Here is a 55,101-nt window from a genome sequence, read left to right as displayed (position 1 = left end):
TTGGCCACCAGCAGCGGCAGTTTCTTGCGCTGGCGCTTGGCTTCGGCGAACTCCAGCAGGTTCTGGCTTTCCGCCGCGAAGCCAACGCAGAACGGGGCGGCGGGCAGGGAAGCGACGGTGGCGAGAATGTCCGGGTTTTCCTCCAGCTCCAGGGTGGGCGGCGTGGCGCCTTTCTTGATCTTGTGGACCGACGGGTTCTTGACCCGGTAATCGGCCACCGCCGCCACGGAAATGAAAATATCGCTTTGACCCACTTCGGCCATCACCGCATCGTGCATTTGCCGGGCGCTGGCCGCATCGACGCGACGCATGCCCAGCGGGGCCTCCATGCCGGTGGGACCGGAGATCAGGGTGACTTCGGCGCCGGCGTCGCGGCAGGCGCGCGCCAGCGCGTAGCCCATCTTGCCAGAGCTGATGTTGGTGATGCCGCGCACCGTGTCTATGGCCTCGTAGCTGGGGCCGGCGGTGAGCAGAACTTTCTTCCCGGCCAGCACCTTGGCGCAGAAAAACCCTTCCAGCAATTCCGCGATCTCTTCCGGCTCCAGCATGCGGCCTTCGCCGGTTTCGCCGCAGGCCTGGGCGCCGTTGGCTGGTCCGAAGACAGCGACGCCGTCGGCGCGCAACTGCGCCATATTGCGCTGATTGGGCGGATTGTCCCACATTTGCCGGTTCATCGCCGGCGCCACGATCAGCGGACAAGCGCGGGCGGCGGCCAGCGTGGACAGCAGGTCGTCGCAGGCGCCATGGGCCAGCTTGAACAAGGTGTTGGCGGTGGCCGGCGCAATCAGGAAAATATCGGCGCGGCGCGATAGATCGATATGGGCCATTGCGTTGCTGGGCCGTTCGTCCCAGAGGTCGGTGTACACCGCGTGGCCGGACAAGGCCTGGAATGTGGCCGGGGTCACGAAGCGCGTGGCCGACGCCGTCATCACCACTTCCACGCTGTGGCCGGCTTTGACGAGAAGGCGGGTCAACTCCGCCGCCTTGTAGGCGGCGACGCCGCCGGTAATGCCTAGCAGAATTTTCTTGCTTGTCATGGGCTTGTCGCAACAGGCGGTAAATGTCCAATTTTAGCGGATTTCCACGGACTGGGCGCGCTGGCCGGCATGTGGCTTCGATGATATGGTAGGCCATGCTTCATTGCGTTTGGTCTGACCCCGAAAACAGTGCTATAGCCAGAGGAGGAGCGTGCAGATGTCTATCGCCCATTGGCCGGAGGCCGAGCGTCCCCGTGAAAAGCTGTTGGCCCAGGGGGCGGCCGCGCTGTCGGACTCGGAATTGCTCGCCATTTTTCTGCGTACCGGCATGCGGGGCCTGAGCGCGGTGGAGATGGCCAGACAGTTGATGCTGGACTTTGGCTCGCTGTCCGGCTTGCTCAACGCCAGTTTTGACGAGTTTCGGGCTCACCGGGGTTTGGGCGCCGCCAAGTACGCGCAGTTGATGGCTTGCAAGGAGTTGGCGCAGCGGGCTTTGGCCGAGGACATGAGCCTGACGGACGCCTTGCGCAATCCGCGACAGGTGCGCGACTTCCTGAGGCTGGCGATTGCGGGCAAGGACGTGGAGGTGTTCGTCGCCGTATTCCTGACTGTGCAGAATCGTGTGATAGCGGTAGAAGAGTTGTTTCGAGGCACCCTGACCGAAACCAGGGTCTATCCGCGCGAACTGGTGCGGCGGGCCCTGGCCAATAACGCGGCGGGGGTGATCATTGCCCATAACCATCCATCCGGCGTATGCGAACCATCCGCCGCCGATCATTCTCTAACCAATACATTAAAAGCTGCGCTGCAGTTGGTCGATATAAGGTTGCTGGATCACTTCGTCGTGACCGGCGCGCGGGCGGAATCCTTTGCCGAACGCGGCTGGCTGTAGGCGTTGAGACGTTGCGGGCAGCGCTCGCGGCGTCTGGAACCGGTGCCGCGTTTGCTGTCTTGTTGGACCTTGTCTCTCACCGCATCATTAGGAGGTCGCCATGAACATCCTGCGTCTGCTGAATGAGTCCGACTATATTCAGGTTAACAATCAGTTCGTGAAACCGGATTTCCATACGGCTTCCGAAGAGTTTTCCGATGACGACGATGTGGTGCTGGAAGCCAATCTGGATGGCCAGGAGTTGGTGTTGACCGTGGCGGATCTAGAGGAGGCGACGCCGCTGGCCGATGGCGGCTTTTGGCTGGAAGGCATTGGTTATTTGCGTTTCCTTTCACAGCAGAATCTGCATTGAGTTCATCCGAAGCGTCATGCTAACAGGCCCGGCGATGTCCGGGCCTGTTGCATTGTGGCGCCCCCCGCTGCTCCGCTTGATTTGGCTCAAATAGCGACCGGGGCGAAAGCTGTTACAGTGCGGTGTTTATTTGATAGTCATATTTGGGTGGCCGCATGGAACAGATCAAAGTTGGCATGATAGGCGCGGGTGAAACCGGAACGCCGCTGTTGCGGCAGTTGTTGGACGCGCCGTTTGTCGTAATGGTGGGCGTGGCGGACTTGAACCTGGATTCGCCGGGCATTCTGCTGGCCCAGCAACGCGGCATTTCCGTCACGGATAATTTCATCGAGTTGGCAGAGCAGGGCAGCAGCATCGACATCATCATCGACGTGACCGGCTCGCGCAAAGTGCGTGAGGACTTGCGCCGTTACATGCAGTTTTCTGGCAATACCCACACGGTGATCGTTCACGAACGCGTCGCCTTGCTGATGCTGTCCTTGGGCGCGGGCAAGCTGGTGACGACCCGGCATGACGATTCGCTGGCGTATTGATTGAGAAATCCAGGATTTGACTGGCGGGCAGCTGGTTGAATTTTGAGGACGCTGGGGGGCTTTCGCCCCCCTTTTTTTATTCTCGGCGACTCCTCTCCGCAGCTCGATCGGGCTGCTCTTTCATGCTCAGGTGCTATATTTTGATGGCGGCGTTGACGCCGCGCATATTCTGAAGTCCCGGACAAAGCATCCGGGGGCGGCTGTAGTTTCCATTTGATGGGGGGTATTCATGCAGACGTCTTTCATGGCTGGGCCCGCCTTGTTGCTTGGCCTTAGCCTGTTCTCCGGCCCCGCCTTGGCCACTTTGGGGCAACCCTTGCCGGCGGGGCGCGCGGCTGCCGCTCCGCAAGCGCTAGCCTTGAAGGCTGGGTCGTCGGCGCTCTATTCCGTGGCGCAGAGCCGGGACGAGGCCGGCCGCCTCATCCGCGAGTTCGTTCGGCAGGCGGACGGCGTGGTGTTCGCGGTGACGTGGCAGGGCGCGTCGCTGCCGGACATGAGGCAGCTGCTTGGCGACTACTTTTCCAGTTATGTTTCCTCTCAACAGTCCAATCGGGCGGGGCTTAATCGCTTGGAGGGGCGAAAGGCGGGGCTGACGGTGATCTCCGGCGGGCGCGCTCGCGCTTTCTTTGGTCTGGCTTATGTCCCCGCGCTGGTGCCGGCGGGACTCGACATCGATCAACTCAAGTAATTGGGGCGGGGGCGAGATGAAACAGGCTATCTTGTGGCTGGGGATGATGTGTGCGCTGCTGTTGACGGCGTGCGGAGGTGGGGGCGGCGGCGGGGTTGGCGGCATCGCGCCGCCGGACAATGGCGGGTCAACGGCCAATTCGGTGACGATGACGATAGACAGCGGCCCGGTGCCCAATGTCTATCAGATCAATATCCCTTATGTCTCGGTGACGGTATGCGCCCCTGGTGGCGGTCAATGCCAGACGATTAGCCGGGTGTTGGTGGATACCGGCTCCAGCGGTTTGCGTTTGTTGGCCAGCGCAATGAGCGGATCGACATTGGGCAGCCTGCCCGGGGTAACGACGAATAGCCGGCAATTGGCGGAGTGCATGCAATTCGCTAGCGGTTTCACCTGGGGCAGCGTCCGCTACGCCGACGTTAAAATGGGGGGCAAGACGGCCCCTTCCTTGCCTGTCCAGATCATCGGCGATCCGGCCTATGGTTCCATCCCCGGCGCCTGCAGCGGGGTGGGGAACAATTTGGGCAGCCTGTCGGCGTTGGGAGCCAACGGTATTCTCGGTGTCGGTCTGAGGCAGCAGGATTGCGGTAGCAACTGCGCTAGCAGTAGCAATAACGGCTATTACTACGCCTGCCCCACTGCCTTGACTTGTCAGCCGGCCCAGGCGGCCGCCGCTTTACAGGTATCCCATCCCGTGGTTGGTTTCGCCAGCGACAATAACGGAGTGATGCTGCAATTGCCGGCGGTGGCGATCAGCGGCGCCCCCAGCGCCACCGGGACGCTGTATTTCGGCGTGGGAACGCAGAGCAACAACGCTTTGGGGTCGGCCAAGGCCTTCCCCACCACGTTGGACGGCAATGGCGTGGACGCGATCACGACCAGCTATAAATCGCTCAGCTACAGCAGCTTTCTGGATAGCGGCTCCAATGGGCTGTTTTCCCCCGATGCCACGATCGCCACCTGCGTGGTGGGGAGTGGTACCTGGTTCTGCCCCGGCGGCATCTTGAACCTCAACGCCAGCTTGAGCGGCGGCGGCAACAGCAGCGCGGTGGCCTTCAATCTGGGCAATGCAGGAACGCTGTTGTCGCAAGGTTATTCCGCGCTGCCGGCGGTAGGCATGCCGGCCAGCGGTTTTCTTGGCAGCTACTTTGACTGGGGCTTGCCCTTCTTTTACGGCCGCAACGTGTATATCGGCCTGGAAGGAAAGAGCAATCCGCTAGGCAGCGGGCCGATGTTCCTGTTTTAGTAAGGATTTGCGGGATTCTTGCAACGCAATATAAAGCGTCCTATATCTGGATAGTCATCTCGATGACTTCTCCTTTGTTGAAATTAGCAATCTGTACGCCCGGCGAGCGCCGGGCTTTTTTTATCCGCGTCGGATGGCTAACGGCACCTTCGGCTAGAATAGCCGCTTCATGTTTTCTCGAGTATGCCCATGTCTCGTTTGCTCGCAGTCGATCTGGCGAAATCCTATCGTTTATTGAACCATGGTCCCACGGTCTTGGTGTCCTGCGCGGCCGGGGAGCGCAGCAATGTGATGGCGGCGGCCTGGGTCATGCCGCTGGATTTTGATCCGCCCAAGGTGGCGGTCGTCATCGACAAGGCAACCTACTCTCGGGAGCTGATCGAGGCTTCGGGCGAGTTTGTGCTCAACGTGCCTTGCCGCGCTCAGGCCGCGGAGGTGCTGCGCGCCGGCGGCGCCGACGGCAGGCGGGTGGACAAGTTTGCGCACAGCGGCCTGAGCCGGCTTCCTTCGCTGCGGGTGGGCGCGCCGCGCGTGGATGGCTGCATCGCCTATCTGGAGTGCAGAGTAATCAGCGAACCGGAAAATCAGTCCCGCTATGATCTGTTCATCGGAGAAGTGGTGGCGGCGGAGGCGGACGCGGAGGTGTTCGCCGATGGCCATTGGCGCTTCGACGACGACGCCAAGCGCAGCTTGCACTATATTGCCGGCGGCGCTTTTTTTGCGACCGGGGAGGCTTTCGAGGTGGAAAAATAAGGTTCCGACGATAAAAAAGCGGCCGTCATGGCCGCTTTCGTTTGATGCGAGTGCTGCGCTCAGCGCCATTCCACCAGCGCGTAATTCTTCTTGCCGCGCTTAAGCAGGGTGTAGCGGCCAAACAGGCGTTCCGCGTCGCTGAAGCGCTGCTCCAGGCTGTCGGCTTTGTCGCCGTTGACGCTGACCGCGCCGCTCTGGATGAAGGTGCGCGCCTCGCTCTTGGATTTGGCCAGGCCGCCGGCGGCCAGCGCGTCGATCAGGCTGTCGGCGTCGCGTTCAAGCTGGATGCTGGGCAGGCCGTCCTGAGCCAGTTGAGCGAAATCGTCGGCGGTGAGGCTGCTCAGGTCATTGTTGAACAGACTTTGAGTGATGCGCTGCGCCGCTTCCAGCGCTGCGGCGCCGTGCACCATGGCCGTCATCTGTTCGCCCAGGATGCGCTGCGCTTCCGGCTTGCCGTCGCGCGCCTGGTCGGCGGCTTCGATCGCGGCGATTTCTTCCAGCGACAGGAAGGTGAAGTAGCGCAGGAATTTGTACACGTCGGCGTCGGCGGTGCCCAGCCAGAACTGATAGAAGGCGTACGGCGATGTCTTTTTGGCGTCCAGCCAGATGGCGCCGGATTCGGTCTTGCCGAACTTGGTGCCGTCGGATTTCGTCACCAGCGGCACAGTCAGGCCGAATACCTGCTGCTGTTGCAGGCGGCGGGTGAGGTCGATGCCGGCGGTGATATTGCCCCACTGGTCGGAGCCGCCGATCTGCAGCTTGCAGCCGAAGCGGCGGTTCAACTCGGCGAAGTCATAGCCTTGCAGCAGGCTGTACGAGAACTCGGTGAAGGAGATGCCCTGGTCTTCGCGGTTGATGCGTTGCTGCACCGATTCTTTCTTGATCATTGCGTTGACCGAGAAATGTTTGCCGATGTCGCGCAGGAAATCCAGCGTGTTCATTTGGCCGAACCAGTCGTAGTTATTGGCCATCAAGGCGGCGTTGTCGCCTTCGAAACTGAGGAAGGGCTCGACTTGGCCGCGGATCTTCTCCACCCAGCCCTGGATCACGTCCGGCGTGTTCAGTTTGCGCTCGGCGGCCTTGAAGCTGGGGTCGCCTATCATGCCGGTTGCGCCGCCCACCAGCGCTACCGGGCGATGGCCGGCCTGCTGGAAGCGACGCAGCATCAGCACCGGCACCAGATGCCCCAAGTGCAAGCTGTCGGCGGTAGGGTCGAAGCCGCAATAAAGGGTCACCTGCTCCTTGCTCAGAAGTTCTTCCAGCGCAACGGCGTCCGTGGTTTGCGCAATCAGGCCGCGGGCCTGCAGATCCTGAATCAGGGGGGCATGGTTCATTTATCGGGTCTCCAACAAGGTGATGCGCGGCAATGGCGGGATGAGGGCGCCGCCGCAAAAAGTTAGGCCGCCCGTTGGCGGGCGGCGTAGCCGGACTCGCCAAGCGAGCCCAATCAAGGATATTAACCGAAAACCAGTGGTTTTTGCCCCCTTTTTGTCGGTAGAATTCGGGTAAAACCCCATTTGGGTTAGGGTTTGTCAGTCCGGCACGGTAATATCATGTTGCAATGCACTAACTCAGGTAATGCTTGGGCGGGCGGATTTTGGATACACGGAGTGAAAGCGCGATGACGCAATTGGTAAAAGTGTGGGATGTTCCCACTCGCTTGTTTCACTGGGCGCTGGTGATTCTGTTCTGCGGCATGTGGTATAGCGGGGAGCAGGGCGGAGATTGGCTGCAATACCATATCTGGTGCGGTTCCGCCCTCGCCAGCCTGTTGCTGTTTCGTTTGATCTGGGGCGTGATAGGGAGCCAGACCGCGCGTTTCGGCAATTTCATCAAGGGGCCGCGCAGCATTGTCCGCTATGTGCGCGGCGAACTGACCGAGAACGAGCAGCCGGGCCACAACCCGTTGGGCGGCCTGATGGTGTTGGCGATGTTGTTGGCCTTGCTGGCTCAGGTGAGCACCGGCCTGTTCGCGGCCGATGTCGACAGCTATTTGTACGACGGCCCGTTGGCCAAGCTGCTGAGTGGCGATGCGGCCGAAGCCGCCACCTCGTTCCACAAGGGCTTCTTCAATGTGATCCTGGGGCTGGTCGGCCTGCACTTGCTGGCCATCATCGCTTACCGCTTGTTCAAGAAGAACAATCTGGTGAAGGCGATGATCACCGGCAACAAAGCCATCGCCGGCGATGTGCCGCGTCTGGAGTTCGCGCCGGCCATCATCGCGCTGGTGGCCTTGCTGGTGTCCAGCGGCGGCATTTATGTGCTGTTGACGCGTTTGTGAGCGCAAGACGCGGAGCGCTGTCCGCGTCGCGTAGGCAGGCAAGAAAAAGGGCGGTCAACACCGCCCTTTTTTCGTGGCCGCGATTTATTTCTCCGGGCCGCGGAAGGCGTCGTGACAGGACTTGCAGCTTTGCGCCACCGCGCCGTAGTTTTTCTTGATGGCGGAGAGGTCGCCGCCTCGGGCGGCCTGTCTCAGGTCGGCCACGGCTTTGAGGAAGGCGTCCTTGTCGGCCTGGAACTTGGCGGGCTGGCTCCAGATTTCCGGCTTGGCTCGGCTTTTGCCGCTGATGCTGTTGGCGGGGAAGTGATTGAAGGGCTCGGCCGCGATCAGATTCAAGGCGTCCGCCTGACGGATGAAGGCGTCTTTCTGGTACGGATCGCGCCCACGCACCACCGCGCCCATCGGTTCGAAGGCCAGCAATACTTTCTTGAAGGATTTGGTGCGTGTTTCGGCCGGCGTGTCGGCCAGCGCCAGCGGCGCCGCGATGGCGCCCAACAGCAATACGGTCAGCAGTTTTTTCATTCCGGGGTCTTCGAGGTGGAGTCTGACTGCGGATAGGCAAGCAAACAGCCCGCTGGCGAGCGGGCTGCGGGGACCGACGCGAAGGATTTAGTCCTTGCGGAATGCGTCGTGACAGGCCTTACAGGTCTTCTGGGTGGCGCCGAACTGTACCTTGATTGCGCCCAGATCGCCGCCGGCGGCTACTTGCTTCAGTTTGGCGGTGGCGGCTTTGTGGTTGTCGATGGCTTTTTGCCATTCGGCGGGCTTGCTCCAGATTTCCGGCTTGGCGTCGGTCTTGCCGGTCCCGCTGCCCGCCGGGAAATGCTGCCACGGTTTTTGGGACAGAGCTTCCAGCTCGCCGGCCAGCTTGGCGAACTCATCCTTGTTATAGGGCGTTTCGCCCTTCACCATCTTGCCCATGCCGCCAACCACCGGTTTGTATTGCTTGAAGACGTCTTTGCGCTGAGCAATCGGATCGGCGGCAAAGGCCTGGCCGGCGAGAGTGGTGGCAAGGGCGAGCATCAACAGCTTTTTCATGTCATTTCCTTATTATGAGCAATGGGTGGTAAGCCATAAGCCTATCATGGGCATTCTGGGGCACAAAGCTACCATGATTGGCGGGCACGATAAACCGATGAATGATTAAACCTTGTGAATTTGAGATGTTATACAGTAACATTATGCTCTGATTAAACAAGCGGGTGTCCGGCATGGACCATCAAGCCTATCTGGCCGCGGCGGAGCGGCATTGTGAACGGCGCGGCAGCAAGCTGACCGCGTTGCGCCGTCAGGTGCTGGAGCTGGTGCTGCGTTACAGCGGGGTGGTCAAGGCTTATCAGGTCTTGGCGGATCTGCAGCAGGAGCGCGGCGCCGCCGCGCCGCCCACCGTGTATCGCGCGCTGGATTTCCTGGTGGAACACGGCCTGCTGCACAAGGTGGACGCCTTGAACGGCTTCATCGTCTGCGATCACTTCGAATGCCAGCATGAAGGGCTGATCCTTGTCTGCGGCGACTGCGGCCAGGTACAGGAAATCGACGCCGCGCCGGCCTTGAGCGCGTTGCGCTTGGCCGCGCAGGCGGCGGCCTTTTCCTTGTGCCCGCAAAACCTGGTGTTGACGGGGCGTTGCCAGTCCTGCAGCGCCTGAATCCACGAATTCCCTGATCCATGAAAAAAACCATAGTCAACTTGTTCACCGGTTTCCTCGGGGTGGGCAAGACCACGGCGTTGCGCCATTTGATCGAGCATCGCCCCGCGCATGAGAAGTGGGCGATCATCGTCAACGAGTTCGGCGAGGTCGGCATAGACGGCGCGGCCCTGAGCCAGGACGAACTGGCGGTGGCGGAAATCGCCGGCGGCTGCCTGTGCTGCGTGGCCGGTCCGCAGATGACCGCCACGGTGGCGACCCTGTTGCGCCGCGAACGCCCCGACCGCTTGTTGATTGAGGCCAGCGGCCTGGCGCACGCGGCCGGCGTCATCGACGAATTGCGCGCCAAGCCCTTGGGCGAGGCGCTGGAGGTGGGCGCGGTACTCACTCTGGTGGACCCCCGCCAGTTCATTCAGCCTGATTACCACCGTCAGCCGCTGTACCGAGACCAGATTTCCATTGCCGACGTGTTGGTGGCTAACAAGATCGACACGGCCGACGTGCCGACGATGGAGGCTTTCCGTCAACAGGCGGGGGCTTTGTTTCCGCCCAAGTCGCTGGTGGGCGAAGTGCGCAACGGCGAACTGGATCCGGCTTGGCTGGATGCCGCCGCCGCGCCCAAGCCGCGTTACCGGCCGGCTGTGCCGGACGACGCCGCTGCCCAATGGCGCTCGATGGGCTGGACCTTCGAGCCGGAGCAGGCTTTTGACGGAGAGAAACTGACCCGCTTTTTCGATGCGCTGCCGACCTTGGTGCCCGGCCTGGTGCGCGCCAAGGGCGTGTTCAAGGTGCTGGACAGCTGGGTGTGGCTGAACTGGGCAGCGGGGCAGTGGGGCGCGGCCCAGGTGTCCTGGCGGCGCGACAGCCGTTTTGAACTGATTGCCGAGGATTTCGACGCCGCCGCGATTGAGGGCAGGTTGCGGGAGTGCTTCGAATGACGTCTAAACATCAACATCCGCGTGCGCATCGGCATCTGACGCCGGCCAATTTCAAGCCGCCGTTCAGCCTGCTGGCGATGTCGGCCTGGCAACGGCTGGGTCTGGCCGGCGCCGCGCTGGCGGTCTTATGGGTTCTGGTGATCTGGGCTTTGAGGGAGGCGGCATGAGCGTCAGTCTGCGGAACCTGACCGTTTCTTATCAGCGCCACCCGGCGGTGCACCATGTCAGCGGCAGTTTCGTCGCAGGAGACGCCACCGCGATTTTCGGTCCCAACGGCGCCGGCAAGAGCACCTTGCTCAAGGCCATGATAGGCGCTTTGACGCCGGATTCCGGTTCGGTGCAGCTGGACGGTTTTCAGCGCCGCGACATCGCCTATCTGCCTCAGCAGTCTGAGATCGACCGTTCTTTGCCGGTCAGCGTGCTGGACTTGGTATGCACCGGCCTGTGGCACGATACCGGCGTGTTAGGCGGCGTTAGCCGTCGCGGCCGCGATCAGGCCTTGCTGGCCTTGGAGCAGGTGGGCCTGGCCGATTTCGCGCTGCGGCCCATCTCGGCGCTGTCCAGCGGCCAGTTCCAGCGCGTGTTGTTCGCCCGCATTCTGGTTCAGGATGCGCGCCTGATCCTGCTGGACGAGCCGTTCAACGCGGTGGACGCCAAGACCACCTACGACTTGCTGGAGCTGGTGCGCCATTGGCGGGAAGAAGGCCGTACCGTGGTGGCGGTGTTGCATGATTACGAGCAGGTGCGCGCTTATTTCCCGCACACCTTGTTGTTGGCGCGCGAAGTGGTGGCCTGGGGCGATACCGCCGAAGTGCTGTGCGACGCCAATTTGAAACGCGCGGTGGACACCGCCGCGCATTGGCAATCCCAGGCTGCGGTCTGCGAAGTGGATGGAGCGCAAGCCTGATGTCGCATTTATACGATTTACTGGTGTCGCCGTTTGCCGAATTCGCCTTTATGCGCCGAGCGCTTATCGGTTGTCTGGCCCTGGCCCTGGGCAGTGGCCCGATCGGCCTGTTTCTGGTGATGCGGCGCATGAGCCTGATGGGCGATGCGATGAGCCATGCCGTGCTGCCCGGCGCCGCGGTGGGCTTCATGATGGCGGGCCTCAGCCTGCCGGCCATGAGCCTGGGCGGTTTCTTCGCCGGGGTGCTGGTGGCGCTGCTGGCCGGCCTGGCCACGCGTTTCACCAGCATCAAGGAGGATGCCAGCTTCGCCGCCTTCTACCTGCTGTCCTTGTCCATCGGGGTATTGCTGGTGTCGCGCGGCGGCAGCAATGTGGACTTGATGCATATCTTGTTTGGTTCTGTGCTGGCGGTAGACGATGCGGCCCTGCTCCTGGTGGCCGGCGTGGCATCCTTCACCTTGTTGGCGCTGGCCTTGATCTACCGCCCCCTGCTGCTGGAAAGCCTGGACCCGGTCTACCTGCGCGCTGTGGGCGCGCGCGGGGGTTTGTGGCACATGTTGTTCCTGATGCTGGTGGTGCTGAACCTGGTGGCGGGTTTCCAGGCGCTGGGCACCTTGATGGCGGTGGGACTGATGATGCTGCCGGCGATCACCGCCCGCTTGTGGACCGAGCGCATCGAGGCCTTGCTCGGCTTGTCGGTGGCCATTGCCTTTCTGGCCGGCTTGGGCGGCCTATTGCTGTCCTATCATTTCGAATTGCCCTCCGGGCCGGCCATCATTCTGCTGGCGGGCCTGGTCTATCTGTTGTCGCTGCTATTGGCGCCGGTGGGCGGGGCTTTGCCGCGTTACATCCGCGCCCGGCATCTGGAATCCTGAACCCTTGATAAGGAAGTCGCCGATGAAGAAATCAATCATGGCCCTGTTGTTGCTGGGCCTGCCCTTGTCCGCCTGGGCCAAGCTGCCGGTGGTCGCCAGCTTCAGCATTGTGGCCGATATGACGCGGGAAATCGGCGGGGATCGCGTCGAGGTGTCCTCGCTGGTGGGGCCGGATCAGGACGCCCATGTGTTCCAGCCGTCGCCGGCCGACGTCAAGAAAGTGGCGGGCGCCAAGCTGCTGGTCACCAACGGCCTGGGCATGGAGGGCTGGATGGTGCGGCTGAGCAAGGCCGCTCATTTCAAAGGCGTGCAAGTGGAGGCGGGCAAGGGCATCAAGACTCGCGAAGCGGAGGACGAGGATCATCATGGACATGATCACGGCCATGCCGGGCATGACCATGGAGCCATCGATCCGCACGCCTGGCACGATCCCAAGCGCGTGCTGACTTACATTCGCAACATCGAGGCCGGCCTGAGCCAGGCGGATCCTGCGGGCAAGCAGGAATACGCCCGCCGCGCCGCCGAGTACGCGGCCAAGGTGAAGGAAATGGACGCCTGGGCGGCCAAGGCCTTCGCCGCCGTGCCGGCAGCCAAGCGAAAGATGCTGACCTCGCACGACGCCTTCGCTTACCTGGGCGAGCGTTACCAGCTGCAAGTATTGGCCATTCAGGGTGTGAGCACCGAGTCCGAGGCATCGGCCAAGGCGGTGGCGCGTCTGGTGCGCCAAGTGCGGCAGGAGAAAGTGTCGGCGGTGTTCATGGAGAACATGACCGACAAGCGTCTGTTGGAGCAGTTGTCGCGCGAGGCCAAGGTGACGATAGGCGGCAAGCTGTACGCCGACGCGCTGTCAGGCCCGTCCGGCCCTGCGCCCAGCTACTTGGCGATGTTCCGCTACAATGTTGACACCATTCTGAAATCGTTTAAATAAGCGCCCGCAGCAACTGCCAGGCGCCGATGCCCGCAACGACCAGTCCCGCCGTGAGGCGGACTGGTCGTTGTTGCATCCAGCGGCGCAGGCTGTCGGCAAAGGCGCCCATCAGTAAGAGATTGGGCAAGGTGCCGAGGCCGAAGGCCAGCATGGCCAGCGCGCCGCCGGATGCGCTGCCGGTGGCCAGCGCCGACAGCGAAGCGCTGTAGACCAACCCACAGGGCAGCCAGCCCCAGACCATGCCGGCCAGCAAAGCCGTTTGCGGCGAGCGGACCGGCAGCAGGCGTCCCAGCAGCGGCTGCAAGCGCCGCCAGATCGGCACGCCCAAGCGCTCGATCAGATTGACCGCTCCGGACAGGCCGGCCAGGTAGAGGCCCATGGCCACCAGCATCAGGTTGGCCAGCAGCGCCAACGCCAGTTGAAGGCTGCGGATGTCCAGCAGGGCAAGGCCGGTGGCAGCCAGGCCGCCCAGCAGCGCGCCGATCAGCGCGTAGCTGCCGATGCGCCCCAGATTGTAGGCCAGCATGATGCGCCAGCGGCCGGTTTCGGGGGGCAGATTCAGTGTTAGCGCGGCGACGATGCCGCCGCACATGCCCATGCAGTGACCGCCGCCCAGCAAGCCCGCCAGAAACAATATCCACCCGCTCGTTTCAATCATGCCGCAACCTGTCTCAGAAAGCTCTATGGTAACAGAGTGGCGGCTTGGGCTTGCGCGCGCGGCGGTCATATTTGCTTTTGGCATTTATTGCCTTTATCAAAATATTACTTGGCATCCGCTTAAAGAAAGTTATAAAAAAAATGATGGTCTTGCTGATCGACTACTGGTCAAAAGGTCAGTTTGCAATGAGAATGCTGCTTTGGCTTCGGACCTATGCGCAATGGGTCCCCCGCTAAGGATCCAGGCGCTCGACCTGGTCAAAACATATGCATAAGCGATGTAATCCATGGGGATAGAGTGAGGAAAAATATGGCCAAGTATCTGACACTTGAGCGGCTGGGCCAGTCAGCGATCGTGACTCTCAAAAACGCGCCGGCGAATCTGCTGACCACGGAGAGCCTGAATGAGCTGGCTACGACGATGCGGTCGCTGGATGCGGATCCGGCTGTGCGTTCGGTGGTGCTGACCGGGGCGGGCGACGCGTTTTTTTCCGCCGGCGCCGATTTGAAGCAATTCGCTTCCGGCGATGTGGCCGAGGCCGACAAGGTATTCGACGCCTTCGCCGGTGCCTTGCGCAGTTTGCAGCAATACCGCGGCGTCACCGTGGCCGCGATCAACGGCTATGCTTTGGGCGGCGGATTGGAGTTGGCGCTGGGCTGTGATTACATGGTGGCCGAGCGCGGAGCCAGGCTCGGGTTGCCAGAGGCCAAGGTGGGCATCATTCCGGCGGCGGGAGGCACCAAGACGCTGGCGGATAAAGTGGGCGTCTCCTGGGCCAAGCGCATCATCCTGGGCGGCGAAGTGGTGACGGCTGAGAAGGCCTTGACCATCGGGCTGATCGAGGAGGTGGTGGATCAAGGTTTCGCCAAAATAGTGGCGATCAGCCTGGCCAACAAGGTGGCGAACCAAGCGCCGGGCGCGGTGGCCGCGGCTCGTCGTCTGATCGAGGAGAGCGGCAACCTGACGCTGGCCCAGCATCTGGAGCGCGAGCGCGCCGCGGTGCGTCAATTGATAGGTGGTGCGGAGCAGATCGAGGGCGTCAATGCCTTCATCGCCAAGCGCAGCCCCAGTTGGGTCGAGTCCGGCGATGATTGAACATCGCGCATCCCATGCAAAACCGCCTGTCGCCGTTTCGGCCGCAGGCGGTTTGTTTTGGTGCTCCGCTCGCACGGTGTCAGTTGTAGCCTGAGAGATAGCTGACCTTGTCGTTGTTTGCGCGTCCGCTTCATTCCAGCTTGTCTCCCGCCTTGCCGGCGCCAAGCGGATACTGCGCCCAAAGGGCCTGCTAATGGGTCCGGGGGCGCCGCCGGGGGAGCCGAACAGCAAGGCTCCCACCGTTTGCCGTCATTCGCTGAACCATGCCGGCATGTCGAATGGCTTGTAGGCGGCGATATAAGGTTCAAGCTGGGATTGCATCTGTTGCCGTTGTATTGGCTCTCTTTCCCCCGTATGGGGCGAATCAGCGTAGTTGGCGCAACAGGAAGGCGTATTCCATCGCCGCGATATCGGCCTCTTGCTGGTGGTTGGCGGCGGCGCCGTGTCCGCCCTCGGTACGTTCGAAATACTGCACCGGGGCGCCCATCGCCTGCATGGCCGCGAACATCTTGCGGGCATGGCCGGGATGGACCCGGTCATCCAGCGTCGAGGTCATGAACAGGGTGGCCGGGTAGCGCGCGTCCGGCTTAAGGTTCTGATAGGGCGAATAACGGCGGATATAGGCCCAGTCTTCCGGCAGGTCCGGGTTGCCGTACTCATCCATCCAGCTGGCGCCGGCCAGCAAGCGGTTGAAGCGGCGCATGTCCAGCAGCGGCACCTGGCAGACCACGGCGTTGAATAGTTCCGGCCGCTGGGTGAGCATCACTCCCATCAGCAGGCCGCCGTTGCTGCCTCCTTTGATCCCCAGATGGCGGGCGTTGGCCACGCCGCGCTTGGCCAGGTCCTCGGCGATGGCGGCGAAGTCGTCGTAGGCGTTCTGGCGCAAGTGTTTGCGCGCCGCCTCGTGCCAAGCCGGGCCGTATTCGCCGCCTCCGCGGATATTGGCCAGCGCGTAGACGCCGCCACGGTCCAGCCAGGCTTTGCCCAGCGCGCCGTTGTAGCGCGGGGTCAGCGACACTTTGAAGCCGCCGTAGCCGTACAGCAGCGTGGGGTTGGAGCCGTCAAGCTTGATGTCTTTGCGGCTGACCAGGAAGTAGGGCACCCGAGTGCCGTCGCGAGAGACGGCGAACCATTGTTGGATGCGGTAGGGGCTGGCGTCGAAAAAGCCGGGCTGTTGTTTCAGCGTCTGGCGTTGATCGTTGCCGGCCTCGGCCAGCGCCAGCGTCGGCGGCGTTAGAAAGTCGGTGAAGCTGTAGAAGTAGCGGTTGTCCCGATCAGGGTCGACCGCGCGCACGCTGATGCTGCCGAAGCTTGGGGTATCCACTGTGCGCGATTGCCATTGACCGGCCACGACCTTCCACTCCCGCAAGCGGCTGCCGACATTGTCCAGCGTGGTCAGCAGCAGGCTGTCGCGGGTGGACGTCTGTTCCGCCAGCGAGACGGTGGCGCTTGGCTCGAACAAAGGGGTGAAGTCGCGCGCTCCGGCCAGATAGGCTTCAACATCGATGGCCAGCAGGGAGCCGCCGCGCCAGGTTTTTGCGCCGATTTTCCAGTCCTGCTTGGGGGTTAGCAACAGCCAGTTGTCGAAAAAGTCGACGCCGACGTGGTCGGGCTTGTCCAGCCGTCGCCATTCTCCTGCAACCAGCAGGCGCGTTTCCGTGGTGAAGAAGGTGGGCGCGCGCGTGATCACGTCGTAGCGGCGGCCTTGGGCGTCAATCCGGGCCGCGTGCACGGCGACGTCGGCTTGCCGGCCTTCGAACACGGTTTGCGCCTGGGCCAGCGGCTGGCCGCGGCGCCAGGTTTTGACCACGCGGGGGTAGCCGGAATCAGTCAGCGATCCAGGGCCGAAGTCGCTCATTACATAAAGGGAGTCATGGTCCTGCCAGCTGACTTCGCTCTTGGCTTCCGGCAACTGGAAGCCGTCCTTGACGAAGGTTTTGGCGACCGGATCGAATTCTCGCACCACCGCGGCGTCACCGCCGCCGCGGCTCAGGCGCAGCAGGCAGCGCTCTTGATTGGGGCGCAGGCAGTCAGCACCTTGCCAAACCCAGTTTTCCCCTTCCTCCTTGGCCAGCCCATCCAGATCCAGCACCGTTTCCCATTGCGGCGCGGCCTTGCGGTATTCGTCCAAAGTGGTGCGCCGCCACACTCCGCGCGGGTGATCCTTGTCGCGCCAGAAGTTGTAGTACAGCCCGCCAATCTTCTCCACGGAGGGGATGCGGTCGTTGGAGTCCAGGATGGTCAGCAGTTCGCGGCGCAGAGTCGGATAGTCGGCTTGCCGGCCGAGGTCCTGGCGCGTGTTCGCGTTTTGCTGGCTAACCCAGGCCAGCGCTTCTTTGCCTTGAATCTCCTCCAGCCATAGATACGGGTCTTGAGCGGCGCTTGCCGCGGTACTGAGCGCGAGCAGGGTGAGGGACAGGGTGGGGCCTAAGGTTTTCATCCGGACGGGTTCCCTTATTTCAGCCAATGGCTGTAGACAGTGAATTTGTTTTGATGTGTCCGAATACTGTAGCGCCCGTGAATTTGTTTGTCATCAACTGCCGCGCGGGCCGGCAAGCCAAACGGCGGCCATGATGAGACAGGACCGCCGTTGGCGAGGAGGGAATGGACGTGAGCTTAGAGCCTGTTTACGATCTTGTGAGCTAAGGCGAAAACGGCAGAGAAAGCGGAGCGTACACACGGTACATGAGCATTTCGAAGCCATACTCACCGTGTAACGCTCTACAACGCGCAGCGGATCGTGAGCAGGTTCTTAGCAGCCGTCCAGCCCGCACATCGGCGGCAGGTCGGCCAAGCCGGAACGGGAAGCGGCGCCGAGTTGCGCCAAGTGCTGGCTGAACATGTCCGGCTTGCCCAAGTAGGAACCTAGATCTAGGGCTTCGAAGCGGCCGTCCACTTCCAGCGCCGCGGATGGGAAGCCGCGCAGGCCCAAACGATTCATCAGGCGGCGGCTATGGTCTATATGTTCGACGCTGCGTGCCAGGCCGCCGGCGTAGGCATCGGCGAAGCGGCCGGCGGGCGCGCCCAATTCCGCTGCCAGCCGGGCAAGCACGGCGACATCGGCAATCTCCAGACCGTGTAGATAATGAGCGGCTTGCACATGGGCCAGCATGGCTTGCGGCGCAATGCCCAGTTCCGGCGCGGCCAGAACGGCGGCGATGGGCGGCGTCGAGTCCAGGCGCGCTTCGCTGCGCAACAAGCCGTCGAAGTAGGCGTCGCCGAAGGGCTGGCCGCTGAGGGCGGCGATGCGGTGATCGTGAGGCATCACATAGCCGCGCCATTCCAGGTTCACGCGCCGGTTGTGCGGCGCGCTCAGCATGCCGCCGCCGTGCAGCGCCAGTTCGACTTCCGGCCGCGCCGCGGCCGCCAGCAGCAGTGGCGAGGCGCCGTAGCACCAGCCGCACAGCGGGTCGTAAAAGTAGTGGAGTCGAATCTTGGTGGCGCTTACCATTTCATTTCGCCTTTGTTGACTTTGGCGCCGATCTCCAACGACATGTCTTCGCCCGCTTGCGGGAAGGCTTGCTTCATCGCCTGGATCAACTGGGCGCTATCGGCCGACTTGGCCAGATTCAATTCGAAGCGCTGCAAGTATTGGCGGGTGAAGCGCACGGCGCTCAGATCGGTTTTATCGCCAGCTTGCATGTGGCCGGGCACCACGATCGCCGGTTGCAGGCCTTCCATTTCATCCAGCTGCTTGACCCAGGCCTGGCGTTCGGCTCGGCTCTGGGTGTCCGCGGTCCAGACGTGCATGCTGGGAGCGGTGACGCCGACATTGCCGACAATCGCGCGGATGGATGGAATCCACACATAGCCGCGGTGGGCGAGTACGCCGCGCGTGCCTTTGATTTCCAGCGTCTTGCCTTCCAGTTCCAGACGGTCGCCTTTCAGCTCATCGGGCAGCAGCGCGGCGCTTGGCGCGTTCGCGCCCATTTTCGGGCCCCAATAGGCGATCTTGCCCTGAATATTGGCCTTGATCTTGGCCAGGGTCGGACCGTTGCTGAGGATTTGGGCCTGGGGGAAGATTTTCTTCAGTTCGGCGGCGCCGAAGTAGTAGTCAGGGTCTGCTTGGCTGATATAGATGGCTTTTAGTTGCTTGCCGCTGTCCAGCACCTTGGCGGCGATGCGGTGGGCGTCGGCGCGGGTGAAGCCGGTGTCGATCAGGATGGCGTCTTTTTCGCCGCTGACCAGTACCGAGCTGACATTGAAGCTATTGCCGTCGGCGTTGTAGATGGACAGCTTCAGCGGCTCGGCGGCGAAGGCGGCCGTTGCCGCCAGGGTCAAGGCGCCAGCGATGAGGATTTGACGGGGCATCGATTCATTCTCCATATGGCCCGACGTCTATCGCGGGCAGTGAGTGGTGGATTGCGACGCTCACTATAAAACGCACGCTTAATGGGAATAAACCATCTAAATCGCACTAAATTGTTGCTTATTTCGATCTAATTGGCGCTAAGACTGGGGGACGCCGTCTCCAGATAACCCATTATGTCGAGGCGTGGCCGTATGAAATGCGGCTGGTGCATCGAAGGCGCGCCCCCCGCGCCGGGAGTGTGTGGCGGCCGTTCTTAAGACAGTTGCAGCCAAGACGAATAGGATGGGCTATGTTTCAGCCATAAAATCGCGCAACGAAGAATGTCGGATGGGCGCTGAGTGCGATGGTCTCATTCTTGCTTGATGTGCGATGTGTCGCGCCGTGCATTTTTTGTCAGCGTCGGCCGTCTTTTTGGGAGATTGTATCCATTCGAATCACGAAAGCGAGCGAATGTTGTAATGCGAATTATTTGGTGGATGTCTTTTCGAAATCGAACATATTTTGCGCCGAGACATGATCAAAATCTGAAAAACGAGCGGCTGACTCAGGGTTTGTCTTTATCCGGAGAAATTCAAAATTTCTTTGGCCGGTTTTGTCTTTTTTTTCAAAAAAATACATGAAAAACAATGTGTTAAATTGTTTTTAAATAGGCTTGATTTGGTGCCGTTTTAACCAATCTTTAAGATTGACAGTCGCTGGAATCCACCTACATAATCCGTTCGCCTGTCAGACAGAATCCAAATAATCAAGGCTCGTCCGGGCACTCAAGAACAGGCAGCAGCCAATAAGAGGGAAAGCCCCGCAAGCTGCCGGTCGTCAATACAAAGGAGATCTCCCAACGTGGACATTTTTCTGCAACAAATCCTGAACGGTCTCGTTCTGGGTAGCATTTATGCGTTGATCGCATTGGGCTATACCATGGTGTACGGGATCATGGGGCTTATCAACTTCGCTCACGGCGAAGTGGTGATGTTTGGCGCCATGGTCACCATATCCGTCATCAATGCCTTGTCCGGTTCCGGCTTGCCCGGTCCCGCTCTGGTGCTGATCGGCCTGCTGGTGGCGATTGCGGCCTGCATGCTGCTGGGCTTCACCGTAGAGCGCATCGCTTACCGCCCGCTGCGCGGCAAGCAAAGACTGGCGCCGCTGATTACCGCGATCGGCCTGTCCATCGTGCTGCAGCAGGTGGCTATCCTGATCTGGGGCCGCAATTACATTCCGTTTCCGCAAATCCTCGACCATGACGTGGTGTCCTTCTTCGGCGCCAGCATCACCAAGCTGCAAATCACCATCATCGTACTGTGTCTGGTGATCATGGCCGGTCTGCTGTTGATGGTGGAACGCACCAAGCTGGGTCGCGCGATGCGCGCCACCAGCCAGAACCCGGCGGTAGCCGGCCTGATGGGCGTCAACGTCAACACCATCATATCCGCCACCTTTGTCATAGGCTCCAGCCTGGGCGCGGTGGCCGGCGTGATGGTGGCCACAAACTATGAGCAGGCTCATTACTATATGGGCTTCATGATTGGTCTGAAGGCCTTCACCGCCGCGGTGCTGGGCGGCATCGGCAATTTGGGCGGCGCGGTGGCCGGCGGCTTGCTGCTGGGCATCATCGAAAGCCTGGGCGCCGGCTATATCGGCACGCTGACCGGAGGCTTCCTCGGTTCCAATTATCAGGACATCATCGCCTTCATGGTATTGATCATGGTGCTGATTTTCCGTCCGTCCGGCCTGCTGGGCGAAAAGATGGCCGACCGTGCCTGATCCTGGAGACGACATATCATGACCATGGCACTCAATATCAATAAGATGGACACCGGCAAGAAAGTCGGCCTGTTCGTGTTGTCCGCGGTGGCGATGGCGGTTCTGCCTTTCCTCGTGGGCGGCCTGCTGGGCAACTCCTGGGTCCGCATCGTCGACTTCGCCTTGCTCTACGTGATGCTGGCGCTGGGCCTGAACATCGTGGTGGGCTTCGCCGGTTTGCTGGATCTGGGTTTCATCGCCTTCTACGCTGTCGGTGCCTATACCTTCGCCTTGCTGGGCTCGCCGCATTTCGGCCTGCATCTGCCGTTCTACATCACCATCCCGCTGGGCGCGGTGCTGGCGGCTTTCTGCGGCATCTTGCTGGGCACGCCGGTATTGCGGCTCAAGGGCGATTATCTGGCCATCGTGACGCTGGGTTTCGGGGAGATCGTGCGCATCTTCATGAATAACCTGAACACGCCGGTCAACATCACCAACGGCCCGCAAGGCATCAATCTGATCGATCCGATCAAGGTGGGCGGCGTGTCGCTGGGCGATACCATGGAGTTGTTCGGACTCAGCTTCCACAGCGTCTATCTCTACTACTACCTGTTCCTGGCGTTGACCGTGGGCGTGGTGATCATGGCCTGGCGCTTGCAGCATTCGCGCATCGGCCGTGCCTGGGTGGCGCTGCGCGAGGACGATATCGCCGCCGCGGCGATGGGCATCAACATCCGCAACATCAAACTGCTGGCTTTCGCCTTGGGCGCTTTGTCCGGCGGCGTGGCCGGCGGCTTGTTCGCTTCCTTCCAGGGCTTTGTGTCGCCGGAATCGTTCAGCCTGCTTGAGTCCATCATGATTTTGGCGATGATCGTTCTGGGCGGCATGGGTCACATTCCGGGCGTGATTCTCGGCGCCGTGGTATTGACCATTGCGCCGGAAATCCTGCGCGACGTGATTGGCCCGCTGCAGATGAAAACCTTCGGCAAAATGCTGATCGACCCGGAAAACGCCCGCATGCTGTTGTTCGGCTTGGCGATGGTGGTGATGATGCTGGTGCGGCCGGAGGGCATGTGGCCGTCCAAGCGCCGTAAAGCCGAGTTCCGTGACGATAGAGAAGCCGCAGGGCAGAAAGGTTGAGCATGGCTGAAGTTTTGCTGAAGATAGAAGGCATCCATAAACGCTTTGGCGGCCTGCACGCGCTCAACAATGTGGCGCTGACCATCAACAAGGGCGAGATTTACGGCCTGATCGGCCCCAACGGCGCGGGCAAGACCACGCTGTTCAACGTGCTGACCGGCTTGTACGTGCCGGACGAGGGGGCGTTTGAGTTCGACGGCCACAATCTGTTCCAACAGAAGCCGCATGTGGTCGTGGCCGCCGGCATCGCGCGCACCTTTCAGAACATCCGCTTGTTCGCCGAAATGACGGCGCTGGAAAACGTCATGGTGGGGCGCCACATTCGCTCCAAGGCCGGAGCCTTGGGCGCGGTGTTGCGCGACAGGCGCACCATGGCCGAAGAGAAGGCGATTACCGACAAGGCATGGGAGCTGCTGGAATACGTGGGCATCGCCGACGTCGCGCACGAGCGCGCCCGCAATCTGTCCTACGGCCACCAGCGCCGCCTGGAAATCGCGCGCGCGCTGGCCACCGAACCCAAGCTCTTGGCCTTGGACGAGCCGGCCGCCGGCATGAACCCGCGTGAAACCGAGGAGTTGAAGGACTTGATGTCCAAAATCCGAGCCGGAGGCGTGACCGTGCTGCTGATTGAGCACGACGTCAAATTGATGATGGGCCTGTGCGACCGCATCGCGGTGCTGGACTACGGCAAGAAGATTGCCGAAGGCGTTCCCGAAGAGGTGCGCAAGAACCCGAAAGTGATCGAGGCTTACCTGGGAGCGGCACACGCATGAGCATTTTGGAAGTCAAAGACCTGCAAGTGGCCTATGGCGGCATTCAGGCAGTCAAGGGAATCGATTTTCACATCAAACAGGGTGAGTTGGTGACCCTGATCGGCGCCAACGGCGCCGGCAAGACCACCACGCTGAAAACCCTGGTGGGCATGGTGAAGAAATCCGGCGGCAGCATTCACTACGACGGCAAGGACATCTCCACTATCGCGCCGCACAACTTCGTGCGCCACGGTCTGGCCATGGTGCCGGAGGGCCGCGGGGTGTTCGCCAAGCTGACCGTGGAAGAGAACCTGCTGATGGGCGCTTACTATCGCGACGACAAGGCCGCGATTCTGAGCGAGGCCGAGCGGGTGTACGAGTTGTTTCCGCGCTTGAAGGAGCGGCAGAAGCAATTGGCGGGCACCTTGTCCGGCGGCGAACAGCAGATGGTGGCCATGGGCCGCGCTATGCTGTCCAAGCCCAAGCTGCTGCTGCTGGATGAGCCGTCCATGGGCCTGGCCCCCATCATCGTGGAGAAGATCTTCGAGATTATCCAGATGGTGGCCAAGGAGGGCGTGACCATGCTGTTGGTGGAGCAGAACGCCAAGCTGGCGCTGGAAGTGTCGCAGCGCGGTTACGTAATGGAAAGCGGCCGCATCACCATGAGCGGCCCGGCCAAGGACCTGCTCAACGACGAACGCGTGCGCAACGCCTACCTGGGCGAATAAGCTAGCGTTGCACCCGCCAAACCCCGGACTTGTCCGGGGTTTTTCTTTTCAGAACGTGCTTACGGTCTTGCGAGCTAAGGTGAGACAAGTCGAAAACGGCTGAGAAAGCGGAGTGTACACACGGTACATGAGCATTTCGAAGCGGTACTCACCGTGGGCCGTCTCTCGACGCGCAGCAGATCGTAAACAGGTTCTCAGGGCGCGGCTTCTATGGCGGCTTGCAGCATGGCCTGCACGCCCGGATGCCGCAGCCGGCGACGGTTGGCGATGGCGTAATAATGTTCCCAGACGCCGTCGACCTCGCCCAGCGCCTGCGGCGCGTTCGCGTTGCCGTCGCTTGGCGCCGTGGTGGGAAACAGACCGAAGCCCTGGCGGCCGAAGGCGTCCAGCAAGGCGCCGTCGTCGAACTCCGCCACGATGTCCGGCTTGATCCTGCGTTCTTCAAACCATTGGTCCAGCTGGCTGCGCAGCACATGGTGGCGGCTGGGCAGCAACATTGGCGCTTGGTTCAGGCTGGCGGGGAATCCCGCGGCGTAGCGTCGCCATAATTCCGCCGCGCCGGCGATCTTTACCGGGCAGCGCATCAGCAGCCAGGATTGAAAGGGCTGCGATCCGCCAGCCGCCATTGGCCGGTCCGCCAATACCACGTCCAGCCGGTGGCGGGTCAAGTCGGCCAGCAATTCGTCGAAATCGCCTTCGCCGCATTGCAGCCTGACCTTGGCGTCCAGCCGCAGCGCCGGTTCCAACAGCTTGAGCGCAATGGCCTTGGGCAACACGTCCGAGATGCCTGCCGCCAGGCGGATGGTCTTGTCCAGCTGCGCGTCTTCCAGCGTTTCCTGCAATTCCTCGCCCAGCATGAAGATCTGGTCGGCGTAGCGCAGCGTTACATGGCCGGCTTCGGTCAGAACCAGCTGGCGCCCCTGTTGTCGGAACAAGGTTCGCTCCAGGCTCTGCTCAAGACGCGAAATCTGGCCGCTGACGGTTTGGGTGCTGACGCCCAATTGTTCCGCCGCTCGGGTGACGCCGCCGGCGTGGGCAACCGCCCAGAAGTAATGCAGATGCTTGAAGTTGATCCGTTCGGACATGATGGTTCGAAAAAACTTGATGTATTTTCTGATTATATTTGATTTTTTCCGAGGGACGCAGCGTCTAGAATGCACTGTGTCGGGCGTTCCACGGAATGCCGTCGAATTCAACGCAAGGGCCAACACCATGAAACGAGTCATTCTATTAATCGCCACCAACATCGCCGTGATGGTGGTGCTGAGCATTGTGGCCAGCTTGTTGGGGCTGAACCGCTACATGACGGGCAACGGCCTGAACCTGGGCACGCTGCTGGGCTTCGCCGCGGTAATGGGCTTTGGCGGCGCCTTCATTTCGCTGATGCTCTCCAAGACCATGGCCAAATGGAGCACCGGCGCGCGCGTGATTGAAACGCCTAGCAACGATACCGAGCGCTGGCTGGTGTATACCGTGCAGAAGCTGGCCAGCCGCGCCAATCTGCCGATGCCCGAGGTGGCGGTGTACGAGGGGGAGCCCAACGCCTTCGCCACTGGCCCGAGCAAATCCAATTCTCTGGTGGCGGTGTCCACCGGCTTGCTGGCCTCGATGACGGAAGAAGAAGTGGAGGCGGTGCTGGCGCACGAAGTCGCACACATTCAGAACGGCGACATGGTGACGCTGACGCTGATCCAGGGCGTGGTCAACACTTTCGTGTTCTTCCTGGCGCGCGTGGTCGGCTATCTAGTGGACAGCTTTCTGCGCCGCAACGACGAACAGTCCAGCGGTCCTGGCATCGGCTATATGGTCACCGTGATCGTCTGTGAGATCGTGTTCGGCATCCTGGCTTCCGCCATCGTGATGTACTTCTCGCGTCAGCGCGAATTCCGCGCCGATGCGGGCGCGGCCACGCTGCTGGGCGGCGCGCGCCCGATGGTCAACGCGCTGCGCCGTCTGGGCGGCGTCGCCGCCGGCGATCTGCCGCAGAACATGGCGGCGTCCGGCATCTCCGGCGGACGCGGCGGCCTGATGGCGCTGTTCTCCAGCCACCCCAGCATTGAGGAGCGCATCGGCGCGCTGGAACACGGCCGTTAAATCTTGACCCGCCTCCGCGGCAGCGGGGGCGGCGTTTGTGAATTCAGGCCCCGGGGCGGTTCGCTCGGCCCGGGGCCTTTCTATTGCCGAAAGGAATGCTTATGGAATGGTTGAGCGCTGGTTTTGCCGGCTACCCCTTGTGGGTGTGGCTGATGTTCATGGCCATCGTGCTGGCGCTGCTGGCTTTTGATCTGGGCGTGCTGCACAAGGAGGAAAAAGAGATCGGGGTCAAGGAAAGTCTGAAGCTGTCGGCTTTCTACATCGGGGTCGGTCTGGCCTTCGGCGGCTGGATCTGGTGGTATCAGGGCGCGGACGCCGGCATGCAGTATCTGACCGGCTATGTGGTGGAGAAGTCGCTGTCCATGGACAACGTCTTCGTGATGTCGCTGATCTTCTCCAGTCTGGCGGTGCCGCGGCTGTATCAGCACCGGGTGCTGTTCTGGGGGATTCTCGGCGTGATCGTGATGAGGGCCTTGATGATAGGCCTGGGCGCGGCGCTGGTGGCGCAGTTCCAGTGGGTGCTGGTCTTGTTCGGCCTGTTCCTGATCGCCACCGGGGTCAAGATGCTGTTTTCCGACGACGAGCACGCGCCCATCCAGGAAAACCGCATGTACCAGTGGCTGCGCGGCCATTTGCGGCTGACGCCGGACTTGCACGGCAAACAGTTCCTGGTGCGCGGTGAGAAGCATGGCTTGGCGCGTGGCTGGTGGGCGACGCCGCTGCTGTTGGCGCTGATCATGGTGGAGAGCGCGGATCTGGTGTTCGCGGTGGATAGCATCCCGGCCATCTTTGCGATTACCCAGGACCCGTTCCTGGTGTACACCTCCAACATCTTCGCGATTCTGGGCCTGCGCGCGCTGTACTTCGCGTTGGCTGCGATGGTGCATAGGTTCCATTACCTGAAGTACGCTTTGTCGCTGGTGTTGGTGTTGATAGGCGTCAAAGTGGGCCTGGTGTTCTTCAACGACGCGGGTTGGGTAACGTTCAAGATCCCCACTGCTTGGTCCCTGGCTGCGACACTGGGCTTGCTGCTGGCGGGCGTGCTGTATTCGCTGCACAAGACGCGAGACCAGAACCCCAACGATTGAGGTAGGCGCATCGTCAGCGCCGGAGCATGGCCCCGAGGGCGAGAGAGAAGCCGGTCACGCGCGATGCGCGTGGCCGGTTTTTTGTAAACCTTGTGTAAACCTTTCTCATTTGCCTACGATTTCTCCCTCAGCCCGGCGGGCGGGCGCGGTATCCTAATAACAAAGCCGCAATGGAGAAAAGCTGTTATGACTGCCGATTTGCCAAGACTGCTGGTGGTGGATGATGACCCCGATCTGCGCGATCTGCTGCGCGACTACCTGGGAAAGCAGGGCTTTGCCGTCGACGTCGTCGGCGACGGCCAGGCCATGCATCAGGCGATTGCCGCGCAGAACTACAATATGTTGATCCTGGACCTGATGTTGCCGGGCGAGGATGGTTTGACCCTGTGCCGCAACTTGCGCGAACGTTCCTGCATGCCCATCCTGATGCTGACCGCGCGCGGCGACGAATTGGATCGCATTATCGGCCTGGAAATGGGCGCGGACGATTACCTGACCAAGCCGTTCAGTCCACGCGAGTTGCTGGCGCGGATCAAGAGCATTCTGCGCCGGGTATCGGATCAGCCTGCGAATACGGCCAGCGTGCGCCGGTTGCGCTTCGCCGGCTGGACGCTGGATCTGAACGCCCAGCATCTGCTGGACGAGGCCGGCGTGGTTACCCCGTTGTCCGGCGGCGAATTCAAGCTGTTGCAAGCCTTGGCGGAAAACGCCAACGCGGTGATGTCGCGCGACCAATTGATGGAGGCGATGAACGGCAAGGAGGCCGGACCATTCGACCGCACCGTCGATGTGATGATAGGACGGGTGCGCCGCCGGCTGGGCGAGGACGCGCGCGAGCCCATGCTGCTCAAGACCATACGCAGCGGCGGCTATATGCTGGCCTGCGAGGTGGAAGCCTTGCGATGAGGTGGTTGCCGCGCACATTGTATGGCCAGATTTTGCTGACGCTGGTTGGAGGCTTGCTGCTGGCCAACGCCTTGGGCATTTATTTCATCCTCAGCGACCGCGACCGCTTGAGCAACTCCTTGCGCGTGCAGTACACCGCGCAACACATCGCCGACATCGTCAATCTATTGGACGAGTGCCCAAGCAAATACCGGGAACAAGTGATTTCAGCCTTGAACCAGCCCACGCTGCTGGTGCGCATGGACCGGTTCTGGGAGCGGCCGGAAAATCCGTTGAGCTTGCATGGCCGTTCGTTTCAGCAATTGATCAAGCGTGACCTGATCAAGCCTTACCCGCTGCAGGTGCTGTCCAAGCAGCAGGATTCGTCGGCAGGCGGTCGCGCGGCCTTGATTGAGAAGGTTGGGGGCCTGGGGTTGAAGAATTTCACGCCCACGCGGGACGCTGGCATCGGCGGCTCCATTGTGAGTGAGGAGTTGACCGCGCTGGGCCCGCTGGCCGAGTTCAAGACCCACCTTGCAACAGTGCAAGCCCGGCTGAGCGACGGAACGGTGCTGACTTTCAACGCCTCTCGGCCGATTTCGCTGGCCGATCAACCCATCCGCATCCTGGCTTGGCTGTTGTTGGTGGCCTTGACGGCTGCGATCCTGGGCGCCTGGGCAGTGCGGCAGTTGATTCGGCCGCTGGATCTGTTCGCGAGGGCGGCTCGTGGCCTGGCCAGCAATCTTAACCAGGCGCCCTTGCCGGAAACTGGTTCCGAAGAGGTGGCTGAAGCCGCTAGAACCTTCAACCGGATGCAGACCGAGTTGCAGCGCTTGCTGAAAACCCGCAATCAGATGCTGGCCGGCGTATCGCATGACCTGCGCTTGCCCATCACGCGCATCCGCTTGCGCCTGGAAGGCTTGGCCGAATCGTCGGAAAAACAGGCGATCGAGCGCGACCTGCTGGAAATGGACCAACTGATCAATGATTCGCTGACCTATCTGCGCGGCGGCTGCGGCAGCGAGGGGGTGGTGAAGCTCAATCTCAACGCCTTGTTGGAAAGCGTGGTGGAGGATATGGAGGCTTTTGGCGCCGACATCCAGTTGCACAGCGAGCCGGTGGCGCCGGTGGCAGGCAAGGTCGGCGCCTTGCGCCGCTGCCTGGGCAATCTTCTGGAGAACGCTCGCCGCTATGGCGGCACGGCGATCGAGGTCAGCCTTCGGCAGCGGGAAGACTGGGTGGAGGTGCGCATTCAGGATCAGGGGCCGGGCATTGCCGAGGCCGATTTGGAGCGGGTCATGGAACCCTATGTGCGTCTGGAGGACTCCCGGGCGCGTCATACAGGGGGCAGCGGCCTGGGTCTGGCGATCGCGCGGGCGATTGCGCGCGACCACGGAGGCGATCTCAAGCTTAACAACCGGCCGCAAGGCGGCCTGTGCGTGCAACTGACTTTGCCGGCCGGGCATTGACGGCGTTGATCTTGCCGCCAGCCGCGCTAGCGCGGCTTTTTTCTTGTTTCCTTGCCGGGGCCATGCAGAGGCCGCATGGCCGTCCGATGTCTTTGTATCCGCCGAATTCTCAAAATTTACGATGTGTTCACACTCTATTTACATTAAAGCCGTATTGTAAATGGACATTTACAAAGTGATTGATTACAATCAGTGTCAGAATTCACTGATGCAGATTCTTTTTCGATTCTTTGAGTTCGAGTCAAGTCTATCCAATCTTCTGCCCGCCGCGTGCGGGCATTTTTTTGCTCAAATGCTTGTGGTTAATGAATTTTAACAAGTTGAGAGTGAAACTTCACCAGAGCGGTTCAGTCTGATTTCCTGAAGTCTGATGTTGTTTTTTTGACACTACTGTTGTTTAATGACCACAAGTTTGCATGGCTAGTTGCAAATGTGAAACACAGCAACTAGTATTCGCTCACTTCCTAAGTAAACAAGAAGGATAGCCACATCATGAAAAAAAGTCTGATCGCTCTGATGGTTGCCACTCTGCCGGCAGCCGCTTTCGCCGACGTAACCGTGTTCGGCACCATCAAAGGCGGCGTTGAATACGTCGACAGCAGCAAAGGCACCAAGCAAACCAATATCGACGACCTGGGTTCGCGTATCGGTTTCAAAGGCAATGAAGATCTGGGCAACGGCCTGAAGGCCATCTGGCAAGTTGAAACCGGCTTCGGCATCGACGGCCAGAGCCGCACCGGCGATAGCAGCGGTACTTTCGCCAGCCGCGAATCCTTCGTGGGCCTGTCCTCCAACTTCGGTACCTTCCGTCTGGGCCACCTGTCCACCTTCGGCGAGTCCGATATGGCTCAGGTTAACCCGTGGGAAAGCAGCAGCAACGCGCTGCAACTGAACGCCTTCACCCGCGACGACGGCTATGTTAAGAACGCCGTGCGTTTCGACACCCCGGAATTCGCCGGCTTCAAGGCTGCCTTCCTGTACGGCACCAAGGAAGACAAGCGTGGTTATGACGCTACCGCTGCCAAGCAGAACAACGACCGCGAAACCTATAACCTGGGTCTGTCCTACGAGAACAGCGGCTTCTTCGGCAAGTACCAGTTCATCCACGAAAGCCCGGTTACTGTTGGTCTGAACGCTGGCAGCAAGGCTAACAACAAGCACCGCATCGAAGCTGGCTACAACGCCAACAATATCTTCGTTGCTCTGGGCTACCGCAATGACAAGGGCGACGCTACTGTTACCCCGCAGTACTTCCTGGCTGACGCCGCAGTGGGTACTGATGGCAGCAAGTATGAATCGCAAGAGTATGCGCTGACCGCCGGCTACCAGATCGGCGCCTTCATGCCCAAGTTCACCTACGCGCAGTCCAAAGATGCTAAGGTTGATGGCGTGAAGCTGGATAACAGCGGCTACAAACAGTACCTGCTGGGTGTTGACTACAGCCTGTCCAAGCGCACTGTTATTGGCGCTCAGTACGGCGAAATCAAGGCTGACAGCGCTTACCTGAAGAGCAATGGTCAGTCCACCGACAAGATCAAGGCCTTCGGTCTGAACGTCGTACACAAGTTCTAAGCGTTACGGGCTAGACGTAAAGCTGCGAACAGTTTGAAATGCCGTCCCTGGCAACGGGGGCGGCATTTTTCATGTCCGGCGCGCGATATGGCTAGGCATGCGCAGCAATCAGGTCGGCGACGAAAGCCTGCAGAGTCGGATTGGGATGGCCACGCTTGCGGGTGACCAGCTGGAATTCGGCTCGATAGTGCCAGCGTGTTGGGTCCAGTGCACGCAGCAGGTCCTGCGTCACTAGCGGAGCGGCATAGTGTTCCGGCAAGAAGCCCAGGTGCCGGCCGGACAGGATCAGCGCGGCGATCGCCTCCATATTGTCGGCGCGGGCGCTGATGCACCAATCCGCCACTGGCAGCCCGGTGTCCGGCAAGGGGTAGCTGCGCCAGGCCCAGTCGTGCGCGGCCAGATCGGCCGGACTCAGCGCTCCGGCTTGCGGAAACAGCGGATGGTCTCGGCCGCAGTAAGCCTGCTGCTGCTCGACGAACAGCGGCTGGTAATCCAGCTGCGGTGCGCGATGCCAGCAATAGCCGATACCCAAATGAATGCCGCCCGATAGCAAGGCCTCCTCCAGGCCGCCCGGCGGCAGCATGGACAGAATCAATTCCACTGATTGTGGCCGCGCGCGAAAGCGTCGGATCGCTGCCGATAGCCGCGCGTTGGGACCCAGCGCGGTATGGCCGATCACGCCGATGCGCAGCTGCCCGACTAGTTGTCTGTCCAACTGGCGGGCTTCCTGGCAGAACACTTCAATCGACTCCAGCAGGTGCCGGCTGGCGGCCAGCAGGCGTTCGCCCTTGGCGGTCAGCGCGAAGCCGCCGCGGCCGCGTTCGCACAGCCGATAGCCTAGCCGGGTTTCCAATGCCGCCAACTGATTGCTGATGGTGGACTGGCTGATGTTCAGCGTGCCCTGCGCGGCGGAAACGCCGCCGGCCTCGACCACGGCCTGAAACACGCGGATCAGCCGTAAATCCATGCTGCTCAAGGTATTGATCATGGGCCTCCGCGCCGCTTGGCGCTATGAACCTGATGACGATCTGTTGCGCTTCGTGAGACGCCGCACGGTGAGTACGGCTTCGAAATGCTCATGCGCCTCTTGTACATTCCGCTTTTTCGCTCGTTTTCGCCTTGTCTCGATCTTGCTCGCGAGGCTTTGAACAGGCTCTAAGGGGGGGAATAGACTGATTAATACATTCATTTTCATCCATGTAAACCGTGGCGTTTGGTGATGTTAGCCGCGCCCGCCGCCGCATAGACTGCTCCGACCCGATCAACTAAGGATGCAGGAGACGCTATGTCCGCCACTTTGTTCAATCAGCCGCAGAGCGGCAATGCGATGCCGCGTTTCGGCGGCGTCGCCAGCATGATGCGCCTGCCTCTGCGCGACAGCGCCGCCGGCCTGGACGCCGCCTTCATCGGCCTGCCGCTGGATATCGGCACCTCCAACCGCAGCGGCACTCGTTTTGGTCCGCGTGAAATCCGCAGTCAGTCGGCGCTGCTGCGTCCCTACAACCTGGGCAGCGGCGCAGCGCCGTTCGAACGGTTGCAAGTGGCGGACCTAGGCGATGTCGCCACCAATCCCTATAACCTGGCGGATAGCGTGGCGCGAATCGAGGCCGCTTACGATCTGGCATTGCGGCACCCGGTGCGTTTGCTGGGCATGGGCGGCGACCACACCGTCACCTTGCCGGCGCTGCGCGCGTTGGCGCGCAAGCATGGTCCGCTGGGATTGGTGCACGTGGATGCCCACGCCGACGTCAACGACGAGATGTTCGGCGAGAAGATCGCGCACGGCACCACCTTCCGCCGCGCCTGGGAGGAGGGGCTGCTGGCCGAGGGGCGAGTGGTCCAGATCGGCCTGCGCGGCAGCGGCTACGGGGCGGCGGATTTCGATTGGTCGCGCCAACGCGGTTTTAGGGTGGTGACGGCGGAGCAGTGCTGGCATCGCTCGCTGGCGCCGCTGATGGCCGAAGTGCGCGCGCAAATGGGCGAGGCGCCGGTCTATCTGAGCTTCGATATCGACGGCATCGACCCGGCGTTCGCGCCCGGCACCGGCACGCCGGAAGTGGGCGGTCTGAGTTCGATGCAGGCGCTGGAGATTGTGCGCGGCTGCCGGGGCCTGGACCTGGTGGGCGGCGATCTGGTCGAGGTGTCGCCGCCGTATGACGCCAGCGGCAACACCGCCTTGCTGGGCGCCAATCTGTTGTTCGAAATGCTGTGCGTCTTGCCCGCGCCGGCGCGCTAAGCCGCGCGGATTCCATGCACGCGAGCGCCGGAGAATGCGCCGCGGACCCGAGAACAAGAGGAGAACGAGATGAGCCTGGATCTATTGATGGTAGCCGCCTATATCGGCGCCATGTTGTGGTTGGGGTGGCTGGGCATGCGCCGTGCCAGCGACCGGGAGCAGTATTTGGTGGCTGGGCGCAATCTGGGGCCGCTAATGTATATGGGTACCATGGCGGCCACGGTGCTAGGCGGCGCGTCCACCGTGGGCACGGTCCGGCTGGGCTATGTGTACGGTATTTCCGGCTTCTGGTTGTGCGCGGCGCTGGGCAGCGGCATTGTGGTGCTCAATCTGTTCCTGGCCAGGCCGTTGTTGCGCTTGCGCGTGTTCACGGTCACCCAAGTGTTGGAGCGCCGCTATCATCCGCTGGCGCGCAAAGCCAGCGCGCTGGTGATGCTGTCCTATGCCCTGATGATCTGCGTGACCTCGGTGCTGGCGATAGGCACGGTGATGCAAGTGCTGTTCGAATTGCCGTTCTGGCTGGCCGTCGTCATCGGCGGCGGAGTGGTAGTGGCTTACTCCACCATCGGCGGCATGTGGTCGCTGACGCTGACCGACATCGTGCAATTCGTCATCAAAACGGTTGGCCTGATGCTGGTGCTGCTGCCAATCTGTCTGTGGCGGGTGGGAGGCTGGGAACAATTGGCCGTCCGGCTGCCGGCGTCCGCGTTCAGTTTCGCGGGCCTGGGCTGGGGAACGGTGCTGACGTATTTTCTGATCTATTTTTTCGGCATCATCATCGGCCAGGACGTGTGGCAGCGGGTGTTTACCGCGCGCGACGGCAAGGTGGCGTCTTATGCCGGCAGCGCCGCCGGCTTGTATTGCCTGTTGTATGGGCTTGTTTGCGCGCTGATCGGCATGGCGGCGCGGGTGTTGTTGCCAGAATTGGAGAACCCGAACAACGCCTTCGCCGCTGTTGTCAAAGGCGTGTTGCCGGACGGCGTGCGCGGCCTGGTGATCGCAGCGGCGTTGGCGGCGATGATGTCCACCGCCAGCGCCGCCTTGCTGGCCGCGTCGACCACTCTGACCGAGGATTTGCTGCCGGGGGAGAGGGCCGGTTTGTGGCGCAACCGGGCGGCCACCTTGCTGGCCGGCGTCTTGGTGTTGGCGCTGGCGATGCTGGTGAATGACGTGATCCAGGCGCTGACTCTGGCCTACAACCTGCTGGTGGGCAGCATGCTGGTGCCGCTGCTGGCGGCGATTTGCTGGCCGCGGGCCACGACCACCGGCGCGGTAAGCGCGATGCTGGGCGGCTTGGGCGTGGCGGTGTTCTTCATGCTGAGGGATGGCTTGGACGCCAATACGCCGATTTATTTCAGCTTGCTGACCAGTGCTGGCCTGATGCTGGTTCTGAGCCTGGCGGACGGCCGCGCGCGGCCGTATCCGGCACGGAAGTAGCCGCGGGCTTATCAGGCCAGCAGTTTGGCCACCGCGCTTATGGCCTTTGCAGTGAGTTTGATGGTGTCGCCCACGCGTTGCAGTTGCTGTCCGGCGTGGTCTGCGGCATCCGTCGCCGCCTGCAGCGCGACGATAGCGCGTTGGAAGTCTTCTGCATCGGCGTTCAAGTCCCGCGCGATCAACGCCAGGGTCTGGTTGGCCAATTCATCTTGCTGCGCCAGCAAGGTTCGGCTATCCGCGCCCTGGCTGGCGACTGCCAGGTTGTTGATGCGGGATGCCAGGCCGCTGACAAGTTCGGTGACTCGGTGGCTGTCCATGTGCTGCCTCCTTTATTTGGCGGGCAGATCGCGATAAAAATTGCGTAGTCGCCTGGCTTCGGCGGCGAAGTCGCGCAGCGCTTGCAGTTTGGGTTGTGGCGTGTCCAGGCTCTGCAGCAATTGGCGGTTGGTGTCGGGAAAGCCTTGAATCGCTTTGTCGCTGGCTTGCAGAGCGGCCTCGATCAGTTCGAATTCTCGCAGCCGGTCGGCGATGGCGAGATCGAATTGGTAGCGTTCCCAGCTGCCGTAGGGCGGCCGGTTGAAATTGGCGTGGCGCAGCAGGCTGTCCCTGAGCACGCCTAGGTAGCTGGGCAGTGTGCCCAAGGTTCGGTGGCTGCCGGCGGCCAGCAGTTCCAGTCCGGGCTGGGCGGTGGACATGGTGTTCCGCAGTGCGTTCTTGCGTTGGGCCGTTGTGAGCTGGCGACCGAGCGCGTCTGCCGTGGTGGCCAGAATCTTGGCGGCGGTTGCGTCGCCGCCGCGTAGTTTGAGGTCCTGAATGCTGTCGGACAAGTCTTGGGCGGCTGCGTCGACCCTAGTGTCTGCCTCCCGGTCGCCAGCCAGGCTGCGCAAGGTCCGGGTGTATTTTTCCAGCGCGTCCAGCGTAGCCTGCAACTGTCCCAGGGCGGGGCCGAGATCGTAGCTGGCGCCGTTGCCGGTTTGCGGATGGAAGGTGTCCGCGCGCAAAGGGGCGTTGGGCGCAGTGAGCACCGCGTTGAGGCGCGTGCTCTGCTGGATTCGCGCCAGGGTGCCGGCGGAGCTTTGCGTGACGCTGCGGGCTGCGTCGTCGAAATCGGCGAATGGCTTGTCCGGAGCGTTGGCGCAGGCGGCCAGCAGCAGCGGCAGCAAGGGCAGCAGACGATGAGCGGGGCGGACGGACATGGCGCGGCTCCATCGGCAAGCGGGCGCTGTCGCGACCGCGCAGTTTGAGGGATGTAACGGTGCGCGTACGCCATGGCGGGCGCATGTCGCGGTATAGGCGATTAGCCGTTGCCCCGAGCCTGTACCAAAGATACGGCAATGCAAAAGGGAGTCGCTAAGCCCCCTTTGGCTCAGCTGCTTTCGTCGTTCTTGTTAGGCCTGCCAGGGGGGCGACATGGGTGAACACGTCTAAGAACCTGTTCACGTTCTGCTGCGCTGCGGCGATACGGCGTTAAAAACTAGCTCAAAAGGCTCATGTACCGCTGGGACATTCCGCAGACAAGCCCCACAGGCAAGCCGACGGCCTGCGGCCCGATGGCAGCAGTGGTAAGTTCTGCCGTCCGGCGTGTTGCAGAAATGTCACCGGCGGCTATGCCGCAACTGGCTTGACCGCAGGCGATTCTGGATGACGGCGGTGCCGCTTGGTCTTTGGCAAAGGATTGGTCTTACTGGTAATACCAGTTGGACCAGTGTAGCGTGCCGTTTATGACTAATCATCTTCTTGATCGCCTGCCCGTCATGTTCACTTCTTCAAAACTGGGTGATGTTGCCGCTCGCAACATCCTTGATGCAATTAAGCGCGGTATTTGGCTGCCTGGAGAGATGCTGCCGTCGCAGCGGGATCTGGCTGAGCAGTTTGGCATCAGCCGCCCGCCGCTGCGTGAGGCGATTTCTGTGCTTGAGGCCTTGGGTTTTGTCCGTTCCCATCCGGGTAAGGGTGTGTTTGTGGTCAGTGCCGATCCGCAGGGGGAGCCGTTCGCGCCGCCGACTGTGCGCCCGGAGGATGTGTTCCAACTTCGCCTGGCGCTGGAGCCATTCGTGGTGGGCTTGGTTGCGCAGTCGATCGCTTCCGAAGAACTGATGCAGTTGCGGCTGACGCTGTTGGATATGCGTGAGGCGTTGGAGGCCGGCGAAATGGCCGCGGCGGTGGAGGCGGACATCCTGTTCCACCGGCAGTTGGTGGGGTTTAGCCGCAATCCGGTGTTCAAACAGTCCATGGAGCAGGCCAGCGAGGCCATCGGTCACGCACGCGCCATCATGCTGGCGCGGCCGCAGGAGTTGCAGGCGGCGCTGATTGAGAAAGAGGCCATTTTGCGGGCCATCAAGGCGCATGACAGCGCGGCGGCCAGCGCCGCCATGCAACAGCACATCATTCATGCTTGCGAACGCTTGGGGATTCCGGTTCGTGGCACGTCTGTCGTCTGGTCACAACAAGGGGAGGGTGGTACCTAAGCCAGTTGGGTGTTGGAAGCCGTTTCCGGAAGGCCGCCGCGTCAACCGTTTTGGCCTGGATGACTTGTCTGGGCGGCTTCTCGCCATGCCTCCTCATTAGGAGAAAGGGAAGCTATGCTGCGTTTGACTAAGAAGTCGTTGTTTGTACGAGTCATGATCGGACTTGTCCTCGGCATCTGCGCCGGCTTGTTGTGGCCGGAACAGGCTCTACAGTTGAAACCGTTGGGAGATGGTTTTATCAAGCTGATCAAGATGCTGATTGCGCCGATTGTATTCTGTGTGGTGGTGAGCGGGATTACCGGCGCGGGTGACTTGAAAAAAGTGGGCCGGGTGGGGTTGAAGGCCATTGTCTATTTTGAGCTGGTCACGACTCTGGCGCTGGCTTTGGGCCTGCTGTTGGCTCTGCATAGCAGTATCGGTTTAGGGATGAATGTGGATGTCGGCTCCTTGGATACCCAGGCTATGGCTGCTTATGCCGACAGGGCCCAAGCTTTGCAGCATGGCAGCGCCTGGTCGTTTTTCATGAACTTGATTCCCGGCACGGTGTTTGGCGCGCTGGCCTCGGGCGATATCTTGCAGGTGTTGGTGTTTGCCTTATTGTTTGGTTGCGCCTTGAATCTAGTGCGCGATTCCGCTGGCGGAGTGATTCGGCTGGTGCATGAGGCGGGCCATGTGTTTTTCAAGCTGATCGGCCTGGTGGTGCAGCTGGCGCCGCTGGGGGTGTTCGGCTCCATTGCCTTTACCACCGCTAGTTACGGGGTGTCGTCCTTGCAGCAGCTAGGCGGTCTGGTGCTGATGTTTTATCTCACTTGCGCTTTGTTTGTGCTGGTGGTTTTGGGGACGATTTTGCAGTTGGCCGGCCTTAACATCATCGCGTTTTTGCGCTACCTGAAAGACGAGCTGTCTATCGTGATGGGGACGGCCTCATCGGATGCGGTGTTGCCACAGGTTATGCGCAAGCTTGAGCATCTGGGCATTGGCAACGCCACTGTGGGCCTGGTGATTCCGACGGGGTATTCGTTCAATCTTGATGGTTTTTCCATTTATCTGACACTGGCGGCAGTGTTTATCGCTCATGCCACCAATACGCCGCTGTCCAATTACGATTTATTGACCATTTTGGCGGTGTCGTTGGTGACCTCCAAGGGCGTGCATGGCGTTCCTGGCTCGGCCTTGGTGATTCTGGCGGCGACGTTGTCGGCGATACCGGCCATTCCGGTGATCGGGCTGGTACTGGTGTTGTCCGTGGACTGGTTCATGGGCATTGCTCGGGCCTTGACCAATTTGATCGGCAATTGCGTGGCCACGGTGGTGGTGGCGCGCTGGGAGCGGGATATGGACCTGGCGCGGGCGCGTAATGTGCTGGGGCGCAAGCAGGGCTATGAATATGTGGCACAGCCAGCTGTAAGTGCCGGTTCCCTGGCGGATCGTTGAGCCAGGTTCTTGCGGCTGGCGGCTTTGAGAATGTTCCCGCTTTAGTGGGGCGCCATACGCGTTGAAGGCCATCGTACGGGGCCGAGGCATTTGGGCGTCTATCCTTGCCGGATGCGCGTAGAAAACGCCATAAAAAAAGCCTGATCATGAATGTGATCAGGCTTTTTTAAGTTTGGCGCTCAATGCCAGCCCGCGTTATTGGGCTGCCATTAAAATGTCACTTACACCCCGGCTTCGTGCGCCTGCACATCCGCGTGGTAGCTGGAACGCACCATCGCGCCTACCGCGGCGTGGACGAAGCCCATTTCATAGGCTTTTTTCTCGAACATCTTGAACACGTCCGGATGCACGTAGCGCAGTACCGGCAGGTGGCCGTCGGATGGCTGCAGGTACTGGCCTATGGTCAGCATGTCCACATTGTGGGCGCGCAGGTCGCGCATCACTTCCAGGATTTCCTCGTCGGTCTCGCCCAGGCCCACCATCAGGCCGGATTTTGTGCGGACATTGGGGTTCTTGGCCTTGTAGTCCTTCAGCAATTGCAGCGAGTGAGCGTAATCCGAGCCAGGGCGCGCCTGCTTGTACAGCCGGGGCACGGTTTCCAGGTTGTGGTTCATCACGTCCGGCGGCGTTTGGCTCAGGATGTCGACGGCCACGTCCAGGCGGCCGCGGAAGTCCGGCACCAGGGTCTCGATCTGGGTGTTGGGGGACATTTCGCGCACCGAGTTGATGCAGTCGGCGAAATGCTGGGCGCCGCCGTCGCGCAAATCGTCGCGGTCCACCGAGGTGACCACCACGTATTTCAGCTTCATCGCGGCCACGCTCTCAGCCAGGTGGCGCGGTTCGTCCGGGTCCAGCGGGTTGGGACGGCCGTGGCCCACGTCGCAGAACGGGCAGCGACGGGTGCAGATGTCGCCCATGATCATGAAGGTGGCGGTGCCTTTGCTGAAACATTCGCCAATGTTCGGGCAGGTGGCTTCCTCACAGACGGTGTGCAGCTTTTGTTCGCGCAGAATCTGTTTGATCTCGTGGAAGCGCTGACCGTTGGGCAGCTTGGCGCGGATCCATTCCGGTTTTTTCAGCTTTTCGTCCAGCGGGACGATCTTGATGGGGATGCGGGCGGTTTTGGCCGCGCCCTTGTGTTTGACCCCAGCCTGGTTTTCCGGCTTCATGTCAGTTCCTTGGTGCTGTTCAGGAGGCGCTCCAGATGCGGCAGCAGCGTATCGGCGGCGGCGGCAAGGCTCAGCTCCACTCCCAGTTGTTTCAGGTCGGTCACCTTGAGGTTGGCGTAACCGCAAGGGTTGATGGAATCGAAAGGCTCCAGGTCCATGTCCACATTGAAGCTGAGGCCATGGTAGACCGCGTGGTTCTTGATGCGCAGGCCCAGCGAGGCGATCTTGGCGCCGGCCACGTAAACGCCGGGCGCGTCCACATCGCCGTTGCCGTGAATGCCCAGCTCCGCCAGCGTGTCTATCACCGCCTGTTCGATGCGGCGCACCAGCTCGCGCACGCCTATGCCCATGCGCTTGAAGTCCACCAGCAGGTAAACCACCAACTGGCCGGGGCCGTGATAGGTGATCTGGCCGCCGCGGTCTGTTTTCACTACCGGGATGGCGGTGGCGTGCAACAGGTGTTCCGGCTTGCCGGCCAGGCCCTGGGTGTAGACGGGCGGGTGTTCCACCACCCACAGTTCGTCGGGGGTGTCTGCGTTGCGGGCGTCGGTGAACGCCTGCATGGCGCGCCAGGTTGGTTCGTAATCTACCCGGCCCAGATGTTTGACGATGCGCGACACGGCAATCTCCAGGCGCTTAGAGCACCATTTTCACCATCGGATGGCCGGTCAGCGACAGATAGATGTTGTCCAGCTGTTGACGCGAAGTGGCGGTGACGGTGACGGTCAGCGCGTAAAAGCGGCCATTGGAGCTTTCGCGCAGCGTGACGTCGTGGTCGGCCAGGTCTGGCGCGTTGACGCGCACAACCTCGGTGATGGTGAGGACGAAATCCTCGTGGCGCTCGCCCATCACCTTGATGGGAAAGCGACAGGGGAATTCCATGAGTTCCTGTTTTTCAGACATATTCAATCAAATCCGCTAACAACGTGTTTACGATTTCGCAGACAAGAGCGAGACAAGGCGAAAACAGCTGAGAAAGCGGAGTGTACACACGGTACATGAGCATCTCGAAGACGTTTTCAACGCTGTGTCGCCGAAGCGCAGCAGATCGTACACAGGTTCTAAAGACGCCGCGCCCGAAACGGGCAAAGGCGCAGCAGCCAGTTGTACTGCAAACCGGGCCATCCGCGCCAATACATTTTACGGTCGTCTTTATTGCTAAAACGTCACATCATAATACAGCAGCGGCGTCCGGGCGATGCCCGGCGCCGCGATCAACGGCGGACGCCGTTTATTTCCAGCCCAGCATCAGCTTGATGCTGTCCCACAGCCGGCTGAAGAAGCCGCCTTCTTCCACTGCTTTCAAGGCCACCACCGGGCGTTCGAACAGCGGCTTGCCGTCCAGGGAAACCACTAGCTTGCCCACCACCTGGCCGGCTTTGACCGGGGCGATCAGCGGCTGCATCGTGGTCAGGTCTGCCTTGAGCTTGGCGGCCTGGCCTTTGGCCACGGTGGCGAAGACATCGTTGGCGAAGCCGACGGAAACGGTTTTGGCCGCGCCCTTGTAGATGGGCAGCTCGGACACCGGTTTGGCACCGCTATACAGTTTGGGCGTATCGTAAAACTGCAAGCCGTAGTTGAGCAGCTTGGAGCTTTCCACCGCGCGCGCCTCCGGGCTGGCGGTGCCCACCACCACCGAAATCACGCGACGGCCGTCGCGATGGCTGGTGGTGATCATGTTGTAGCCGGCGCTGTCGGTGTAGCCTGTTTTCATGCCGTCGACGTTGGGGTCGCGGTAGAGCAGCAGGTTGCGGTTGGGCTGCTTGATGTTGTTATAGGTGAAGGACTTGATCGAGTAGATCGGGTAGAACTCCGGAAAGTCGCGGATCAGCGCGCCGGCCAGAATACCCAGATCGTGCACGGTAGTGTAGTGCTCCGGATTGGGCAGGCCGGTGGCGTTGCGGAACTGGGTGTTCTTCATGCCCAGCTTCTGTGCCTGCTGGGTCATCACTTGTGCGAACACTTCTTCGCTGCCGGCAATGGCTTCGGCCAGGGTCACGCAGGCGTCGTTGCCGGATTGCACGATCATGCCCTTGATCAGGTCATCGACTTTGGCCGGGACCTTGGGGTCCAGGAACATGCGCGAGCCTTCAGTCTTCCAGCCCTTTTGCGACACCGTCAGCGTTTGTTCCAGGGTCAGCCGCTTTTCCTTCAAGGCCTTGAAGGTGAGGTAGGCGGTCATCAGTTTGGTCAGCGAGGCCGGCTCCACGCGGGCGTCCGGGTCGCGCTCCGCCAGCACTTGTCCGCTGTTGAAGTCGGTCAGGTAATAGGCCTTGCCGGCGATCTCAGGCGCGGGCGGCAGGAAGGCGGCGGAAGCGAAAGAGACGGACGGCAGCGCGATCGCCGCTGCCGTGAGAATGCTGGTGAATGTTTTCATTGTTCCTATGGGCAACGCTGGGGGTTGAAGTCCAAATAGTAGCCGTTGATTATACACGCGGATTGCCGTCCGGTTGCCGCGAAGTGGCGATTTTCTGTGGGCGGGACGGCTGGGGCCGTTGCGATGCCGCAATGCAACAATCCAATATTATCAAGGCTTCCCGTTCAGTTGGAGTTCCTGCTACTCTGGCAGTTCAAGGAAAATAATGATCGGGACAAAGGCTTTGCCATGCAAGAGAAGCAAGACTATCTGGAACGCATCCTGACGTCGCGGGTTTACGACGTCGCCATCGAAACGCCGCTGGAGCTGGCGCCCAATCTGTCGCGCCGCTATCGCAACACGATTCTGCTCAAGCGCGAGGATCTGCAGCCGGTGTTCTCCTTCAAGCTGCGCGGCGCCTACAACAAGATGGCCAAGCTCAGCGCGGAGCAGCGCGCGCGTGGCGTGATCACCGCCAGCGCCGGCAACCATGCGCAGGGCGTGGCGCTGTCCGCCAGCAGGCTGGGTTGCGAAGCCACCATCGTGATGCCAGTGACCACCCCGCAGATCAAAATCGACGCGGTCAAGCAATACGGCGGCCTGGTGGTGTTGCATGGGGACTCTTTCAACGAGGCCTTTCTGCACGCATCCGAATTAGCCGCTCAAAACGGCATGACGTATATTCCTCCTTTCGACGATCCGGACGTGATCGCCGGCCAGGGCACCATAGGCATGGAGATTTTGCGTCAACATCCGGACGGCTTGAACGCGATCTTCGTCGCCATCGGCGGCGGCGGTTTGGCTGCCGGCATCGCCAGCTTCATCAAACGGCTGAAGCCGGACATCAAGGTGATTGGCGTGCAGCCGGTGGATTCCGATGCAATGCGTCAATCCATCGCCAAGGGCGAGCGGGTGGAGTTGAAGGACGTGGGCTTGTTCGCCGACGGGGTGGCGGTGAAGCTGGTGGGCGAGGAGACCTTCCGCATCTGTCGCGAATTGCTGGACGAGATCATCCTGGTGGACACCGACGCCATCTGCGCGGCGATCAAGGACATCTTCGAAGATACCCGCTCCATCGTGGAGCCGGCGGGCGCCTTGGCGGTGGCCGGCGCCAAGGCTTACGTGGAGCGCGAAGGCTGCGTGGACCAGACTCTGGTGGCGATCTCCTGTGGCGCGAATATGAATTTCGATCGCCTGCGCCATGTGTCCGAGCGTTCCGAGCTGGGCGAGCGGCGCGAGGCCATCATCGCGGTGACCATTCCGGAAAAACCGGGCAGCTTCAAGCGCTTCTGTACCGTGATCGGGGGCCGCAACATCACCGAGTTCAATTATCGCTTTGCCGATCCAGGCACCGCCCATGTCTTCGTCGGCGTGCAAATCAGCGGCAAGCAGGACCTGGAGGGCATACTCGCCAGCCTGAACGCTCACGAGCTGGAGAGCATTGACCTGACTGATAATGAGCTGGCCAAACTGCATATTCGTCATCTGGTGGGCGGCCATGCGCCGCAGTTGAAGGACGAGCGGGTGCTGCGCTTCGAGTTTCCGGACCGTCCCGGCGCGCTGATGCGTTTCCTGGAAGCGATGAGCGTGGACTGGAACATCAGCTTGTTCCATTATCGCAATCACGGCGCGGATTACGGCCGCGTATTAGTGGGCGTTCAGGTGCCGGCCAGCGACGATGCCGAGTTCCAGCGCTTCCTCGATAATCTGGGCTATCCCTATGTCGAGGAAACCCAGAATCCGGCTTACAAGCTGTTTCTGGGCAAGACCATACGTTGAACCGGGCCGGCGGGCTGCTTATGGTCGGCAGCCTGACGTCGCGCTCCTTCATTGAAGCGAATCATGATCAAGGCAGTTCTATTCGATCTGGACGGCACCCTGGCCGACACCGCGCGTGATCTGGGCGCCGCGCTCAACCGCTTGTTGGCCGAGGAGGGCCTGCCGCCGCAGCCTTACGCGGCGGTGCGGCCCATCGCCAGCCATGGCGCGCGCGGGCTGGTCAGCCTGGGTTTCGGCATAGACCGCGAACACCCTCGTTTCGAGGAGTATCGTTTGCGCTTCTTGGATCATTACGAGCACAGCTTCGCCGACGAGACTGTATTGTTCGACGGCGTCAACGGCCTGATCCAGGGTTTGATGGACAAGGGGCTGACGTGGGGCATCATCACCAATAAGCCGATGCGCTTCACCGACCGCTTGGTGCCGTCGTTGCCTTTTATCACGGCGCCGGCGGTGACGGTCAGCGGCGACACCGTGGGCGTGCCCAAGCCGGACCCGCGGCCGATGCGTTATGCGGCCGATCAGATCGGCATCGCGCCCGAGCACTGCCTGTACGTGGGCGACGCCGAGCGCGACATCGCCGCCGGCCGCAGCGTGGGCATGAAAACGGTGTTGGCCAATTGGGGTTACATTGCCGACAGCGACCGGCCGGCGGAGTGGGGCGCCGACCTCGCCATCGATTATCCGCTGCAATTGCTCGACTACGTTTGAGCGGCGGCGGGAATGAAAAAAGCCACGGTGTCCCGTGGCTTTTTTGTTTTCGGCCCGATGGCTCTCAGGCGCGCAGGTTTTGCGCTATCGCATAGATGGGGGACAGGGCCGCCTCGCCTAGGCGCAGGCTGCGCTGTCCGCTCCAGCCGAAGTCGTCGTCCGGCAGATTGGCGTTGTCCTTGAACGGCATTTCCAGCGTGAAGGCGAGGCAGCCGAAGTTTTCGCACACCCAGTTGGTGGCGATGGTCATATTGGCCTTGCCCGGCGCGTTGCGCGGGTAGCCGTGCTCGGTCTGGTAGTCCGGGCTGGCCAGCAGCAAGTGGTGGCGGAACTGGTCGGCCAGGGTTTCCAGTCGCTCGTTCCACGACGGCACGCCCTCGGTGCCGGCCAGGAACACATAGGGGATGTTCTCATCGCCGTGGATGTCCAGGAACAGGTCCACGCCGATTTCCTGCATCTTGTTGCGCACCGCTAGCACTTCCGGGCTGGTTTCCGCGCTGGGGTTGGCCCATTCACGGTTGAGGTTGGCGCCCGCGGCGTTGGTGCGCAGGTTGCCCAGCACCGAGCCGTCCGGATTCATGTTCGGCACCACGTAGAAGGTGGCGCGGTCCAGCAGTGCGCGGCTGGTGGGGTCTTGCGGGTCCAGCAGGCGATTGAGCAGGCCCTCGATAAACCATTCCGCCATGGTTTCGCCGGGGTGCTGGCGGGCGATGATCCAGATTTTCAGATCCGATTCCACCTCGTGGCCTATGGTCAGCAGATTGATGTCGCGCTGCTGCACGGTAAAGCCCAGGTCGCTGACCTGACACAGGCCGGAGCCTTGCGCCTGGCCGATCAGGTTCAGATGCTGATCATAGGAATAGGGTTCGAAATAGGCGTAATAGATACTGCCGGACAACGGCACATGATCTATCGTCATCACCCCGTTTTCGTAGTGGGTGGGCACGCGGAACCAGTTGATGCGGTCGTAGGAGGCCACCGCCTGGTAGTCGATCCAGCCATCCGGATACGCGCTTTGGCCGGCGTTCAGAAAGTTGAAGGTGCAGTGCTGATAAGCGGCGCCTTGCACGCGGAAGTAAAACCACTGGGCAAATTCGGCCGCATTGTCGCGGCGGATGCGCAGTTGGATGTCTTCGTAGTTGTCGGCGGAGACGATCTCGATGCTGCCGGCGTCAAAGTTGCTGCTGATTTTCATGCGCTGAACCTATTGGTTTCCTGAAACGTGCTTAAGGCTGCGATTGTAAACCTGTCGTCGCTCACATGCCATCCTCCGGCGCTAGGCAAAGAAAAACCCCGTCGGCTGGACGGGGTTGTGCTTTAGCCTTAAAACTGCGCTTAGGCGGTGGGCGCGCGCTTGCTGGCGGTCTTCACGGCATCGGCGGTGGCGCTGGTGGCGGCCTTGACGCTGCTGTCGGTGAATTCCACCACTTGCTGGGCGGCTTTGCTGAAGGTGTTGACCGCGGCGGCGGCGGCGGCCACCGAGCTCTTCACCGCGTTCAGCGCGGCGTCGGAGCCGGCCGGAGCATTCTTGGCCGCGGACTCGATCGCGCCGATCAGCGACTTGTTGAAGCTGCCCAGGTTTTCTTCAGCCAGCTTGGTCAGTTCGCTTTGAGCGGAGGAAACGATGTCGTACAGATTGCGGGAGTTGGCCAGAGCGGTGTCGATGTTCTGGGTGGCCAGCTTGTTCAGATGGCTGACCGCTTCTTGCGGGTCGGTCACGCCGCTCAGTTGCTTGGCGATTTTGACGTTTTCTTCCAGCGACTGCTTGGAGATTTCCAGGTTCAGCTTGACCAGGCGCTCGGCGCTATCCAGAGTGATTTGCGAAAAGCGGAAAATGGTTTCCAGACCGTTGAGGGACAGCTTGTTCAGTTGCTCATTGCTGATGGACATAATGTATTCCTCCGCTGTGGGGTGAGGCCTTCTAAGGAGATAGTCTGAATCAAAAATTTTGCACTGCACAATGACGTCTAAATGTATCATGCAATGCAGCAAAATTGGGAGCATTGACTGAAGATTTACTCTAGCGTGTTGTATTTATGATAAATTGCCGGCACACGGCACACCGTAACAAAATAAACCGGGAGCGTTACATGAGTGTTGAAAAGCGGGTCATCAAAAAGTACCCGAACCGCCGGCTGTACGATACCGCCACCAGTTCCTACATCACCTTGGGGGATGTGAAGCAATTGGTGCTTGATAATGTGGATATTCAAGTCGTCGACGCCAAGAGCCAAGAGGACATCACCCGCAGTGTGCTGTTGCAGATCATCCTGGAGGAGGAGAACGGCGGCATGCCGATGTTCAGCTACGAGGTGCTGACCCAGTTCATCCGCTCTTACGGCCAGGCCATGCAAGGCATGATGGGGCCTTTCCTGGAGAACAATCTGCAACTGTTCGCCCAGCTGCAGCAGAAAATGCAGGAACAAACCCGCGCGATTTACGGCGACAACACCATGTTGAACGCTAATCTGTGGGGGGAGTTCATGAAATTTCAGGGGCCGGCGGTGCAAAACATGATGGCCAACTACATGGAACAGAGCACCAGCATGTTCCTGGACATGCAGAACCGGATGCAGGAACAGACCAAGCAACTGTTCGGCGGCTTCGCCTTCCCGGCATACAAGCAGGGCGGCGAGGACGACAAAGACCCGTCCTAAAAACCTGTTTACGATCTGCCGCGCTTTGGCGATGCGGCGTGAAAAACGGCTTCGGAAAGCGGTGAGTTTTCCGAAGCTTCGCTAAGCGCAGCAAAGATTGAGCAGAGGCGGCCGGCTGGAATGGCCGCCTGTCCGTTTCCATCCGCCGCTCCCTTGGAGGGCTTGCCATGCTTACCCCCGCATGCTGGATGCCGGGCGCCGTTGACGGCGTCTATTTCTCTCGAGCGGCGTTCGCCGCGTTTCGTTTTCCCCTGTTTTCATTAGATGATTCAAACCGGCTGAGCCGGCAAGGCGCCGCGACATGTCCGCCGAGGACTTGAACGCCTGCTTGCGGGAGGCGCAGCGCAGTCATTTAGAGGGGGACTGGGCGGAGGCAGAACGGCGCTACCGCTCCTGCTTGCGCGATTGGCCGGCTTGCGCCGCCGCCAAATCCTTCCTGGCTTTCCTATTGCTGCAGACTCAGCGTCCGGGGGAGGCTGAATCTTTGTTGAGCGAGGCGATTTGCTCGGAAACAGGCCATGCGGACTGGCATTTCAGCTTGGGCATGGCGCAGGCGCGACAGGGGCGCTTGGGCGACGCGCGGCGGGCTTTCGCCGCGGCTGCGGAGCTGGACGGCGGACAGCCTATGTATTGGACCAACCTGGCCGCCGCCTGCGAGCAGGGCGATGATTTAGCCGCCGCGGAACAGGCTTGCCGGCAGGCGCTGGCCGTGGACGGAGCTTGCGCCGACGCGCACTTTCTGCTGGCCGGATTGTATTTGCGCCAGGAACGCCATGCCGAGGCGCGGCGGCACAACGCGTTGGGCATCGTGGCGCGGCCCGCCGAGCATGGGCCGATTGCGCGCATCGAGGCCTACTGCGAGTTGGACCGGCGCGAAGAAGCCTTGGCGCTACTGCGCGGCTGGCTGGCGCAGGCGCCGGATGATCCGGTGGCCTTGCACCTGCTTGCCGCCTGCGGCGGCGCGGAGCCGCCGCCGCAATGTAGTCCCGAGTTCATCCGGCGGACTTTCGACGCCAACGCCGAGGCGTTTGACGCGACCCTGGCCAGCTTGCGCTACCAGGGGCCGCAGTGGCTGGCGCAATGCCTGAAGCGGTTGGGGCCGCCAACGGCCGCTCTGGAGGTCCTGGATCTGGGCTGCGGTACCGGGCTGGCCGGCGTTGCGCTGCGGCCGTACGCGCGTCGTTTGCAGGGGGTGGATATCAGCGGAGAGATGCTGGGGCGCGCCGCAGCCAAGAGCGTGTACGACGCCTTGACTCAAGGCGACATCATTGAATTCCTGGCGGAGCTGCCTCCGGCTAGCGATCTGATCTGCTGCCTGGATACCCTCAGCTATTTTGGCGATCTGGGACCGGCCTTAAACTGGATGGCGCACGCGCTCAAGCCGGGCGGCCTGTTGCTGTTCAGCATTGAGCGCGCGCTGAGGGCCTTGCCCGAAGGCCACCTGCTGCAGCCCTGCGGGCGCTATCTGCATGATCCGGACCGGGTGGAGGCGCAACTGACGGCGTGCCGGCTGCGGCTGTTGGAACGGCAAGACATGATGTTGCGGGAGGAAGCGGGGTGCCCGGTGCCCGGCGCCTTTTACTGCGCCGAACGTTTGGACTGAGCCCGCACGTTTGCGTTTTGTGAGCCAGGGCGAGACAAGGCGTTGCGCTTGACGAGGCGGTGGTGGAGGCGCCTGACTTTACTATCAAGCGAGGTCTGAAAGGGGATCGTTGCTTGCCGGCGTCCCTATCCTGCCCGGCGCGGGGCCGGCGAAAACGAATCGACAAGCCCCCGCGCTCCGAGTCCCTCGCAACGCTGCGCATCGCCTGTCAAATCGTTGTATACTCTCGCGTTTTTCTTCAGCAAGGCCATCATCATGGCAGACAAGATTCCAAGTATCGGCTTCGTGTCGCTGGGCTGCCCCAAAGCCTCTAGCGACTCCGAGCAGATCCTGACCCGCCTTCGCGCCGAAGGCTACGATATTTCCGGGAGTTACGCCGGCGCCGACCTGGTGGTGGTCAACACCTGTGGTTTTATTGATTCCGCCGTGGCGGAGTCTCTGGACGCGATCGGCGAAGCCTTGAACGAGAACGGCAAGGTCATCGTCACTGGCTGTCTGGGGGCCAAGGGCGATGTGGTGCGGGACGCGCATCCGTCGGTCTTGGCCGTGACCGGCCCGCACGCCACCGACGAGGTGATGAGCGCGGTGCATGCCCATCTGCCCAAGCCGCATGATCCCTTCGTCGACCTGGTGCCGGACATCGGCGTGCGGCTGACGCCCAAGCATTACGCGTATCTGAAGATTTCCGAAGGCTGCAATCACCGTTGCACCTTCTGCATCATTCCGTCCATGCGCGGGGATCTGGAAAGCCGGCCGATTCATGATGTGCTGCGCGAAGCGGAGAACCTGGCCAAGGCCGGGGTCAAGGAAATCCTGGTGATCTCGCAAGACACGTCGGCTTACGGGGTGGACACCAAGTATAAGCTGGGCTTCCACAATGGCCGCCCGGTGAAGACCCGGATGACCGAGCTGTGCGAGGAACTGGGCCGCCACGGCATCTGGGTGCGTTTGCACTACGTCTATCCTTATCCGCACGTGGATGAGGTGATTCCTCTGATGCGCGACGGCAAGATCCTGCCCTATCTGGACATCCCGTTCCAGCACGCCAGCCAGAAGGTGCTGAAGCTGATGAAGCGTCCGGCCAATAGCGACAATGTGCTGGCGCGTATCAAGAAGTGGCGCGAGATCTGCCCGGAGTTGGTGATTCGCTCCACCTTCATCGTCGGCTTCCCCGGCGAGACCGAGGAGGACTTCGAAGAGCTGTTGACCTTCATCCGCGAGGCGGAGCTGGACCGCGTAGGCTGTTTCACCTATTCGCCGGTGGAAGGGGCTACCGCCAACGATTTGCCGAATCCGGTGCCGGAAGAGGTGAAGGAAGCCCGCAAAGAGCGTTTCATGGCGGTGCAGGAAGAGATCAGCGCGCGTCGCCTGGAGCGCCGCGTCGGTCAGACGATGCAGGTATTGGTGGACGAGATCGACGACGAAGGCACGGCGATTTGCCGCAGCTACGCGGATGCGCCGGAGATCGACGGTCTGGTGTTCGTCGAGGATGCCGCGGACATGCGCGCGGGCGAGTTCTATTCGGTGAAGATCGTCGATTGCAGCGAGCACGATTTGTGGGGCGAGCGCTTACAGTCTTAAGACGCTGATTGGGCCGATCTTCGCGGCGCGTCGCCTTCGGGCGACGCGCCGTTTTCATTTCAGCTCCGGCGCAGCAGGCGCTGGCGGGCCACCCAGGCCTGGCCCAGGCTCAGGCCGCCGTCGTTGGGCGGCAGTTGTTCCGCTGTCAGCGCGCGCAGGCCGGCCTGTTCCAGCCGCGGCAGGAGTTGCGCCATCAGTTGGCGATTGCCGCAGCAGCCGCCGGCCAGCGCCACGATGCGGGTGCCGGTGGTGCGCGCCGCCTTGATGGCCCAGTCCGCCAGCGCGGCGGCCAGCGTGGCGTGCCACAGGCTGGCGATGGCTCGGTCGTCGTCCAGTTGGCACAGATGGCGCGCCAGCGGCGTCAGGTCCAGCAGATTGGCCTGGGTACGCCAGCCGCCGGCCAGCGGTTCGGCGGGCTCGGCCTGGGCTTCCAGCCTTTGCGCCGCTTCGCTCTCGAAGGTTTCCACCCCGCATTGGCGGGTCAGGCCGGCGACGGCGCCGAACCAGCGGCCCAAGCTGGTGCTGTCCTGGCAGTCTCGGCGGATAGAGAGCTGTTTCTCCAATTGTTGGGCGCCAGGCTGGGCCGCCAGCCGCGGCGGCAGCGGTCCCAGTTCCAGGGTTTGCCATAAGGCCACGGCCAGTTTCCAGGGCGGTAGCCGGCTGCGTCCCACGCCGGGCAGCGGCAACGGCGAGATGTGGCCGATGCGTTCGCAGCTGTCGCCGTCCACTAGCATCATTTCACCGCCCCAGGCGCCGTTGTTGTGACCCAGGCCATAGCCATCCAGCGCCAAGCCCAAAGCCGGTTCCGCCACGCCGTGTTCGGCCAGCACCGCGCCCAGGTGGGCATGGTGGTGCTGAACCCGGATCAGCGGCACTTCCCATTGCTTGGACAGGTGTTCGGCCAGCATGCTGGAGTAGGTGCCGGTTTCCAGATCGCAAGCCACTGCCTGCGGAGCGACGCCGGTGAGGTCGAGCAAGTGGTCGGCCGCTTGTTGCAGCGCCTCGCAGGTCAGAGGGTGGTTGAGCGCGCCGATGTATTGCGACACGAAGGCGTCCTTGCCGCGCAGCACGGTGGCGGTGGCCTTCATATAGGCGCCCAGCGCCAGTACCGGCGGGCCGTCCAGCGTCAACGGCACCGGGTCCGGCACAAAGCCGCGAGCGCGGCGGAACAGCAGCGGCCGCCGCCGCTCCAGCGACACCACGCTGTCGTCGCAACGAGTGACGATGGCGCGGTTATGCAGCAGAAAGACGTCGGCTACCTGGTTCAGCCGTTCGCGGGCCTCTTGGTTGCCGGTGACGATGGGCTCGCCGGACAAGTTGGCGCTGCTCATCACCCATAGCCGCGAGCAGGGCTGGCGCAGCCAACTGGTCCCGGGCGGGCGGCCCAGCGCTTCGTGGAACAGCAGCCATTGAAGCGGAGTGTAGGGCAGCATCACGCCCAGAGCCGACAGACCGGGTGCAATGTCCGGCAGCAGTTGGTCGGCTTCGGGTTTTTTGTTCAGCAGCACGATGGGGCGTTCCGGGCGTTGCAGCCAGGCGGCCTCTTCTTCGCTGACATGGCAGAGCGCGCGGATGGATTCCACGTTCAGCGCCATGATGGCCAGCGGTTTGCCGGGCCGGTGTTTGAGCCGGCGCAGCCGCGCCACCGCCGCCGGGCTGGCCGCGTCGCAGACCAGATGGAAGCCGCCCAAACCTTTCATCGCTATGCTGCGGCCCATATTGAGGATTTGCACCGCGCCCACGATGGGGTCGCCGTTCAGGCTCTGGCCAAAGCGGTCGGTCAGTTGCAGCTTGGGGCCGCACACTGGGCAGGCGGTGGGTTCGGCGTGAAAGCGGCGGCTGTTCGGGTCAAGGTATTCTTGGCGGCAGACCGGACACAGCGGAAAGGCCAGCATGCTGGTGTTGGCGCGGTCGTAGGGTAGCCGGTGGGTGACGGTGTAGCGCGGCCCGCAATCGGTGCAGTTGATGAAGGGAAAGCGGTAGCGGCGGTCGCCGGGGGTGAACAGTTCCTCCACGCAACGCGGACAGGTGGCTACGTCGGCCGGCAGCCGGGCGTGGGTGACCGCGCCGCTGCTTTCTTCTATTTGAAAGCGTTGTTCGGCATCGCGCAGCGGAATATCGCGCTCCTGCAGCGCGTCGATGTGCGCCAGCGGCGGCAGGCGGGTTCGCAGCGCCTGGCGGAAGGCGCTCAGCGCCTGCGGCTCGCCTTGCAGTTCCAGCGTGACGCCTTCGCCGCTGTTTCGGACAAAGCCGGTGAGGCCGCACTCGCTGGCCGTGCGCCAGATGAAAGGGCGGAAGCCGACGCCTTGTACCCGGCCTTGAACCGATAGGTGGATGCGTTGTTGGCTCATGGTGCTTGTGTCGCTGTATGGGTGGTTGGGCTGACCATGCGCATTGCCGCCGTTCCAAAACGTGATTTTGCTGCGCTGCGCAATACCTTTGTCATTTCCATGGCGAGTTTAAATTCGCCGATTCTGTTGTCAGCCTAGCAGCCGGGCTCCGCATCACGCCTTGTTCTAGATCATGTATATGAGTATTTGACGATTTACTGAATGCAAAAGGAATGCTCCCTGCGGAGAAGCCGGCGGGCTTGAGGAGTAACAAGAAGCCTCGATGCCGCTATGGAGCGGGGCTGTTGCAATCCGACTACATGACGGCGATTTGCATCGTTATAATGCCATTTGGAATTTTTCCGTGAATAGCCCGGGTTGGATTGTTAATGTATTGCTTAAAACAGTGTATAAAAGAAATCTCTACCCCGGATATCCTGGCGTGCGCGGCGGATACGTCGCTGGCGGAGGCGGCGCGGCGCATGTTGCTGGCGGGCTGTGGTTCCATCGTGGTGCAGGACGGGGCGGGACGGCCGTTGGGGATTTGGACCGAAGCCGACGCGTTGGCGCTGGACCGGTTGGATGGCGTGGTTGGCATGAGGCCGGTGGGCGGCGCGATGAGCACGCCCTTGGTGGTACTGCCGCACGATCTGCCGGTGAGCGAGGCGGTGGCCCTGTTCCGCCAGCGCGGCATCCGTCATGCGCTGGTGGAGCAGGCCGGCAAGATGTGCGGCGTGGTGTCGCTGACCGATATCGTGTTGAGCCAGGGCAGCGAATCCTTTCTAAGCGTGCGGCGGGTGGTGGCGGACCGCGCCGCGCCCTTATGTTTGCTGGGCGCTCAGGGCTCGCCTGAAGAGGCGCTGGCCTTGATGCGGCGTCACGGCGCCACGGCTTTGGCTGTCAGTTTCGATAACGGGGACTACGGCATCCTGACCCTGCGTGATCTGTTGCGGCTGTTGGCCGAGGGACGAGCGCCGGCGACGCTGGCCGAAGCCTGCTCCTGGCCGCTGCTGGGCGTGCGCGAGGGCAGCAGCCTGTTGCAGGCCAGGCAGTTGATCCTGCAGCACAAGATTCGGCACCTGGCGGTGTACGACGTCGATGGAACGCTGCTGCAGTTGCTGGGGTTCCGCGACATTATCCAGATGGTGGAGCAGGAGTTTTTGCAGGAATTGCATTCCGCCTTGCGCGAGCGCGACGACGCGCTGCTGCATTCTCGGCGCAGCCTGTTGTTGGCGGACAAGGTGTTCGAGTCAACGCTGGAGGGCATCTTGATTACCGACGGCAACGGGGTGATCCAGATGGTGAACCCGGCGTTCAGCCGCATCACTGGTTACAGCAGCCAGGAGGCCCTGGGCCGCACGCCCGCCTTGCTCAAATCCGGCCGGCAGCCGGCGGACTTTTATCAGAAGCTGTGGCAAAGCTTGAAAGAGAGCGGGGTCTGGCAGGGCGAGGTGGTCAACCGCCGCAAGGGCGGCCTGTTGTACACCGAGCATCTGAGCATTACCGCCATCCGCGACGCGGACGGAGAATGCCTGCATTACGTGGCGGTGTTTTCCGACATCACCCAGCGCAAGCAGTCCGAGGAGCGGCTGCACTTTCTGGCCAATCACGACGCCTTGACCGGCTTGCCCAACCGGACCCTGTTCCTGGAGCGGCTGCAAGAGGCGATAGAGCGGGCGCAGCCGACGCGGGCACAGTTCGCGCTGCTGTTCGTCGACCTGGACCGCTTCAAGCTGGTCAACGACACGCTGGGACATCATGCCGGCGACGAATTGCTGGTGCGTATCGCCTCGGTGTTGCTGCAGTATGCGCCGCCGCACTCCACCGTGGCCAGGTTGTCAGGGGACGAGTTCATCCTGTTGCTTCCGGCGGTGGAGCGTGTGACCCAGGTGGCGGCGCTGGCGCAGCAGTTGCTGGACGGCGTGACCGAACAGTCCGGCCTGACAGGCCACGAGCTGTTCATCTCCGCCAGCATTGGCATCAGCATGTATCCGGAGGACGGAGTCAGCGCGGATGCTTTGTTGGTGAACGCGGATTCCGCGATGTACCAAGCCAAAGAGCGCGGCAAGAACAATTTTCAGTTCTACACCTCGGACATGAACGCGCGGGCTATGGAGCGGCTGAAACTGGAGTACAGCCTGCACCGCGCGCTGGCGCAGGAAGAGCTGGAAGTGTGGTATCAGCCCAAGGTGGAACTGGCCACGCAGCGGGTGGTGGGGGCGGAGGCTTTGCTGCGCTGGCGCCATCCCGAGCTGGGGCTGATGGCGCCAGCCAAGTTTATCCCGATCGCCGAGGACGGCTCGTTGATGGTGCCGATAGGCGAGTGGGTGCTGGACACCGCTTGCCGAGACTGGGCTCAGTGGCATGCGATGGGACTGGAGCCTGGCCGCATCGCGGTCAATGTGTCCGGCCGCCAGCTCAAGTACGGCAGCTTCGCCGACACGGTGGCGCGCACGTTGCGCCGGCATGGCCTGGATAGCGGCGAGTTGGAGCTGGAGATTACCGAAAGCGTGGCGATGGACGAGGATAGCGGCATGGTGGAGGCTTTGCAGCGCTTGCGCGAGTTGGGCGTTTATCTGTCCATCGACGATTTCGGCACCGGCTATTCCTCGCTGTCCTATTTGAAGCGGCTGCCGGTCAAGGGCTTGAAGATCGATCGTTCCTTTATCATGGACCTGCACCATGACGGCGACGACGCCGCCATCACCAGCGCCATCATTTCGATAGGCCGCAGTCTGGGGTTGGAACTGGTGGCCGAGGGCGTGGAACTGGAGTCGCAGCGTGATTT

General features: G+C 61.6%; 52 protein-coding genes (2 of these 52 cut by a window edge). 33 read left to right on the top strand and 19 right to left on the bottom strand.

The genetic code is table 11. The features are described from left to right. Window positions 1-1,037, bottom strand: the 5' portion of a protein-coding gene (gene coaBC, locus ACUXV1_RS14960; protein WP_446015744.1) for a bifunctional phosphopantothenoylcysteine decarboxylase/phosphopantothenate--cysteine ligase CoaBC. 148 nt of this gene lie to the left of the window's left edge; the window shows 1,037 of its 1,185 coding nt (coding positions 1-1,037); its start codon is at window positions 1,035-1,037; the stop codon falls past the left edge of the window. Window positions 1,038-1,194: 157 nt separating this feature from the next. Between coaBC and radC the strand changes: the two genes are divergently transcribed. From radC to ACUXV1_RS14930, 6 genes are all read left to right on the top strand, one after another. Continuing rightward, the gene (gene radC, locus ACUXV1_RS14955) at window positions 1,195-1,869 is read left to right on the top strand and encodes a RadC family protein (protein WP_081556261.1); all 675 of its coding nucleotides are present in this window, start codon (window positions 1,195-1,197) and stop codon (window positions 1,867-1,869) included. 100 nt (window positions 1,870-1,969) lie between these two features. Beyond that, the gene (locus ACUXV1_RS14950; RefSeq protein WP_043632961.1) at window positions 1,970-2,221 is read left to right on the top strand and encodes a hypothetical protein; all 252 of its coding nucleotides are present in this window, start codon (window positions 1,970-1,972) and stop codon (window positions 2,219-2,221) included. A gap of 155 nt (window positions 2,222-2,376) precedes the next feature. Next, the gene (locus ACUXV1_RS14945; RefSeq protein ID WP_081556262.1) at window positions 2,377-2,754 is read left to right on the top strand and encodes an oxidoreductase; all 378 of its coding nucleotides are present in this window, start codon (window positions 2,377-2,379) and stop codon (window positions 2,752-2,754) included. Window positions 2,755-2,983: 229 nt separating this feature from the next. After that, entirely contained in the window at window positions 2,984-3,442 is a 459-nt protein-coding gene (locus ACUXV1_RS14940; RefSeq protein WP_081556263.1) for a DUF2844 domain-containing protein, read from the top strand. A 16-nt stretch (window positions 3,443-3,458) separates the two neighbouring features. Beyond that, window positions 3,459-4,688 (top strand): DUF3443 domain-containing protein, encoded by a 1,230-nt coding sequence (locus ACUXV1_RS14935; protein WP_446015742.1) that lies wholly within the window; start codon window positions 3,459-3,461, stop codon window positions 4,686-4,688. Window positions 4,689-4,877: 189 nt separating this feature from the next. Beyond that, complete coding sequence (locus ACUXV1_RS14930; protein WP_446015740.1) at window positions 4,878-5,441, top strand: flavin reductase family protein; 564 nt, start codon at window positions 4,878-4,880, stop codon at window positions 5,439-5,441. Window positions 5,442-5,500: 59 nt separating this feature from the next. Here ACUXV1_RS14930 and tyrS read toward each other — a convergent pair whose 3' ends face one another. After that, entirely contained in the window at window positions 5,501-6,775 is a 1,275-nt protein-coding gene (gene tyrS, locus ACUXV1_RS14925; RefSeq protein WP_019101162.1) for a tyrosine--tRNA ligase, read from the bottom strand. 287 nt (window positions 6,776-7,062) lie between these two features. Here tyrS and ACUXV1_RS14920 point away from each other — a divergent pair, with 287 nt between their 5' ends. Further along, window positions 7,063-7,722, top strand: a complete 660-nt coding sequence (locus ACUXV1_RS14920) for a cytochrome b/b6 domain-containing protein (RefSeq protein WP_194427847.1) — start codon at window positions 7,063-7,065, stop codon at window positions 7,720-7,722. A gap of 84 nt (window positions 7,723-7,806) precedes the next feature. Here ACUXV1_RS14920 and ACUXV1_RS14915 read toward each other — a convergent pair whose 3' ends face one another. Further along, the gene (locus ACUXV1_RS14915; RefSeq protein ID WP_446015739.1) at window positions 7,807-8,244 is read right to left on the bottom strand and encodes a c-type cytochrome; all 438 of its coding nucleotides are present in this window, start codon (window positions 8,242-8,244) and stop codon (window positions 7,807-7,809) included. 87 nt (window positions 8,245-8,331) lie between these two features. Then, the gene (locus ACUXV1_RS14910; RefSeq protein ID WP_043632984.1) at window positions 8,332-8,760 is read right to left on the bottom strand and encodes a c-type cytochrome; all 429 of its coding nucleotides are present in this window, start codon (window positions 8,758-8,760) and stop codon (window positions 8,332-8,334) included. 173 nt (window positions 8,761-8,933) lie between these two features. On the opposite strand from ACUXV1_RS14910, the gene ACUXV1_RS14905 reads away from it, so the two are divergent. From ACUXV1_RS14905 to ACUXV1_RS14880, 6 genes are read left to right on the top strand one after another with little or no spacing between them, the layout of a single operon-like run. After that, a complete protein-coding gene (locus ACUXV1_RS14905) occupies window positions 8,934-9,368 on the top strand; it encodes a Fur family transcriptional regulator (RefSeq protein ID WP_043632987.1) in 435 nt (144 codons plus the stop codon). A gap of 20 nt (window positions 9,369-9,388) precedes the next feature. Then, entirely contained in the window at window positions 9,389-10,306 is a 918-nt protein-coding gene (locus tag ACUXV1_RS14900) for a CobW family GTP-binding protein (protein ID WP_043632999.1), read from the top strand. Then, a complete protein-coding gene (locus ACUXV1_RS14895) occupies window positions 10,303-10,473 on the top strand; it encodes a hypothetical protein (protein ID WP_156038807.1) in 171 nt (56 codons plus the stop codon). Before ACUXV1_RS14900 ends, ACUXV1_RS14895 begins: the two co-directional genes overlap by 4 nt. Further along, on the top strand, window positions 10,470-11,213 hold the full coding sequence (locus ACUXV1_RS14890) for a metal ABC transporter ATP-binding protein (RefSeq protein ID WP_019101169.1): 744 nt from the start codon (window positions 10,470-10,472) through the stop codon (window positions 11,211-11,213). Before ACUXV1_RS14895 ends, ACUXV1_RS14890 begins: the two co-directional genes overlap by 4 nt. Further along, window positions 11,213-12,088, top strand: coding sequence for a metal ABC transporter permease (locus tag ACUXV1_RS14885; RefSeq protein ID WP_446015738.1), 876 nt, complete (start codon window positions 11,213-11,215; stop codon window positions 12,086-12,088). The genes ACUXV1_RS14890 and ACUXV1_RS14885 overlap by 1 nt, the downstream gene beginning before the upstream one ends. A gap of 22 nt (window positions 12,089-12,110) precedes the next feature. Then, a complete protein-coding gene (locus ACUXV1_RS14880; protein WP_019101171.1) occupies window positions 12,111-13,016 on the top strand; it encodes a metal ABC transporter solute-binding protein, Zn/Mn family in 906 nt (301 codons plus the stop codon). On the opposite strand, the gene ACUXV1_RS14875 is transcribed toward ACUXV1_RS14880, so the two are convergent. Further along, complete coding sequence (locus tag ACUXV1_RS14875; protein ID WP_446015737.1) at window positions 13,009-13,674, bottom strand: sulfite exporter TauE/SafE family protein; 666 nt, start codon at window positions 13,672-13,674, stop codon at window positions 13,009-13,011. The genes ACUXV1_RS14880 and ACUXV1_RS14875 overlap by 8 nt on opposite strands. 309 nt (window positions 13,675-13,983) lie before the next feature. Here ACUXV1_RS14875 and ACUXV1_RS14870 point away from each other — a divergent pair, with 309 nt between their 5' ends. Next, window positions 13,984-14,769 (top strand): enoyl-CoA hydratase, encoded by a 786-nt coding sequence (locus ACUXV1_RS14870; RefSeq protein WP_043633019.1) that lies wholly within the window; start codon window positions 13,984-13,986, stop codon window positions 14,767-14,769. Between the two features lie 364 nt (window positions 14,770-15,133). Here the strand turns inward: ACUXV1_RS14870 and ACUXV1_RS14865 are convergent, their stop codons facing one another. The 3 genes from ACUXV1_RS14865 to ACUXV1_RS14855 all read right to left on the bottom strand — a co-directional run bounded on the left by ACUXV1_RS14865 (window position 15,134) and on the right by ACUXV1_RS14855 (window position 19,080). Next, a complete protein-coding gene (locus tag ACUXV1_RS14865) occupies window positions 15,134-17,209 on the bottom strand; it encodes a prolyl oligopeptidase family serine peptidase (protein WP_446015735.1) in 2,076 nt (691 codons plus the stop codon). Window positions 17,210-17,521: 312 nt separating this feature from the next. Beyond that, window positions 17,522-18,220, bottom strand: coding sequence for a DsbA family protein (locus tag ACUXV1_RS14860; RefSeq protein ID WP_446015734.1), 699 nt, complete (start codon window positions 18,218-18,220; stop codon window positions 17,522-17,524). Next, window positions 18,214-19,080 (bottom strand): MBL fold metallo-hydrolase, encoded by an 867-nt coding sequence (locus ACUXV1_RS14855; RefSeq protein ID WP_446015733.1) that lies wholly within the window; start codon window positions 19,078-19,080, stop codon window positions 18,214-18,216. The genes ACUXV1_RS14860 and ACUXV1_RS14855 overlap by 7 nt, the downstream gene beginning before the upstream one ends. An 841-nt stretch (window positions 19,081-19,921) precedes the next feature. Here ACUXV1_RS14855 and ACUXV1_RS14850 point away from each other — a divergent pair. From ACUXV1_RS14850 to ACUXV1_RS14835, 4 genes are read left to right on the top strand one after another with little or no spacing between them, the layout of a single operon-like run. Next, window positions 19,922-20,845 carry a branched-chain amino acid ABC transporter permease gene (locus ACUXV1_RS14850; RefSeq protein ID WP_043594245.1) on the top strand — a complete coding sequence of 308 codons (924 nt, stop codon included), beginning with the start codon at window positions 19,922-19,924 and terminating at the stop codon, window positions 20,843-20,845. 18 nt (window positions 20,846-20,863) lie between these two features. After that, complete coding sequence (locus ACUXV1_RS14845; RefSeq protein WP_081556274.1) at window positions 20,864-21,964, top strand: ABC transporter permease subunit; 1,101 nt, start codon at window positions 20,864-20,866, stop codon at window positions 21,962-21,964. 2 nt (window positions 21,965-21,966) lie between these two features. Then, entirely contained in the window at window positions 21,967-22,737 is a 771-nt protein-coding gene (locus ACUXV1_RS14840; RefSeq protein WP_043633033.1) for an ABC transporter ATP-binding protein, read from the top strand. Further along, the gene (locus ACUXV1_RS14835) at window positions 22,734-23,444 is read left to right on the top strand and encodes an ABC transporter ATP-binding protein (RefSeq protein ID WP_043633035.1); all 711 of its coding nucleotides are present in this window, start codon (window positions 22,734-22,736) and stop codon (window positions 23,442-23,444) included. The genes ACUXV1_RS14840 and ACUXV1_RS14835 overlap by 4 nt, the downstream gene beginning before the upstream one ends. 194 nt (window positions 23,445-23,638) lie before the next feature. On the opposite strand, the gene ACUXV1_RS14830 is transcribed toward ACUXV1_RS14835, so the two are convergent. Continuing rightward, a complete protein-coding gene (locus ACUXV1_RS14830; RefSeq protein ID WP_081556275.1) occupies window positions 23,639-24,529 on the bottom strand; it encodes a LysR family transcriptional regulator in 891 nt (296 codons plus the stop codon). Window positions 24,530-24,656: 127 nt separating this feature from the next. Between ACUXV1_RS14830 and htpX the strand changes: the two genes are divergently transcribed. From htpX to ACUXV1_RS14805, 5 genes are all read left to right on the top strand, one after another. After that, window positions 24,657-25,538: a protease HtpX gene (htpX, locus tag ACUXV1_RS14825; protein ID WP_019101282.1), complete on the top strand. Its 882-nt coding sequence runs from the start codon at window positions 24,657-24,659 to the stop codon at window positions 25,536-25,538. Window positions 25,539-25,639: 101 nt separating this feature from the next. Beyond that, window positions 25,640-26,626, top strand: a complete 987-nt coding sequence (locus tag ACUXV1_RS14820) for a TerC family protein (RefSeq protein WP_446015732.1) — start codon at window positions 25,640-25,642, stop codon at window positions 26,624-26,626. A gap of 186 nt (window positions 26,627-26,812) precedes the next feature. Then, entirely contained in the window at window positions 26,813-27,532 is a 720-nt protein-coding gene (locus ACUXV1_RS14815; protein ID WP_081556276.1) for a response regulator, read from the top strand. Further along, entirely contained in the window at window positions 27,529-28,980 is a 1,452-nt protein-coding gene (locus ACUXV1_RS14810) for an ATP-binding protein (protein ID WP_446015731.1), read from the top strand. The genes ACUXV1_RS14815 and ACUXV1_RS14810 overlap by 4 nt, the downstream gene beginning before the upstream one ends. A 492-nt stretch (window positions 28,981-29,472) precedes the next feature. After that, window positions 29,473-30,552: a porin gene (locus ACUXV1_RS14805; protein ID WP_081575725.1), complete on the top strand. Its 1,080-nt coding sequence runs from the start codon at window positions 29,473-29,475 to the stop codon at window positions 30,550-30,552. 91 nt (window positions 30,553-30,643) lie between these two features. Here ACUXV1_RS14805 and ACUXV1_RS14800 read toward each other — a convergent pair whose 3' ends face one another. Then, window positions 30,644-31,540 carry a LysR family transcriptional regulator gene (locus tag ACUXV1_RS14800; protein ID WP_446015730.1) on the bottom strand — a complete coding sequence of 299 codons (897 nt, stop codon included), beginning with the start codon at window positions 31,538-31,540 and terminating at the stop codon, window positions 30,644-30,646. Between the two features lie 297 nt (window positions 31,541-31,837). Here ACUXV1_RS14800 and speB point away from each other — a divergent pair, with 297 nt between their 5' ends. Together speB and ACUXV1_RS14790 are read left to right on the top strand one after the other, a co-directional pair. Then, on the top strand, window positions 31,838-32,788 hold the full coding sequence (gene speB / locus ACUXV1_RS14795) for an agmatinase (RefSeq protein WP_043633050.1): 951 nt from the start codon (window positions 31,838-31,840) through the stop codon (window positions 32,786-32,788). A gap of 69 nt (window positions 32,789-32,857) precedes the next feature. After that, window positions 32,858-34,225, top strand: a complete 1,368-nt coding sequence (locus ACUXV1_RS14790) for a sodium:solute symporter (protein ID WP_446015729.1) — start codon at window positions 32,858-32,860, stop codon at window positions 34,223-34,225. Window positions 34,226-34,236: 11 nt separating this feature from the next. Here the strand turns inward: ACUXV1_RS14790 and ACUXV1_RS14785 are convergent, their stop codons facing one another. After that, window positions 34,237-34,542 carry a hypothetical protein gene (locus ACUXV1_RS14785; RefSeq protein WP_081556280.1) on the bottom strand — a complete coding sequence of 102 codons (306 nt, stop codon included), beginning with the start codon at window positions 34,540-34,542 and terminating at the stop codon, window positions 34,237-34,239. Between the two features lie 12 nt (window positions 34,543-34,554). Then, window positions 34,555-35,421, bottom strand: coding sequence for a hypothetical protein (locus tag ACUXV1_RS14780; RefSeq protein WP_446015728.1), 867 nt, complete (start codon window positions 35,419-35,421; stop codon window positions 34,555-34,557). A gap of 525 nt (window positions 35,422-35,946) precedes the next feature. Here ACUXV1_RS14780 and ACUXV1_RS14775 point away from each other — a divergent pair. Together ACUXV1_RS14775 and dctA are read left to right on the top strand one after the other, a co-directional pair. Then, window positions 35,947-36,693: a FadR/GntR family transcriptional regulator gene (locus ACUXV1_RS14775; RefSeq protein ID WP_337882729.1), complete on the top strand. Its 747-nt coding sequence runs from the start codon at window positions 35,947-35,949 to the stop codon at window positions 36,691-36,693. A gap of 114 nt (window positions 36,694-36,807) precedes the next feature. Then, window positions 36,808-38,127: a C4-dicarboxylate transporter DctA gene (dctA, locus tag ACUXV1_RS14770; protein WP_446015726.1), complete on the top strand. Its 1,320-nt coding sequence runs from the start codon at window positions 36,808-36,810 to the stop codon at window positions 38,125-38,127. Window positions 38,128-38,348: 221 nt separating this feature from the next. Here dctA and lipA read toward each other — a convergent pair whose 3' ends face one another. The 4 genes from lipA to ACUXV1_RS14750 all read right to left on the bottom strand — a co-directional run bounded on the left by lipA (window position 38,349) and on the right by ACUXV1_RS14750 (window position 41,673). After that, window positions 38,349-39,296 (bottom strand): lipoyl synthase, encoded by a 948-nt coding sequence (gene lipA / locus ACUXV1_RS14765; RefSeq protein WP_081556283.1) that lies wholly within the window; start codon window positions 39,294-39,296, stop codon window positions 38,349-38,351. Continuing rightward, on the bottom strand, window positions 39,293-39,916 hold the full coding sequence (gene lipB / locus ACUXV1_RS14760) for a lipoyl(octanoyl) transferase LipB (RefSeq protein ID WP_043633083.1): 624 nt from the start codon (window positions 39,914-39,916) through the stop codon (window positions 39,293-39,295). The genes lipA and lipB overlap by 4 nt, the downstream gene beginning before the upstream one ends. Window positions 39,917-39,932: 16 nt before the next feature. Beyond that, entirely contained in the window at window positions 39,933-40,199 is a 267-nt protein-coding gene (locus tag ACUXV1_RS14755; protein ID WP_019101294.1) for an HP0495 family protein, read from the bottom strand. 328 nt (window positions 40,200-40,527) lie between these two features. Continuing rightward, window positions 40,528-41,673 (bottom strand): D-alanyl-D-alanine carboxypeptidase family protein, encoded by a 1,146-nt coding sequence (locus tag ACUXV1_RS14750; protein WP_043633087.1) that lies wholly within the window; start codon window positions 41,671-41,673, stop codon window positions 40,528-40,530. A gap of 228 nt (window positions 41,674-41,901) precedes the next feature. Here ACUXV1_RS14750 and ilvA point away from each other — a divergent pair, with 228 nt between their 5' ends. After that, window positions 41,902-43,431, top strand: a complete 1,530-nt coding sequence (gene ilvA / locus ACUXV1_RS14745) for a threonine ammonia-lyase, biosynthetic (protein WP_043633563.1) — start codon at window positions 41,902-41,904, stop codon at window positions 43,429-43,431. Window positions 43,432-43,494: 63 nt separating this feature from the next. After that, complete coding sequence (locus tag ACUXV1_RS14740) at window positions 43,495-44,142, top strand: HAD family hydrolase (protein WP_043633090.1); 648 nt, start codon at window positions 43,495-43,497, stop codon at window positions 44,140-44,142. A 64-nt stretch (window positions 44,143-44,206) separates the two neighbouring features. Here ACUXV1_RS14740 and ACUXV1_RS14735 read toward each other — a convergent pair whose 3' ends face one another. After that, window positions 44,207-45,337, bottom strand: a complete 1,131-nt coding sequence (locus tag ACUXV1_RS14735; protein ID WP_446015725.1) for a M14 family metallopeptidase — start codon at window positions 45,335-45,337, stop codon at window positions 44,207-44,209. 140 nt (window positions 45,338-45,477) lie between these two features. After that, window positions 45,478-46,032: a phasin family protein gene (locus ACUXV1_RS14730; protein ID WP_019101299.1), complete on the bottom strand. Its 555-nt coding sequence runs from the start codon at window positions 46,030-46,032 to the stop codon at window positions 45,478-45,480. Between the two features lie 200 nt (window positions 46,033-46,232). On the opposite strand from ACUXV1_RS14730, the gene phaR reads away from it, so the two are divergent. The 3 genes from phaR to rimO all read left to right on the top strand — a co-directional run bounded on the left by phaR (window position 46,233) and on the right by rimO (window position 49,983). Continuing rightward, window positions 46,233-46,799, top strand: a complete 567-nt coding sequence (gene phaR, locus ACUXV1_RS14725; RefSeq protein WP_019101300.1) for a polyhydroxyalkanoate synthesis repressor PhaR — start codon at window positions 46,233-46,235, stop codon at window positions 46,797-46,799. Between the two features lie 301 nt (window positions 46,800-47,100). Further along, the gene (locus ACUXV1_RS14720; RefSeq protein ID WP_446015724.1) at window positions 47,101-48,402 is read left to right on the top strand and encodes a tetratricopeptide repeat protein; all 1,302 of its coding nucleotides are present in this window, start codon (window positions 47,101-47,103) and stop codon (window positions 48,400-48,402) included. 255 nt (window positions 48,403-48,657) lie between these two features. Then, a complete protein-coding gene (gene rimO / locus ACUXV1_RS14715; RefSeq protein ID WP_194427864.1) occupies window positions 48,658-49,983 on the top strand; it encodes a 30S ribosomal protein S12 methylthiotransferase RimO in 1,326 nt (441 codons plus the stop codon). A gap of 59 nt (window positions 49,984-50,042) precedes the next feature. Here rimO and hypF read toward each other — a convergent pair whose 3' ends face one another. Further along, complete coding sequence (gene hypF / locus ACUXV1_RS14710; RefSeq protein ID WP_446015723.1) at window positions 50,043-52,334, bottom strand: carbamoyltransferase HypF; 2,292 nt, start codon at window positions 52,332-52,334, stop codon at window positions 50,043-50,045. Window positions 52,335-52,702: 368 nt separating this feature from the next. Between hypF and ACUXV1_RS14705 the strand changes: the two genes are divergently transcribed. Then, a protein-coding gene (locus ACUXV1_RS14705) for an EAL domain-containing protein (RefSeq protein ID WP_446015722.1) crosses the window boundary here: on the top strand, window positions 52,703-55,101 show its 5' portion. 97 nt of this gene lie beyond the right edge of the window; 2,399 of the gene's 2,496 nt are visible here — the first part of the coding sequence; the start codon lies at window positions 52,703-52,705; its stop codon lies beyond the right edge, outside the window.

The organism is Chromobacterium sp. W521, assembly GCF_052805975.1.
This window is presented reverse-complemented; position numbering and strand designations above follow the sequence as displayed.

Excerpts from the sequence above, each read along its gene's own strand:
- radC (WP_081556261.1), top strand. The coding sequence starts at position 1,195 with ATGTCTATCGCCCATTGGCCGGAGGCCGAGCGTCCCCGTGAAAAGCTG.
- ACUXV1_RS14950 (WP_043632961.1), top strand. The coding sequence starts at position 1,970 with ATGAACATCCTGCGTCTGCTGAATGAGTCCGACTATATTCAGGTTAAC.
- ACUXV1_RS14945 (WP_081556262.1), top strand. The coding sequence starts at position 2,377 with ATGGAACAGATCAAAGTTGGCATGATAGGCGCGGGTGAAACCGGAACG.
- ACUXV1_RS14940 (WP_081556263.1), top strand. The coding sequence starts at position 2,984 with ATGCAGACGTCTTTCATGGCTGGGCCCGCCTTGTTGCTTGGCCTTAGC.
- ACUXV1_RS14935 (WP_446015742.1), top strand. The coding sequence starts at position 3,459 with ATGAAACAGGCTATCTTGTGGCTGGGGATGATGTGTGCGCTGCTGTTG.
- ACUXV1_RS14930 (WP_446015740.1), top strand. The coding sequence starts at position 4,878 with ATGTCTCGTTTGCTCGCAGTCGATCTGGCGAAATCCTATCGTTTATTG.
- tyrS (WP_019101162.1), bottom strand. The coding sequence starts at position 6,775 with ATGAACCATGCCCCCCTGATTCAGGATCTGCAGGCCCGCGGCCTGATT.
- ACUXV1_RS14920 (WP_194427847.1), top strand. The coding sequence starts at position 7,063 with ATGACGCAATTGGTAAAAGTGTGGGATGTTCCCACTCGCTTGTTTCAC.
- ACUXV1_RS14915 (WP_446015739.1), bottom strand. The coding sequence starts at position 8,244 with ATGAAAAAACTGCTGACCGTATTGCTGTTGGGCGCCATCGCGGCGCCG.
- ACUXV1_RS14910 (WP_043632984.1), bottom strand. The coding sequence starts at position 8,760 with ATGAAAAAGCTGTTGATGCTCGCCCTTGCCACCACTCTCGCCGGCCAG.
- ACUXV1_RS14905 (WP_043632987.1), top strand. The coding sequence starts at position 8,934 with ATGGACCATCAAGCCTATCTGGCCGCGGCGGAGCGGCATTGTGAACGG.
- ACUXV1_RS14900 (WP_043632999.1), top strand. The coding sequence starts at position 9,389 with ATGAAAAAAACCATAGTCAACTTGTTCACCGGTTTCCTCGGGGTGGGC.
- ACUXV1_RS14895 (WP_156038807.1), top strand. The coding sequence starts at position 10,303 with ATGACGTCTAAACATCAACATCCGCGTGCGCATCGGCATCTGACGCCG.
- ACUXV1_RS14890 (WP_019101169.1), top strand. The coding sequence starts at position 10,470 with ATGAGCGTCAGTCTGCGGAACCTGACCGTTTCTTATCAGCGCCACCCG.
- ACUXV1_RS14885 (WP_446015738.1), top strand. The coding sequence starts at position 11,213 with ATGTCGCATTTATACGATTTACTGGTGTCGCCGTTTGCCGAATTCGCC.
- ACUXV1_RS14880 (WP_019101171.1), top strand. The coding sequence starts at position 12,111 with ATGAAGAAATCAATCATGGCCCTGTTGTTGCTGGGCCTGCCCTTGTCC.
- ACUXV1_RS14875 (WP_446015737.1), bottom strand. The coding sequence starts at position 13,674 with ATGATTGAAACGAGCGGGTGGATATTGTTTCTGGCGGGCTTGCTGGGC.
- ACUXV1_RS14870 (WP_043633019.1), top strand. The coding sequence starts at position 13,984 with ATGGCCAAGTATCTGACACTTGAGCGGCTGGGCCAGTCAGCGATCGTG.
- ACUXV1_RS14865 (WP_446015735.1), bottom strand. The coding sequence starts at position 17,209 with ATGAAAACCTTAGGCCCCACCCTGTCCCTCACCCTGCTCGCGCTCAGT.
- ACUXV1_RS14860 (WP_446015734.1), bottom strand. The coding sequence starts at position 18,220 with ATGGTAAGCGCCACCAAGATTCGACTCCACTACTTTTACGACCCGCTG.
- ACUXV1_RS14855 (WP_446015733.1), bottom strand. The coding sequence starts at position 19,080 with ATGCCCCGTCAAATCCTCATCGCTGGCGCCTTGACCCTGGCGGCAACG.
- ACUXV1_RS14845 (WP_081556274.1), top strand. The coding sequence starts at position 20,864 with ATGACCATGGCACTCAATATCAATAAGATGGACACCGGCAAGAAAGTC.
- ACUXV1_RS14840 (WP_043633033.1), top strand. The coding sequence starts at position 21,967 with ATGGCTGAAGTTTTGCTGAAGATAGAAGGCATCCATAAACGCTTTGGC.
- ACUXV1_RS14835 (WP_043633035.1), top strand. The coding sequence starts at position 22,734 with ATGAGCATTTTGGAAGTCAAAGACCTGCAAGTGGCCTATGGCGGCATT.
- ACUXV1_RS14830 (WP_081556275.1), bottom strand. The coding sequence starts at position 24,529 with ATGTCCGAACGGATCAACTTCAAGCATCTGCATTACTTCTGGGCGGTT.
- htpX (WP_019101282.1), top strand. The coding sequence starts at position 24,657 with ATGAAACGAGTCATTCTATTAATCGCCACCAACATCGCCGTGATGGTG.
- ACUXV1_RS14820 (WP_446015732.1), top strand. The coding sequence starts at position 25,640 with ATGGAATGGTTGAGCGCTGGTTTTGCCGGCTACCCCTTGTGGGTGTGG.
- ACUXV1_RS14815 (WP_081556276.1), top strand. The coding sequence starts at position 26,813 with ATGACTGCCGATTTGCCAAGACTGCTGGTGGTGGATGATGACCCCGAT.
- ACUXV1_RS14810 (WP_446015731.1), top strand. The coding sequence starts at position 27,529 with ATGAGGTGGTTGCCGCGCACATTGTATGGCCAGATTTTGCTGACGCTG.
- ACUXV1_RS14805 (WP_081575725.1), top strand. The coding sequence starts at position 29,473 with ATGAAAAAAAGTCTGATCGCTCTGATGGTTGCCACTCTGCCGGCAGCC.
- ACUXV1_RS14800 (WP_446015730.1), bottom strand. The coding sequence starts at position 31,540 with ATGATCAATACCTTGAGCAGCATGGATTTACGGCTGATCCGCGTGTTT.
- speB (WP_043633050.1), top strand. The coding sequence starts at position 31,838 with ATGTCCGCCACTTTGTTCAATCAGCCGCAGAGCGGCAATGCGATGCCG.
- ACUXV1_RS14790 (WP_446015729.1), top strand. The coding sequence starts at position 32,858 with ATGAGCCTGGATCTATTGATGGTAGCCGCCTATATCGGCGCCATGTTG.
- ACUXV1_RS14785 (WP_081556280.1), bottom strand. The coding sequence starts at position 34,542 with ATGGACAGCCACCGAGTCACCGAACTTGTCAGCGGCCTGGCATCCCGC.
- ACUXV1_RS14780 (WP_446015728.1), bottom strand. The coding sequence starts at position 35,421 with ATGTCCGTCCGCCCCGCTCATCGTCTGCTGCCCTTGCTGCCGCTGCTG.
- ACUXV1_RS14775 (WP_337882729.1), top strand. The coding sequence starts at position 35,947 with ATGACTAATCATCTTCTTGATCGCCTGCCCGTCATGTTCACTTCTTCA.
- dctA (WP_446015726.1), top strand. The coding sequence starts at position 36,808 with ATGCTGCGTTTGACTAAGAAGTCGTTGTTTGTACGAGTCATGATCGGA.
- lipA (WP_081556283.1), bottom strand. The coding sequence starts at position 39,296 with ATGAAGCCGGAAAACCAGGCTGGGGTCAAACACAAGGGCGCGGCCAAA.
- ACUXV1_RS14755 (WP_019101294.1), bottom strand. The coding sequence starts at position 40,199 with ATGTCTGAAAAACAGGAACTCATGGAATTCCCCTGTCGCTTTCCCATC.
- ACUXV1_RS14750 (WP_043633087.1), bottom strand. The coding sequence starts at position 41,673 with ATGAAAACATTCACCAGCATTCTCACGGCAGCGGCGATCGCGCTGCCG.
- ilvA (WP_043633563.1), top strand. The coding sequence starts at position 41,902 with ATGCAAGAGAAGCAAGACTATCTGGAACGCATCCTGACGTCGCGGGTT.
- ACUXV1_RS14740 (WP_043633090.1), top strand. The coding sequence starts at position 43,495 with ATGATCAAGGCAGTTCTATTCGATCTGGACGGCACCCTGGCCGACACC.
- ACUXV1_RS14735 (WP_446015725.1), bottom strand. The coding sequence starts at position 45,337 with ATGAAAATCAGCAGCAACTTTGACGCCGGCAGCATCGAGATCGTCTCC.
- ACUXV1_RS14730 (WP_019101299.1), bottom strand. The coding sequence starts at position 46,032 with ATGTCCATCAGCAATGAGCAACTGAACAAGCTGTCCCTCAACGGTCTG.
- phaR (WP_019101300.1), top strand. The coding sequence starts at position 46,233 with ATGAGTGTTGAAAAGCGGGTCATCAAAAAGTACCCGAACCGCCGGCTG.
- ACUXV1_RS14720 (WP_446015724.1), top strand. The coding sequence starts at position 47,101 with ATGTCCGCCGAGGACTTGAACGCCTGCTTGCGGGAGGCGCAGCGCAGT.
- rimO (WP_194427864.1), top strand. The coding sequence starts at position 48,658 with ATGGCAGACAAGATTCCAAGTATCGGCTTCGTGTCGCTGGGCTGCCCC.
- hypF (WP_446015723.1), bottom strand. The coding sequence starts at position 52,334 with ATGAGCCAACAACGCATCCACCTATCGGTTCAAGGCCGGGTACAAGGC.